Here is a 55,574-nt window from a genome sequence, read left to right on the forward strand (position 1 = left end):
TCTGCCAAAGTAGTGCTAGGCTCAGGACTCATTGCTCAGAGCCAGAAGATGACGGTTGCGGCGATACATATTGCCGAGAAGAAGGTGTGGGCGCATCGATCGTAGCGAGTTGCGATGCGGCGCCAGTCCTTGAGTTTTGCGAAGAGGTTCTCGACCTTGTGGCGCTTGCGATAAAGCGTCTTGTCATAGGGGTATGGCACTTTCCGGCTGCGGCTCGATGGAATGCAGGGTTCGATACCTTTTGCCTGCAATGCCTCACGGAATGGCGTGCTGTCGTAGCCGCGATCGGCAATGAGGACTTTGGCGGGCGGCAAAGCGTCGAGAACGAGCCGTGCGCCTTTGTGATCGCTCATCTGGCCTTCACTGAGCAGCATGACGATTGGGCGGCCTTCGTCATCGCAGACCGTGTGCAGCTTGGAGTTCAGTCCACCTTTGGTTCGCCCGATACGACGGGGAACATCCCCTTTTTTAGCAGGCTTGCGGCCGTGCGATGTGCCTTGAGATGCGTGGCATCGATCATGATCCGCTCGGACTTCGCGCCATCGACCGCCAGGGCCGCGAAGATGCGGTCAAAGACACCAAGGCGGCTCCAGCGAATGAAGCGATTGTAGAGCGTCTTGTGCGGACCGTAGTCCTTCGGCGCATCCTTCCACTGCATGCCATGCTTGATGACGTAGACGATGCCACTGATCACCCGGCGGTCGTCCACCCGCGGAATGCCATGCGCCAAAGGGAAGTACGGTTCGATCAGCGCCATTTGGCGCTCGCTCAACAAAAACAAATCACTCATCGCGGCCTCCTATCGGAAACCGTGAATCACATCTCAAGCAAAATTAATAGGTCCTGAGCCTAGCTGTTGACAATGTTGCAGATCAGCCTCGATCAACACTCACTATGCCAACAAAATTTGCCAAAAATATCAATGACTTATGGCGGAAGAGGTGGGATTCGAACCCACGGTACGGTTTCCCGCACGCCGGTTTTCAAGACCGGTTCCTTAAACCACTCGGACACTCTTCCAAGCAATTGAAAAGGCTGAAAAATCCATGCAGTACTGATTTTTCGGAACCGGGTGGTGCTACCGGTTTTCTACCCAATCACTCGACGGCTGGCTTTTTAGCAGCTTTGGTCGCCGCGTCAACTTGTTCCGCCGCGCTCTCCCGCATTCTCGATATCAGATGGAATTGTGGTTGAGGGATATCGGCCGAGTGCGCGGCAGCATGCGCGATTCGTTTCGCCAAAGTGCCGGAAATAAGGTGGTACGGCCGATGGAGACGGCCGGGCCACCTTCGCCTGGTCAGGGGTCAAATCTGACTGAAGCAAGTTATTAATAAGCTAAGCTTATAATTTGTCAATTATCGACATCGGCTGTGAAGGTCTTGCTTTGCGAACGTCGTGTTGATGGCTTCGATTATCCGGGATAGTTTCCTCGCCATGACTTCTGATGATCATTCCCTGTCGCTCGGCACCAAGCCCCTCGCCGGCCCTGCCCTCACCGCCTTTTTCAGCCGCGATGCCGTCGTGGTCGCGTCCGACCTGATCGGGGCGCGTTTCACGGTCGCCGGCATAGGCGGTCGCATCGTCGAGACGGAGGCCTATCTACCCGATGACGAGGCTTCTCATGCATATCGGGGACCGACGCCGCGCAATACGGCCATGTTCGGACCGGCCGGCCACGTCTATGTCTACCGCTCCTACGGTATTCACTGGTGCCTGAATTTCGTTTGCACCAAGGGAAGCGCTGTGCTCATCCGGGCGATCGAGCCGGAAAACGGCATCGAGGAGATGATACGGCGGCGCGGACTTGCCGATATCGCCTCGCTCTGCAACGGGCCGGGCAAGCTGTCGCAGGCGCTTGCTATCGATATAAGCCTCGACGGCCGCTCGCTGGATGCGGCGCCGTTTTCGGTGTCTCGGGCGGAACCGGTGCCGGTCGTCTCCGGCAAGCGCATCGGCATCACGAAGAATGTCGATCCGCTCTGGCGTTTCGGAGCTGCCGGCTCGCGCTTTGTCAGCCGCCGTTTTCCGTGATTGAACAAAAACGGCCACCGGGGTGGTGCCCGGCAGCCGCTGAGCCACGCAGTGAAACTGGAAAGGCTGCGTGGCAAGCATTTTCGCTTCTCTTCGAATCGCGAAACGCTTGTCTTATGATTTCTCAATGCATTCCGGACGGAAAACCGCTTCGCACTTTTCCTGGAAATGCTCTATTCCATCGCGACGCTGTGGTCGACCGCCGGCGGCGCCTTCGGCTTGCGGAGCAGCACCAATAGCGGCATGGCGAAGATCGACATCAGCATCAGCAGTTTGAAGTCGTCGATATAGGCGATGACGGTTGCCTGGGTGGTGATCATGCCGTCGAGCGTCGCGCGTCCCACAGCCGTCAAGGGGCTCACGCCCTGTGCGGCCGCCGCATCGAAATAGCGGTTGAACGGCGTCACATAGGCGGCAATGTTGGCATGATTGACCTGCGTGTTCTCGGTGATCAGCATCGAAACGACGGAAATGCCGACGCTGGAGCCGATATTGCGCGAGAGGTTGTAGAGGCCGGTCCCTTCACCGCGCATCTGTGCCGGCAGCGTCGCAAAGGCGATCGTCGTCAGCGGCACGAAGAGGAAGCCGAGGCCTGCGCCCTGGACGAAGCCGACCGATATCAGCGTCCATTGCGAAACATCCGGTGTCCAGCCGGTCATGTCGTACATGGCCCAGGCCGTCAGCGCGAGGCCGATGAACAGCAGCCAGCGCGTGTCGACCTTGCCGATCAGGCGTCCCACCAGGAACATGCAGAACATGGTGCCGAGGCCGCGCGGTCCCATGACGATGCCCGCGGTCACGACCGGATAGCCCATCAGCGTCTGCAGATAGGGTGTCATCAGCGCCAGCGAAGCCAGATAGGTCACGCCGACGATGAAGATGAACAGGATGCTGACGGCAAAGTTCTGGTCCATGAACAGGCGTGGATTGACGAAACTCCGCTCGGCCGTGAACATGTGCACGAGGAAGAGATAGAAGGCGCTGACGCAGACGAGCGCCTCGATGATGATCTCGCTCGAGTAGAACCAGTCGAGCTGCTCGCCGCGGTCGAGAAAGAGCTGCAGCGCCGCAATCGCGATCGAAAGCATGCTGAAGCCGAACCAGTCGAGCTTCGCCAGCGCATCGAGCTTCGTTTCCGTCACATAGACGACAATGCCGAAGAAGGCGAGCGCCCCGATCGGCACGTTGATGTAGAACACCCAGCGCCAGCTGATATTGTCGGTCAACCAGCCGCCGATGACGGGTCCCAGCACCGGACCGACCATGACCGAGACGCCGAACAGCGCCATGGCGCGGCCGCGCTCCTCGATATTGTAGATATCGAGCAGAATGCCCTGCGACAGCGGCACCAGCGAGGCGCCGAACAATCCCTGCAGCAGGCGGAATCCGACGATCTGCACCAATGATTCCGACAGGCCGCAGAGGACGGAAGCGGCGACGAAGCCGGCGATCGCGACCAGCAACACTCGCTTGCGGCCGAATTTTGCCGAGAGGAAACCCGAGGGTGGCGTCATGATGGCGGCCGCGACGATGTAGGACGTCAGCACCCAGTTGATCTGGTCGGCGCTCGCGGAAACGTCGCCCTGGATATGCGGCAGCGCGACGTTGGCGATGGTCGTGTCCAGCGCCTGCATGATCACGGACAGGATGACGCAGGCGGTGATCGCACCGCGATTGGCGACGGGTGCCGCCGGCGAAGAATTGGTCGCGCTACTCATGATCCTGACCGCGGGAATGGCCGAGCAGGTTGGTGATGAAATCAGGCAGGCCGCGGGCATGGCCGGTCTCGACATCGGCGACGACGCTCATTCCGACGCGCAGCGGCGGTTTGCCCTGCATGTCGTCGATGCTGATGATCATCGGAATGCGCTGTACGACCTTGACCCAGTTGCCGGTCGTGTTCTGGGCCGGCAGCAGCGAGAAGCTGGAGCCCGATGCCGGCGAGATGCTGGCGACCGTACCCTTCCACGTCACGCCCGGATAGGCATCGACCGAAATGTCGACCTTCTGGCCGGGACGCACATAGGTAAGCTCGGTTTCCTTCGGGCTCGCATTGATCCACACATGGCTCGTGGAAACCAGCGAGAATCCCTGCTGCGCGGCCGTCAGGTAGGCACCGACCTGAAGCGAGGGCACGTTCGCGGTGATGCCGTCGAACGGCGCGCGCACCACGGTATCGTCGAGCTCGCGCTGTGCGTTGTCGACCGCGGCCTTGGCCTGGAGATAGAGCGGATTTTGCTCGACGGGCAGATCGGCGGCACCCTCGCCGCCCAACTGCGCAAGGGTCGTTGCCGCCTGGGCCTGTGCGACCGATACCTTCTGCTGCGCGGCTTCCAGATTGTGCTTGGCCTGATCGAATGCCGCCTTGGAGGCAACCGAGCTGTTGATCAGGTTCTGCTGGCGCGTGAATTCCGTCTGGTAATAGGGAATGTCGGCCTGTGCCTGGGCGATTTCGGCTAAGGCCTGTTTGTAGCTCGCCTGCAGGTTCAGGATCTGGTTCCTGGCGTTGCCGAGCTGTGCTTTGGCACCGTCCAGCGCGATCCGGAAGGAGTCGGGCTTCAGGCGAAAGAGCACCTGGCCTTTCTTCACCACCTCGTTTTCATGCACATCCACCGAGATCACCGTGCCGGATACGTCGGTCGAAACACCCACCATGTCGGCCTGGATATAGGCATTGTCAGTGGACATGATCTGTCCGCCGGTGACGTAGTAATAGCCGCCGATGACGAGCGCGACAGGCAGTAGTGCAAACAGCACCGGTCGCGTCAGGTTGCGGCGTTTGCGCGGCGTTTCCGGGGGTGCGACCGGGGCTGCCGCTGCAGCTGCTGCGGGCTGCGGTGGGGGATTGGAGGACGGGGCCTCGGCCACCGGGGCCTCGGTCTGTTCAGCGGAATTTGCGTTTGCAGGCACGCGGAGTGAGGAAGATGCATCAGCCATGTTGTAACTCTTTGTCGACCGCCTTTGAACGGCAGGCGCTAAGCAGGTTCGATTTCATGAGGGTAAGCAATTCGTAGAGGCGCTCTTGATCCTCCTGCGAGGTTCCTTCGAGCGCTTCCTTACGTGTCTGGTCGCCCATGTTGCGCATGGTCTCGATCAGCGGACGGGCTTCCTCGCGCATGTAAAGAAGCCAGCTTCGTCGATCGCTCGGATGCTGCCGGCGCTCCACCAGACCGCGTTCGCTCAGCTTGTCGAGGATGCGGACCAGCGTAATCGGCTCGATCTCCAGCATTTCCGCGAGACCGGCCTGATGGATACCTTCATTGTTCGCGAGGTAGGCGAGCGTCTGCCATTGCGAACGCGTCAGGCCCAAATCCTTTGCGCGCTGCTCGAACCGCTTGCGAAACAGCCTGGCAACGTCATGAAGGAGAAAGCCGAGAGTGGGTGTCGAATTCATGGTATGAAAAGCCTGCTATTGATAAGCAACCTTATAATGATTAACACATATAGTAAGCGCCCATGCGATACAAGAGGCGGGCAATCAAGAAATGGCAGTTGTCGAAGATGTCGCAGGGCTGTCACAAAGATGCCGCAGTGGCGAGTTGCCGATCGCCAATTGAAAAGGCGCGGGCCGATTCGCCCGCGCCTTTTCGGCAGTTTCGCAGCAGAGGTGGTACGTAGGGGGCGTCCCACCCGTCAGAGTTCGACCTGAAGCTAGCGTCGGCTGAGAAGACCGATGAGATAGCCGATGCCAGCTGCGGCAGCGACCATGAAGATCGGCTCCTCGCGAACTCTTTCGCGCAACTGCTCGGTGATCTCCTGGGCTTCTTCCGCGACGACAGATTTCGCTCCCTGCCCCACGGCTGCCATGCTCTGCGACAACCTCGACAGATCTTCGCGCAATGCGGCGACCTGCGCGGCAAGGTCCTCCATTGCCATTTCGGTCTGTGCTCGCGCGGAAGAAGATTGGGCGGAAGCTGATTTCGTTTCTGCCATCGTATGCTCCTTTGTCTTCTGGTTCCTAGAACGCCGCTGCCTGTCAAAGGTTCCGGCGTCTTTGCCCGCCGTCCGGCGATTTCCCCAGTGGCTCTTCAATTCCGGTTCGGATTGTTCTAAGGAACTCCGATTGTTTCGCCCGCGTGCGAAGACTTGATGATGACGAGGTTTGCTTTCCGATGTTCGACGTGCTGAGAAAAATCGCCCAGACCTGGCTTGCCAAGGGCCTGTTGCTTCTTCTTGCGGCAGCCTTCGGTGTATGGGGTGTCGAGCGGTCCCTCATCACCGGCGGCAGCAGCAATACGGTTGTCACGGTTGGCGATCAGCACATCGATACCAATGAATTCCGTCTTGCCTACCGTCGCCAGATCCAGGCGATCAGCCAGCAACTGCGCATGCAGATCACGCCTGAGCAGGCCCGTGCGTTCGGGATCGGACAGCAAACGGTGGCGCAGCTCGTCGCCGGCGCCTCGCTTGACCAGCTTGCCGCCGATATGGGCCTCGGTCTTTCGCAGGACCGGCTGGCCAAGCTGATCGGCGACGATCCGGCCTTCAAGGCGACGAACGGTGCTTTCGACCGCCAGAAATTCGACTTGCTGCTGCGCAACAGCAACATTTCGCCTGACGATTACATCAAGGAGCGCAGCAAGGTTGCGATCCGCGGCCAGATCGTCGAGGCGGTATCGAACGGCTTTACTGCGCCGCAGGTCCTGGTCGACGCCGTCAAGCAATATCACGACCAGACCCGCAGCATCGATTATCTGCTGCTGACCAATGCCAATATCGATCCGGTCAAAGCGCCGGCCGACGATGTCTTGCAGAAGTGGTTCGACGGCGTGAAGTCGAAGTATCGCGCTCCGGAATATCGCAAGTTCGGCTATGTCAAACTGCAGGCCGAGGATATCGCCGATCCGGCGAGCGTGTCCGACGACGAGGTGCGCGCGCAGTTCGACAAGCGCAAGGACAGCTTCACGACGCCGGCGACGCGCACGATCGAGCAGCTGACCTTCCCCAACAAGGATCTCGCCAACGCCGCAGCCGATGCGCTGAAGACGGGAACCACCTTCGATCAGCTCGTCTCCGACCAGGGCAAGAAGCCTTCCGATGTGCTGCTCGGCACCTTCACCAAGGACCAGGTTCCGGACAAGACCGTCGCCGAAGCCGCGTTTGCCGTCGCCAAGGAAGGCGGCACGAGCCCTGTCGTCGACGGTTCGTTCGGCCCGGTCATCCTGCGCGTGAGCAACGTGAAGAATGAGACTGCGAAGAATTTCGACGAGGTCAAGGAAGATATCCGCAAGCAGATTGCGCTCAGCAATGCCGCCAGCGAAATCACCAGCGTCCACGACAAGTTCGAGGACCTGCGCGGTTCCGGCGCCTCGCTGCAGGAAGCCGCCTCGCAGCTGAAGCTGAAACTGGTCACCGTCGATGCCATCGATCAGACCGGCCTCGACCAGAATGGCAATGAGATCAAGGATCTGCCGGCGCGCCAGCAGCTGCTTTCGGAAGTCTTCAAGGCCGACCAGGGTGGCAACCCTGCTCCACTGACGGTCGGCAATGACGGCTATATCTGGTACGACGTCATGAACATCACGCCCGATCACGACCGGCCGCTTGCGGAAGTGCGCGAAAAGGCCGTTGCCGATTGGACTGCCGAGCAGCAGAGGATCGCGCTTGCCGCCAAGGCGACCGAGCTGAAGCAGGAAGCACAGAAGGGCAAGTCGCTTGCCGATATCGCCGCGCCGCTCGGCATTGCCGTTGAAAACAAGACGAGCATCATGCGCTCGACCGATGATCCGGTTCTGGGTCGTGGCGGCGTCGCAGCCGCCTTCTCCGGCCCGGTCGATGCGGTCGCCACTGCCGTCGGCGCCGATGATACGACGCAGATCCTGCTCAAGGTCACCGATGTCAACGACAATCCGACGACGGACGCGCTGAGCAATGATGATCAGCAGGTTGCCCAGATTGCCAATGCCGCCGGCGACGATATCCTCGATCAGATGGTGAGCCAGTTGCAGGGCAAATATGCCGTCACGGTCAACCAGAGCCTCGCCGAACAGGCGATGTCTCGCTAGGCCCGGTCGGGAGGATGGATAGTCGATGAGCGAATTGAAGCCTTTCCTCGCCAAGGTCGCCAATCGCGAGGCATTGACGCGGGATGAGGCCCGGCAGGCATTCGAAATCCTGATGTCGGGTGAGGCCACGCCATCTCAGATCGGCGCGTTCCTGATGGCTCTGCGGGTGCGCGGCGAAACCGTCGATGAAATCGTCGGCGCCGTGACCACGATGCGCGCCAAGATGCTGCCGGTGAAAGCCCCGGCGGATGCCATCGATATTGTCGGCACGGGCGGCGATGGCGTCGGCACATACAATATCTCGACGCTGGCGGCATTCATCGTTGCCGGCGCGGGCGTGCCGGTTGCCAAGCACGGCAACCGCGCTCAAAGCTCCAAGGCCGGGACCGCCGATACGCAATCCGTGCTGGGCATCAAGCTCGACATCGGACCGGAGACGATCGCCCGCTGCATTCGCGAGGCCGGCATCGGTTTCATGTTCGCGCAGCTGCATCATTCTTCCATGCGCCATGTTGGCCCCTCCCGCGTCGAGCTCGGTACGCGGACGATCTTCAATCTCCTTGGGCCTCTATCCAACCCAGCCGGCGCGCGCCGGCAGCTGCTGGGCGTCTTTGCGGCGCAATGGGTATTGCCGTTGGCCGAGGTGCTGAGGGATCTGAACGCTGAGAGCGTCTGGGTTGTGCACGGCGACGGTCTGGACGAGATCACGACGACCGGCAAGACCTCCGTCGCAGCGCTCGAGAATGGCAATATCCGCACCTTTGAACTGACGCCGGCCGACTTCGGCCTGCAGCATGCCGACCTCGCCGACCTCAAGGGTGGCGATGGCATTGCCAATGCGGCGGCGCTCCGCGGCGTGCTCGGCGGCGCAAAGAATGCCTATCGCGATATTGCCCTCGCCAATGCTGCTGCCTCGCTGGTCATTGCCGGTAAGGCGGAAACGCTCCATGATGGCATGAAGCTCGCCGCTCATTCGCTCGATAGCGGCGCCACGGCCGTTGCTTTGGAAAAGCTTATCGCCGTTTCCAATGAGGAAGAACAGGACTAGGACGTCATGACCGATATCCTCCAAAAGATCGAGGCCTACAAGCGCGAGGAAATTGCCGCCGCCAAGGCCAAGCTCTCTCTTGCCGATCTCAAGGCCATGCAGGCCGGACAGTCCGCGCCGCGCGGCTTCCACAAGGCGCTGCTCGCCAAGAAGGATGGCGGCGCTTTCGGCCTGATTGCCGAGATCAAGAAGGCAAGTCCGTCAAAGGGACTCATCCGCCCTGATTTCGACCCGCCTGCCCTCGCCAAGGCCTATGAAGCCGGGGGAGCAGCCTGCCTTTCGGTGCTGACCGATACGCCGAGCTTTCAGGGCGCTCCGGAGTTCTTGACGGCGGCCCGCGCCACCTGCTCGCTGCCGGCGCTGCGCAAGGATTTCATGTTCGATACCTATCAGGTGCAGGAAGCCCGCGCCTGGGGTGCCGACTGCATCCTGCTCATCATGGCGTCGCTCTCCGATGACGATGCCAAGCGCCTCCAGGATGAAGCGTTCGGCCTCGGCATGGATGTACTGGTGGAAGTCCACGACGCCGAAGAGATGGATCGCGCCCTAAAACTCTCCTCCCCGCTAATCGGCATCAACAACCGCAATCTCCGCACCTTCGAAGTAAGCTTGACGGTCAGCGAGAAGCTGGCGCCCATGGTGCCGGAGGACCGGTTGCTGGTTGGCGAAAGCGGCGTCTTCACACACGCCGACTGTAAGCGCCTTGAGGCCGTCGGCATCAGCACCTTCCTTGTCGGCGAGAGCCTCATGCGCAAGGACGACGTGACGGCGGCGACGAAACTGCTGCTGAACGGCGAAACCGGCATTCTGGCGGCCGAGTGAAATGAGCATCGAGAAGGCCGGCCTGACCCATATCGACGCTTCGGGCGAAGCGCATATGGTCGATGTTGGTGACAAGGCAGAGACGGCACGCAGCGCTACCGCGACCGGTTACGTCAAGATGAAGCCTGAGACCTTGACGCTAATTCGCGAAGGCAACGCCAAGAAGGGCGACGTCATCGGCACAGCGCGGCTTGCCGGCATCATGGCTGCCAAGCAGACGAGCAGTCTCATTCCGCTCTGCCATCCCCTCATGCTGACCAAGGTTGCCGTCGATATCGCGGAGGATGCCGCCCTGCCCGGCCTGCGCGTGACGGCGACGGCGAAGCTGACCGGCCGCACCGGCGTCGAGATGGAAGCGCTGACGGCGGTTTCCGTCGCCTGTCTGACGATCTATGACATGGCCAAGGCCGCCGATCGCGGCATGGAAATCGGTGGCATCACTCTATTGGAGAAATCCGGCGGCAAATCGGGGGATTTCCGCCATCCGGGGGCCTGATCTATGAGCCTATTGCCCGTTGCCGAAGCGCAGGCACGCCTGTTGGACAGTGCCGCGCCGATCCATCGTGTTGAAAGCGTTCCGCTCGATATGGCCGAAGGCAGGGTTCTGGCCAAGGATCTTGCCGCCCGCCTGACCCAACCGCCCTTCGACGCCTCGGCGATGGACGGTTACGCGCTGCGCTTCGAGGATGCTGCAACGCCTGGCTCGGAGCTGCAGGTCATCGGTGCCTCCGCAGCGGGTCATGCCTTTGAGGGAGCCGTCGGCAAGGGAGAAGCGGTTCGCATCTTCACCGGTGCACCCGTTCCGGCCGGCGCCGATTCGGTACTCCTGCAGGAGGACGCGGAGCGCCTGGAGAGTGATCGCATCCGCACGACCTACCCCTTGCGCAAGGGGCAGCATATACGCCCGCGCGGACAGGATTTCCTGGAAGGCGAATCGGTGCTTTCCGCCGGCATCGTCATGGATTTTTCGCGGCTCACCGTCGCTGCCGCCATGAATCATCCGGCCTTGGCTGTCTATCGGCGGCCGCTGGTGGCGATTCTCGCGACCGGCGACGAGCTCGTGGCGCCTGGCAATGAACCGGGGCCATCGCAAATCATCGCCTCGAACACGTTCGGCATTGCTGCACTGGCCCGCAACGCCGGCGCCCATGTGCTCGATCTCGGTATCGTTTCCGACGACAGCGACGAGATTACCGCCGCCATCGGCCGTGCGCAGGTGGCCAAGGCCGACATCATCGTCACGCTCGGCGGCGCCTCTGTCGGTGATCACGATCTGGTGCAGGCGACAATGGTGGCTGCAGGCATGAAGCTGGATTTCTGGCGCATCGCCATGCGTCCCGGTAAGCCGCTGATGGTCGGCAGCCTCGGCGAGATGCATGTCCTCGGCCTCCCCGGCAATCCCGTCTCCAGCCTCGTTTGCGGACTGCTCTTTCTCGAGCCATTGATAAGAAAGCTCGCATCCCTGCCTCCGGTAAAGCGTGAAGGCATTGCGCGTGCTGCCGTGCCCTTTGCTGCAAACGATCAGCGGCAGGATTACGTCCGCGCGACACTGACGAAAGCTGCCGACGGCGGCTGGCTCGCCGAGCCCTTCTCGAAGCAGGATTCGTCGATGATGAAGGTCTTTTCGCGCGCCGACTGCCTTGTCGTTCGCCCGCCGCATGCCTCGCAGCTGGAAGTCGGTTCGCCCACTCCGGTCATATTCTTACGGCCCGATCTGCTGGGCTGAAGGTGCCCCGGAAGGGTGAACGGGGTTTCCGGCTCAACTCAGGGGGACGATCAAAGCGGGCAAGCAAAAGCCGGGAGGTTTGACCCACCCGGCTCGCGATCATTACATCGACAGAGCGAAATTTATTTCGCCGGCTTCTCATGGTGGCCGCCGAAGCCGGCGCGCATGGCAGAGAGAACCTTGTTGGCGTAATCGTCATTCCCGCGCGAAGCGAAACGGCCATAAAGCGCAGCGCTCAGCACCGGCGTTGGAACGCCTTCGTCGATCGCCGCCGAGATCGTCCAGCGGCCTTCACCCGAGTCGGAAACGCGGCCGGCATATTGCGAAAGGGCTGCGTCGCCATGCAGCGCGTCGGCCGTGAGGTCGAGCAGCCAGGAGGTGATCACGCTGCCGCGGCGCCAGACTTCCGAGATTTCAGCGATGTCGAGATCATACTGGTAATATTGCGGATGGGAGAGCGGCGCGGTTTCGGCATCCTTCTCCGCGTCCTGCTTGCCGATGTTGGCATGGCGCAGAACGTTGAAGCCCTCGGCATAGGCAGCCATCAGGCCATATTCGATGCCGTTATGGACCATCTTGACGAAATGGCCGGCGCCGGATGGGCCGCAATGCAGATAGCCCTGCTCTGCCGTGCTCTTCTTGGCAGCCTCTTCCGAGCGCATTGCCGACGGAGCGACGTCGCCGACGCCGGGGGCAAGCGTTGCGAAGATCGGCGACAGATGCTGTACGGTTTCCTTCTCGCCACCGATCATCAGGCAATAGCCGCGCTCCAGACCGAAAACGCCGCCGCTGGTGCCGACGTCGACATAGTGGATGCCCTTCGGCTTCAGCTCTTCGGCACGGCGGATATCGTCGTGATAATAGGAATTGCCGCCATCGATGACGATGTCGCCCTCTTCCAGCAGTGGGACGATCGCCGCCAGTTCCTGATCGACGATTGCCGCCGGCAACATAAGCCAGACGACGCGGGGCTTAGCGAGCTTCGATACGAAATCCGCGAGAGACTTGCTGCCGGTGGCGCCGAGCTGCTCAAGCCCGGCGATGCTTTCCGGACGCGCATCGAAAACAACCGCGCTGTGACCGCCTCTCATCAGGCGCTGCACCATGTTGTTGCCCATACGGCCAAGGCCAATCATTCCGATTTGCATATTTCAGTCTCCTAGGACGGTTTTAATCGTTTGAATGTTCAATAGAGACATTTCGCAGCATTTTCCAATGAACAAATGACGGGCGAGCTATGCATAAGCCGGTCAGCGAAGGAAAATTCGCCCGTTCACGCATCTGTGATGTCGCCTGGTCAGACCTCCCGCTTTTCGCCATGATCGCGCTTTGCCGGTTTCGAGGAAAGCTGTATTTTGCGCTTCATTCATGTTGATGGACTTAGCATCGATCTCGGGTTCTTTGCATCATTCTCTTTCGGGCGGCGCTCACAGAGGGCGTCAAAAGGAGGCATATGGCCGCGTCTTTGAAACTGCCGCTGATTCCAGCTTCTTTTTTCGGGGTGGTTCTGGGGCTTTCCGGTCTCGCCAATGCCTGGCGCGTGGGTGCCCGCATCTGGCATCTGCCGGTACTGATCGGTGAAGTTCTGACCTTTATTGCACTGGCCGTCTGGTTGGTGCTGATCGTGCTCTACGCTTTGAAATGGATGCTAGTGCGCGAGGAGTCCTTGAAGGAGGCGGCGCACCCAGTCCAGTGCTGCTTCATCGGCCTCATCGGTGTCGCAACCATGCTGGTGGCCGGTGGCCTCTTGCCTTATTCGCGTATCGGTGCCGAAACCATATTCCTGATCGGCGCCGTCTATACCCTGGCATTCTCCGTCTGGCGCACCGGAGGGCTCTGGCAGGGTGAACGCGATATCGCCACGACGACAGCCGTGCTCTATCTGCCAAGCGTCGCCGGCAGCTTCGTGACTGCTATCGTCGGCGCGGCGCTTGGCTTTCCGCAATGGGCGCAGCTTTTCTTCGGCGCCGGCTTCTTCGCCTGGCTTGCCATCGAATCCGCCCTGCTGCATCGCCTGCTGACGGGGCCTGCGCTGGCACCGCCACTAAGGCCGACCCTTGGAATTCAGCTGGCTCCCCCGGTCGTTGGTGCGCTTGCCTATATCAGCGTCACGCAAGGCCCTCCTGACATGCTCGTCCATGCAATGATCGGCTACGGCTTGCTGCAGGCCCTGATCATGTTGCGCCTCCTGCCCTGGATCATGAAAGAAGGCTTCAGCCCCGCTTATTGGGCCTTCACCTTCGGTGCGACTGCACTGGCAACGGCCCCGATGCGCCTTGTCGAACGCGGCGATGTCGGCCCAGTGACGCAACTTGCTCCCATTCTCTTCGTCACCGCCAATATCGTTGTGGGTTTGATCGCGCTGGTGACGATCTGGCTGATTGCCAACCGCAAACTCGTTATTGGCTGGGTCGAGCTTGCCGACCGAGACGCTGGTGCCGTTGGCCAGCGATAATAGAGTTCGATCCTACTTTTGGAGGGTGATATGCTGGATCATGTCACGATCGGGGTTTGCGATCTCGAGCGATCGAAGGTCTTCTACGACACGATATTGCGCTCCATAGGCATAGAACGCCTTTATGCCGAAGGCGAAAGATTTGCGGGTTACGGCATTGGACAGAAGGCTTTCTTCTGGATCGGTCAGCGCGATGCTTTGCAAACAGGCACGCATATCGCCTTTGCCACTCCAAACAGGGAACTCGTCGATAATTTCCATCGGGTCGGGATCATTGCCGGGGGCACCGACAACGGTGCTCCAGGTCTGCGCCCTCATTATCATCCGAACTACTATGGCGCTTTCATTCTCGATCCTGATGGCCACAATATCGAAGCCGTTTGTCACCTACCGGTGAGTTGAGCAAAAAGCGCCCGCTGTCCGGTAAGAATGAGATCATGGTATCGGAGGACCGACATAGCGCGCACGCGGGCGAATGAGCCTGCCGCTGGTGGCCTGCTCCATGGCATGCGCAAGCCAGCCGACCGTCCGTGCCAGCGCGAAGATGATCAGCGGTGCATCCTCCGGCAGACGATAGGCGTGGGTCATCGCTGTCAGGGCGAAATCAACATTGACGCGCTCACCGACCAATTGCTCGCCGACATCGCGAACCCTGGCGAAGAGCGGAGGCAGTTTGAAGCAGCCAAGCAGCGCCTCGCCACGGATATCGACATCAGGATAAAGCTGATGGCCGAAAGCCGGCAATGGCCGTCCTTCCGCCAGATAGCTGCGGACCGCTTCGTCCACCCCCGTCGTGGCTGCCCGCGCGATCAGCGTGCGCACGCTCTGCCATGCGCCGCCATGCAGCGGACCGGTCAGCGTCGAAAGGCCGGATAGAGTGGCCGCAGATAACGTCGCGCCTGCCGATGCCGTGATCCGCGCGGTGAAGGTCGAAGCGTTCAGCTCGTGATCGGCAAGCAGCACAAGGCTGCGGCGGATCATATCGGCGGCATCGGGACGGTCCCAGGCAGCCGCGAGGCGCCGATGCAGCGGTTGATCCCACGCGCCCGGTGCCAGGGCTTCAGCCACCGTACCGAGCACGCTTTCAGCTTCGTTCTGCAGGGCCGGAAGCGAACGCCCGAGTGATGGCAGGTCGCTTGTTATGCGCTCTGCCAATGTTGAGAACGCAGCATTCAGAGAAGGAAGTTTTTGCTGAGCCGTACTTTGCTCGAATCGCAACGGCCGCTTCATGTCCCAAAGCAGCCGCGCGATATCTTCGAGGCTTGCGCTTTCGGCAAGCCGCGCCGCATCCTGGCCGCGATAGAAAAGCCTGCCGCTCGAAACCGTCGACAGCGCCGATGGCAATACCGGATCGCCCCATTGAATAGCCTCGGCGGCCACCGTCTCGGTCTTGCGCCGTCCGGCATGACGCATGGCCAGTCGCTTGACGTCATCGGTGAAATAGAGGCTGCGTCGTGTATCGGCAGGATCCGGCTTCGCGCGAATGCGCCCGCGGCTGACATTGGCGTATAGCGTCTGTGATTTCGTTCCCAGCAGGTTCAGCGCCTGCTCTGCCGTCAGCCAGCTCATCGGTCCTCATGTTGATCAATTGCATCAAGATTGACGTCAATAGGAATAGATCCGATCTAATCGGATAGTCAAAGGAGGTGGCATGAAAGATGCCACCTCCGCCGATAGAACGGATGACTGAGATGCAGGTGATGATCGAGGGACAGTCACACTTCCAGCCTTTCGGCTTACCTTATTGGGGTTCGCAAGATCTCAACAAGGGAGTTGGAAGCATGACTGCCTCTTATGAATACCATATCGGGGTCGATTATCACAAATCCTATAGCCATCTGGTGGTGCATGACTCAGCCGGGAAGACGTTACGATCCGGCCGGGTGAAGAACGACCGCCGGTCGCTTGGCGGGTTTCTCGAACGCTACCGGGAAAACAGCCATGCGGTTGTCGAAGCGACGCGCAACTGGATGATGATCTACGACTGGCTCGACGACATTTGTGATGATGTCGTTCTCGCCCATCCGTTGAAGGTGAAGGCGATCGCCGACGCCAAGATCAAGACGGACAAGATCGACGCGACGGTGCTGGCGCATCTGCTTCGAGCCGACCTGGTTCCGGAGGCCTGGGCTCCGAGCGACAAGGCCCGAGAGCTGCGTGTCGCGCTGCGCGAGCGGATGTTTTACGTGCGGCTGCGCACGATGACGAAGAACCGCATCGTGACGGTGTTCGATCGCTATCCGGAGCAGACGGCGCAGTTGAAGAAGCTGAGCGACCTGTTCGGCAAGGCTGGACGCCAGCAGCTCGCCGCGCTCAATGTGTTGGAGATCGACCGTATCCAGATCGACCGTGGTCTCGACTTCATCGGCGACATCGACGGCCGGATCAAGCAGTCGGAAGCCACGATCCGGGCGTTGACGAAGACCAATGGCAACGTCAAGCTGTTGAAGACGATCCCCGGTATCGGCGAGTTCTTTGCAAGGCTGATCGATGCCGAGATCGACGACATCAAGCGGTTCCGCAACCCGAAGAAGCTTGCTGCCTATGCCGGGCTTGTGCCCTCGACCTATTCCTCCGGCGGCAAGACCTTCCACGGCAAGATCATCAAGCAGGGCAACAAGTGGCTGCGCTGGGCTTTCGTGGAAGCGGTCGCTCCCGCTGTCGCCAGTGATGCGCAGCTTCGCGGCCAATACGACCACCTGAAGATCAGAGGAGTAAACAAGGCGCGTGTTGCCATCGCGCGCAAGCTTTTGACGATCGCCTTCCAGATCCTGCGTGACCAGCGCGCTTACGAGCCGCGCAGCACCACCGCCATGGAAGCGACGTCGACGATATCCCGGTTGTCCTGATTGCTGGCTAGTGAGCCCGGTAGAACTGGGCTGCGCTCTTAAAGGAGAATGGGAAACCGGGAGCCGAACGTCACTCTGTGACCGAAGCCAAGGCATCAGGTCACGCATTGGAGATTGGTTCAAGAACCGAAGGACAACTCCGTCCTGCGGACGGAAGAGATTTAGCCGATCGGCGCAAACGCCGGTCAAAACATAACCGAACCCAAGGAAATTCCCGCAAATGCTGGTGTTTTGCCCCTTGAGTTCTTTCATTGGAGAACCGTAATGAAAAGTGGTCTTGAAGATGTCATTGCCGCAGAAACCAAGCTGTCCGACGTCGACGGCGCTGCCGGTCGCCTGATCATCCGTGGCGTGTCGCTCGATGATCTGGTGGCGACCAGCCGCTTCGAGGATGTTGCGGCGCTGTTGCTTGACGGCCTGTTCGACGAGCATATCGACGCAGTCTCCATCCGGACGCAGCTCGGCATGGCCCGCGCTGCTCTCTTCACGCATGTCGAGGCTGCCGATGCTGCCGTCCTTGCGCTGCCGCCAGTGGATGCCGTGCGTGCCTTGCTGGCACGCCTCGGCGACGGCGAGGATTTTGCAACGGCGATCCGCCTGATGGCGGCGCCCGCCGTCTTCCTGCCGGCAATCTTACGGCTGCAGAAGGGCGACGCGCCGATCCAGCCGGATGCATCGCTTTCCCAATCGGCCGATATCCTACGCATGTTGACGGGCCGCGTTCAGACGGCAGAGCAGACGGCGGGTCTCGATGCCTATCTGGTGACGATTTCCGATCATGGCCTCAATGCATCGACCTTCGCCGCGCGCGTCATCGCCTCGACCCATGCGGGTCTCACCTCCTCCGTGCTTGCGGCGATCAGCGCCCTCAAAGGTCCTCTGCATGGCGGCGCTCCCGGCCCGGTTCTCGATATGCTCGACGGTGTCGGCAAGCCTGAAAATGCCCGCGCATGGCTGTCACAGGCGCTCGATCATGGCGAGCGATTGATGGGTTTCGGCCATCGCATCTATCGCGTCCGCGATCCGCGTGCCGATGCGCTGAAGGCGGCGTTGAAGCCGATCTTTGCGAGCGGACAGGCCGATGCCGGACGTATCGCCCTGGCCGAAGCCATCGAGGCGGCAGCACTGGCACTGCTGAAGGAACGCAAGCCGGATCGGCCCTTGGACGTCAATGTCGAATATTATACCGCCCTGCTGCTTGACGCGCTCGGCTTCCCGCGCAGTTCCTTTACCGGCGTTTTCGCGATCGGCCGCACAGTCGGCTGGATCGCCCATGCGCGCGAACAGACGCTCGACGGGCGTCTGATCCGCCCGCAGTCACGCTATGTCGGCCCCTTGCCGAAAGCGGCGTAGCGGTTCCGATAAGCGCTCAGGCGGCCGCGGATTGGCGCGGCCGCATCATGCCTTCGCGGATGTGGCGAGCAAGCTCCAGCGTCTGCGGCGTTGCGTTCACCTTGGGCAAATGCAGGTTGATCGCAAAGATCGGCAGTTCTGGCAGCCCTTGGTCGACCGTGAGGATATCGAGATCGGCCGGAACGGTGGAGGCGAGCCAGGCAGTGACCGCGAGATCCGTGCGCACCGTCGCCGTGGTCGCCTCGATATTTCCATTCTCGAAAACGGTCCGCCAGCGCAGGCCATCCTTGCTGAGTGCTGCAAAGACTGATGACCGGAAGGCACAGGTATCGGCCACCATCGAGATCGGCAACGGCACCTTGCGATGGGCACTGCCTGCCTTGGCGCCGACCCAGACAAGCCGCTCGACGGCGAGGCATTCGCCCTGCGACGTTCCGTATGGTTCCTCCACGACACAGAGATCGACGGTTCCCTTTCCCAACTCTTCGAGCAGTTCCGGTGATGAGGCGCAGACCAGCGAAATCTCGATCTGCGGATAGCGCTCGGCATAGGATTTCAGCACCGGTGCCAGCGTTGCTCCCACGAGATCATAGGGAACGCCGAGCCGCACGCTGCCGCGAACGCTCCTCTCCGTCATATCGTCCCAGATCTCGTCGTTCAAAGCCAGCAGGCGGCGGGCATTGCCGAGCAATCGTTCACCCGCTTGCGTCAGCCGCAATCCGCGCCTGTCCCGCTCGAACAGGGGCCAATCAAGCATGTCCTCCAGGCGCTTGATCTGCTGGCTGACGGCGCCCTGCGTCATATGCAGCATATTGGCGGCAACTGTCATGCTGCCCTTGTCGGCAACGGCAGCGAAGGTTCGGATGAGGGCTATGTCGGAATTCCGGATCATGGTCAGCATTATAAATGCTAATGCTGCGATCCTTCAATATTCGTTTTCCTGATGAGGCCCATCCTTCTATCCCTCCTCTCAAAATCGAGAAGTCTCAAAATCGGGAAAAGGCTAGATGACTGTCGAAACCCTGTTGCCGCTGATCCTCTTCGCATTGGTTTCGACCATAACGCCGGGAGGCGCCACGACGCTTGCGACCGCATCTGGCGCGCATTTTGGCTTTCGCCGGTCGATACCGGTCATGGCCGGTTTTGCCGTCGGTCTCGGCTCCATGGCTGGCGCGACGGCCGCCGGCCTTGGTGGGGTATTGCTGGCGCTGCCGGTGCTGCAGATCGGCATGAAGACACTCGGTTCGCTTTACCTGATCTGGCTTGCCATCCGCATTGGCAGGAGCGGCCCACCAGGCGCGGCCGGGCAGATGGCGAGGCCTACCGGCTTCGTCGCAGGTCTCTGGATGCTCTGGCATAATCCCAAGGGCTGGGCGATGACCATGGGTGCCGCCGCATCTTTCGCCGCGCTGGCGGAAAATCCTGTCAGGCTCGCGATCCTGCTTGGCGGAACCTTCTGCCTTATCGCCGCCTTCTCGCTCGCCGTATGGTGTCTACTCGGACAAATGCTCGGGCGTTTGCTGAAAACCGCATGGCAGTGGCGCGCGGTCAATATCTCACTCGCCTGCCTCTTGATGATCTCGATCATTCCCATGTGGCACGAATGAAATCTGATAGGCAGAGGCCGGTTTGATCACGGCCGGCTGCGCCAGAGCCATGTGGTCAAAGTTCCGGCGCGGCCACGCAGGCTTGCTTCGATCGGACCGTCGAGGTTCCCTTCCCTGAAAGGAGTGCTGTCCCGGCCGGCGGAAAACAGCAGCTCGTCGCTGATGGCGATCTCGGCGCGATTACCGACCGCGACCTCCATCAGACGACTGGCGATGTTGACCGTGTCGCCGGTCGCAGTGATCTGCTGGCGTCCGCCACCGCCGAGCCTCGAGGCGACGATGGTGCCGAAATGCGCGCCGATCTTGAAGCCGATGCGGGACGCGACCGTCTCCGGCAGCGCCGAGAGCCAACCTCTCATCCGCTCGGCCAAACGAATGCAGCAGTGCGCGGCATCGGCAGGATCGCTCGGCTTCGGTTGCGGCAGGCCGAAAAGGATCATCGCTCCATCGCCCATGAAGCTGGTGATGGCACCGCCACATGCAGTCACTTCCTCGTCGACGAGGTTATAGAAGCCATTCAGCAGTTCCCGAACGGCAGCTGGGCCGACCGTTTCGCTGAGACCCGTGAAACCATTGATATCGATGAAAACCACGGCAGCTTGCTGATGCACCGGGCTTGCGAGGAAATCGGGATCACGGGCGAGATGCTCGGCGAGGCCGGGCGCCTCGATGCGCTGCAGCAGCTCGCTTTGCTCGGCGAAGCGCGTTGCCCGCCTGCGGTCGAACCAAAGCTGTGCCGCGCCGAACAGCAGCGCCGGCGGCACGGTCGCGGTAATCGGCAGGGCGGCACTCAGCCAGATCCCGTGCTTGAAGGCGCTGACATTGACTGCGAACCAGATGAGCACGACGCCGAGGACTGTTATCAGCCCGATAGTACTGCGCTGCCAGGAGAGAAGGCCAACAACAAGCAGCGGCAAACCGATGGCGAAATAGAGATCGATGAAGCGAATGTTGCGGTCGCGCACCAAGCCGTCTCCGGCAATCAGATGTGTGATCGAGGTGGAGATAACCTCGACACCCGGCAGGACGGGATCGAAGGGCGTTGGAAAGACATCGCCGCCACCGGTGACGGTTGCGCCGATGACGACGATATGATCCCTGACCGCGGCTTCCGGCAATTGACCGTTGAGCGCCGCGCTGGCGCTGATGGTGCGGATCGTGCCGCGCGGCCCGTAGAAAGCGAGTGGCAGGAGATAGCCGGTATCGGTCTGGATGGATCGGTCACCGATCTTGATGCGATCGGAGATGACGGTTGTCTGCTCATCGGTTGCAGCGGAAACGACGCGCAGCGAAAAGGACGGCTCGATCCGCTCGCCGCTGCGAAACAGCATCGGAACAAAACGCGGCGTTCCAGTCTTGTCGGTCTGGACATTGACGACGCCGTAGCTTGCGGCTTCGGCAAACCGCTGCTGCGGTTCGAGGAATTGCAGCGCACTCGGCACACGGGCAAGAGGTTCCCTGCTGTCGTCAACGACACGCTGTCGGCTTTCCGGGAAAATGCCGGCTGCAGCCAGCACGACTTTGGTTCGCTTCAGCGATTGCTCCAATGCCGCATCGCCGGCCTCATCGCCGGAATCGAGCAGAAGCAAGTCGAGACCGATGGCTTTTGGCCCCAACGCGGCAATGGCGTCGATGATTTTGGCGAGCGTGGCGCGCGGCAGCGGATAGTGCCCCGCCAGACGCGACGTGTCGTCATCGATGGCTACGATCGTGACGAGATCGGGTGGTTGATGGCTGCCGCCAAGCGTATTGCGGAGGTTCGTGAGCGTCGCCTCGGCGCCGTCGACAAAGGGGATGTCACCGCGAAGATGCGCGATGCCAAGACCCAATCCCCAGACGGCAGTCAAGAGAAGCGCAATCAGCGTCTGCAGCGGTGGTCGGCGCATGGCGTCGCGATCTCACTGGCCGAGGCGGGCCATCAAAGCGTTTATGCGCGGTTGTCGCCATTGGGTGACGCGCAATGCGGAGCGGCTGCGGTCGACATCGACGCCTTGCCCTTTGCCGAGCGTGACCCCCTGCCCGGTCGATACCTTGTTGACCGCGACACGGCCGCGCAAGACAAGTACGGATGTGTTGCTCCGTTTCACGTCAACGGCCCATCGTGTGCCGCGCACGGCAGCGATTGCCTGTGGCGTCACCACTTCGAATCCACCCTGAATGCGGCTGGCATCCACATCGATCAGCGCTGCCTTGCCGTCGAGCACAAGAGCATCCACACTGCCGTCATGGTTCCGGTCCGCAAGCCGGTAGTGCGCGCCGCGCTCGACAGTAATGCTAAGCCCAGCGGCGCAATTCAGCGTCTGGCGCACGGCGCTGACCGTGGGCCGCAACGGACAATTCGCGACGGCTTGCGCGGAAGCGGCGCCGGCACCGATGATGCACAATGTACCTGCCGCCAGCGCCAGACTACGAATATTGTTTGCTTGGATCATGATTGTGGCCCCTCATCGCCTATAACTGGAGCCGCGGACGGCGATTTCCAGTCAGGGTATGCCCGATCCCTGGGACGATGATGCGTCATGGGCGATTGATCTGCAAGTTGTCGTAGCCTCTGGCTTTGTAGAGCACGCTCGAAATCAGCCAGCTCAGCAGGAAAATGCCGACGACGGCGACACCGAAATTGGCAAGATTGTCATTGAGTTCGCCGATGAAGCTCCAGAAGCCGCCTTCGAGGCCGAGCTTGTCGGAAATCAGCCCCAGCGCTTCGATGCCGCCGATAAAGATGGCGACGACGACCGAGGCTGCCGTGATTGTCAGATTGTACCAGAGCTTGCGCACCGGCTTGACGGAAGCCCATCCATAGGCACCGGTCATTAGCGTGCTGTCGAGCGTATCCATCAGCGACATGCCGGCGGTGAAGAGTGCCGGGAAGACGAGGATGGTCCAGAAGGACATGCCCTGCGCAGCTTGAGCGGCGGAAATGCCGAGAAGCCCGATTTCCGTCGCGGTATCGAAGCCGAGGCCGAAAAGAAAGCCGATCGGATACATGTGCCATGAGCGGGTCACGACCTTGAACATCGGCCGGAAGATGCGCGCCAGAAAGCCGCCGCCGGCAAGCAGCGTATCGAGATCCTCGTCCGCGATCCTCTCGCCTCTCTGTGCCCGCCTGAAGGCGGACCACACGCCTTTGAGGACAAACAGATTGGCAACGCCGATCAGAAGCAGGAACACCGCCGAAACCGTCGTCCCGATGACGCCCCCCATGTCGTGGAAGGAATCGAGCTGGCTCTGCATGGCGGCCGCCGTCGCGGCGATCAGGATCGAGGCTATCACGACGATCGAGGAATGGCCGAGAGAAAAGAAGAAGCCGACCGCATAGGGCTGCTTCTTTTCCTGAACGAGCTTGCGCACGACATTGTCGATCGCGGCGATATGATCGGCATCGAAGGCGTGGCGAAGCCCGAACATATAGGCAAGAAGCGCAATGCCCAGCAGTGAAGGCCTGTCGGCGAAAGCGGCCCAGGCCCAAATCCACGCAGCGATATTGAACGCGATCAACAGCGCAAAAGTGAAAGCGATCTTGGCTCTCGGTCTTTCCGCCCGATCGTCAAATGGATTGAGGATCATACTTTTCTTCCCGTTATGCTTACTCGCACAGTGTCACGGAACGGGAAGCGACGCGATAGTCAAATGACGTAGGTGCCGAAGTTTTTCGCAGTGTCACAAAAATGAGCAAACCCGTCGCAACCGGATCTGCTCCGCACCTGATTAGCCTCTCTCGAACGGGTATCCCTCGTCGGCCCATCCCGTCATGCCGCCGATCATGACCTTCACGCGCCTGCCCAGCGAGCCGAGGCGCCAAGCCGCCTTGTCGGTGCCGTTGCAATGCGGCCCGGCGCAATAGACGACAAACAGCGTATCCTCAGGCCATTCCGCCATCTTCCGCGCGGTCATCTTGCCATGCGGCAGATTGATCGCGCCGGGGATATGTTGCTCCTGGAACATGGTGGGACCGCGAACATCGAGTAGGACGAAATCCACATTTCCCGATGTCATTGCCTGGCGCACATCGGAGCAATCGGTCTCGAAGGCAAGCCTGCGGGCATAGTGTTCTGCGACAAGGCTCGGGACTGCTGCGGGGATTTCATTGACTAGGGACATGGAACGCTCCTTCTTGGGTTCGGTGCATTCATGCCTGAGTGATCTCGCAGTTGAAATTGGCCGAAATGCCATATAGCGTCAACATCATGCCAAACTCGGATAATCCCAATCTTCACGGTCCGCATGTCGTCACCCTCGTCTATGACGGGCTGTGCACGTTCGAATTCGGCGTCGCCTATGAAATCTTCGGCCTGCCACGGCCCGAGATGGGCGATCACTGGTATCGCTTTTCCGCCTGTGCGATCGAAGGCGGTCCGCTTCGCGCCGCCGGCGGGCTGACAGTGCAGGTCGATCATGGGCTCGAGGTTCTTGCCGATGCCGATCTGATCGTCGTGCCGGGTTGGCGCGGGATCGGGACGTCTGTCCCTGCCCCGCTGATCGCCGAACTGCAAGCGGCCAGCCGCCGTGGCGTGCGCATCATGTCGTTGTGCTCGGGCGTGGCGGTCCTTGCGGCCGCCGGATTGCTCGCCGGCCGCAAGGCGACGACGCATTGGCGCTATGTCGATTCCATTGCCGCGCGCTATCCGGACATATCAGTGGATGCCGACGTCCTTTACGTTGACGAAGACAGCGTCCTGACAGCCGCCGGCAGCGCCGCTGCCATCGACCTTTGCCTGCATGTCGTGCGCCGGGATTTCGGGCCCGATATCGCCAACAGCGTCGCGCGCCGGCTCGTAGTGCCGCCGCATCGCGAGGGCGGCCAGGCGCAATACATCGAGACCCCGGTTCTCAAGCAGCGGGAAGGAGCGCGTCTGGGGCCGCTGCTTGAATGGATGCGGGAGCGTTTGCAGGAAGAGCAGTCCATTGCTGCGCTTGCAGCGCGGGCCGGCATGAGCGTGCGGACTTTCCAGCGCCGCTTCGAGGCGACCACCGGCATGTCGCCGGGCGAATGGCTGCTCAGCGAACGGCTGCGGTGCGCCCGCGATCTCCTCGAAAGGCAGATCGCCATTTCGCTTGACGATGTGGCGGTGGCGAGCGGATTTGGATCGCTCGCCACCATGCGCCATCATTTTCGGGAGAGGCTTGCGGTCAGCCCGAGCGACTACCGCAAGCGATTTGCCGTTCTTAAACCAGGCGGCTCTGTTCCGTTGCCGCTTCGATGAAGCTCGAGAACAGCGGATGCGGTTCCAGCGGGCGCGACTTCAGTTCCGGGTGATACTGGACGCCGATGAACCACGGGTGATCCGCATATTCGATCGTTTCCGGCAGCACGCCATCCGGTGACATGCCGGAGAAGGTCAAGCCGCATTCTTCGAGCTTGTCCTTGTAATCGACATTGACCTCGTAGCGGTGACGATGGCGCTCCGAAATATCGGTGGAACCGTAGATTTCCGAAATCTTGGTGCCCTTCTTCAGGGCCGCCTTGTAGGCGCCGAGACGCATCGTGCCGCCGAGATCGCCGGATGCCGTGCGCTTCTGCAACTCGTTGCCCTTCAGCCATTCCGTCATCAGGCCGACGACCGGCTCCTTGGTCGGGCCGAACTCGGTCGACGAAGCATGTTCGACACCGGCCAGATTGCGAGCCGCTTCGATGACGGCCATCTGCATGCCGAAGCAGATGCCGAAATACGGCACCTTGCGCTCGCGCGCGAAACGGGCTGCCAGGATCTTGCCTTCCGAACCGCGCTCGCCGAAGCCGCCAGGCACGAGGATGCCGTGAACCTTCTCGAGATAAGGTGCCGGATCTTCCTTTTCGAAGACCTCGGATTCGATCCATTCGAGCTTGACCTTGACCCGATTGGCGATGCCGCCGTGATGAAGCGCCTCGATCAGCGACTTATAGGCATCCTTGAGCCCGGTATATTTGCCGACGATGGCAATGGTCACCTCGCCTTCCGGCGTGCGGATACGGTTACAGACTTCTTCCCACTGGTCGAGACGCGGCTTCGGAGCCGGCTCGATGCCGAAAGCGGCCAGCACTTCGTCGTCGAGGCCTTCCTTGTGATAGGCCATCGGCACGTCGTAGATGTTGGCGACGTCGAGTGCCTGGATAACCGCGGACGGACGGACGTTGCAGAACAGCGAAAGCTTGCGGCGTTCTGCTTCCGGGATCTCGCGATCCGCACGCACAAGCAGAATGTCCGGGTGAATACCGAGAGCCTGCAGTTCCTTGACGGAATGCTGCGTCGGCTTGGTCTTCAGCTCGCCGGCGGCCGGAATGTAGGGCATCAGCGTCAGATGAACGTAGATCGCCGTGCCGCGCGGCAGGTCGTTGCCGAGCTGACGGATCGCTTCCATGAAAGGCATGGCTTCGATGTCGCCGACGGTACCGCCGATCTCGCAGATGACGAAATCATACTCGTCATTGCCCTCGGTCACGAAATCCTTGATCTCGTTGGTGACGTGCGGGATGACCTGGACGGTTGCGCCCAGATAGTCGCCACGACGTTCCTTGTCGATGATGTTCTTGTAGATGCGACCGGTGGTGATGTTGTCGGTCTTGGTGGCCGAGCGGCCGGTGAAGCGCTCGTAGTGGCCGAGATCGAGGTCGGTTTCCGCACCGTCATCGGTGACGAAGACCTCGCCGTGCTGGGTCGGGCTCATCGTGCCCGGATCCACGTTCAGATAGGGGTCGAGTTTGCGCAGGCGGACTCGATAACCACGAGCCTGCAACAACGCTCCGAGAGCCGCAGCCGCAATTCCTTTTCCGAGGGAAGAAACCACGCCGCCAGTGATGAATACATATCGCGCCATGGGAGTCACCGGATACCTTTTCACAAATGATTCCGCTAGCCCTAAAATTCGTTTCCGGAATTTTGGCTACAGAACGCGGAATATGGACAAAACAAAACCGGCAGATCCAAGGACCTGCCGGGGATGATCTTCGGCGACCGGAATTACTTGCCGGTCGGAACGCCGCCGTTGTCGGCCGGCGCAGGAGTCGTCGTTGCCGGCGCGGTCTGCTGACCGGTCGCGGCCGGTGCCTGCTGAGCAGGCGCCGTAGCGGCGGGCTGGCTCGTCGTTGAAGGCGGCGTCGCCTGCGACTGCGGAGCGACTGCGCCGCTGTTCGGAACGCCGCTATTGTCGGCTGGCTTCGGCTGGGTGGTCGCCGGCGCCGGGCTCTTCTGCCCGCCGAGCGAATCAAGAATGCCGTTGCCCTGGCCCGCCGTGCTCGGAATGCGGTTGAGAATGTCGGTCGGGCGCGCTTCGAAACGCGACAGCACGTTCATGCCGAGCGCGAGCGCGAAGAACAGTGCAGCCAGAATGGCCGTGGTGCGCGTCAGCGCATTGGCCGTACCGCGCGCAGACATGAAGCCCGATCCGCCGCCTATGCCGAGGCCGCCACCTTCGGAGCGCTGAATCAGCACAACACCGATAAGGGCGACGACGATCATGAGATAGATGACAAGCAGTACGGTTTGCATAGGTCCAGTCCTGCCCGGTGCGGGCATCAAAAAGAAAAGCTTGCGGCTCTTTACATGAGGCTCTCGCCTATTCCAAGCCCCTTTAAGGCTGGAATACCGGGCAAGTTGTTGCTTCAGGCGAACTGCCGTTCGAATGCGGCATAAATGGCGAGGAAGTCGACCGCTTTCAAGCTCTGCCCGCCGACAAGAACGCCGTTGACATGGGGAATGTCCAGGAGATCACGCGCATTCGCACCGCTGACCGATCCGCCATAGAGGATTCGCATGTTCGCGCCTTCCCTGCCGAAGCGTTCGATAAGCTCGGCGCGGATGAAAGCATGCGCCTCCTCGACGTTTTCCCGGGTCGGAACGACACCGGTGCCGATCGCCCAGACCGGCTCATAGGCGATTACCGTCGCCGCCGCCGTCGAGCCGTCCGGGACGGAACCGATGAGTTGCCGCTTCAGCACATCGAGCGTCCGGCCGTTATTTCGCTCGTCGGCGGTCTCGCCAATGCAGATAATGGCGATGAGCCCCGCATCATGCGCCGCCTGCGCCTTGGCGCGCACCAGCATGTCGCTTTCCGCATGGTTTCTGCGGCGCTCGGAATGGCCGACGATCACATGGGTGCCGAAGCAGTCCGCGATCATTTCCGCCGAAATATCACCGGTATGCGCACCGCTGACCAGTTGGTGGCAATCCTGCGCGCCGATCGCAAGTGGACTGTCGTCGCAAAGTGCGGTCGCGACATAGAGCAATGTGGCGGGGGGGCAGAGCAGCGTATCGATTTTCTCCGACAGCGGCGCCTTGACGCCATCCGCGATTGCCTTGATCTGATCGAGGCTCGCACGCGTGCCGTTCATCTTCCAGTTTCCGGCTAGAAGCGGCCGTATGGTCTTCGTCATTCCGAGTGTCTCCCCCTTATTTCATCAGTCGGACTAACAAAAAGGGGGAGGAAAGGAAAGTTATCGAACAGGGGCGGAACCAGTTAAAATCGTTTGAAAAATGCTTATCCGGAAAATAATCCGATGCCTGAGCATTTTAGGATGCCTGCGGATCGACGATCCAGTTGAGCACCTTGCGCCAATCGGTCATGCGAACGGGCGTTCCGTGGTTCCCGGTTTCGAAAAGCGTGAAGCGCGTCGGATAATGGGTCTTGTAGAGTTTCTCGAACAATGCCTGTTGGTCCGCCGCCGCATAGACGGGGTCCTTGCTGCCATGCGTGAACCAAAGCGGCAGCTTTGCCTTGTAGAAGGCGCTCTTGGTGAAATCAGGGTCTGTGACCCCGCTCAAGATCGCCATGCCCTTCAGGCGCTTGACGCTTTCGGCATCGCGGGTGATGCCCCAGCAGACGAAGCTGCCCATGGAGGCGCAGGTCAGGATGACGGGCTTGCCGCCCGACTGCTCAAAGGAATAGCGGATCAGCGCGGCGACATCGGCAACGCCATTGCTGTCGAAACCTTTCACGCTCGGGGCATAATAGGTGCCGCCGTTGCGATAGGCGAGGTTTTTCAGCCGGTTGAAGTTGCCGCCGAACGTATAATCGTTGGAACCCAGCCGGCGATCGCCGCCGCGGCCGTGAATGAAAATGACCGTAAAGGCCTGTTTCGAGGCCGGACCGATACGAGTAACGTCGACCTTGCGGTCACCGAGCTGCAAGGTCTCGTCTTCCTGCGCCTTCCAGCGCACGCCGGTGTCGATATAGGCTGGCTTGACGCGCTTTTCCGGAATCTGGTCGCGGCCGTTGATGTCTAGCATTTCCTGGTAATCGATCGTCTGGAAAGCGCCGTTGTCGTGGCTTTCGATGACGGTCTGGTTGGAAAACAGCTCGTCCTTGAAGGGCTTCAGCATATCGGCGGAGGCGCCTTGGGCGGCCGCAAGAAGCAGAATGCCCGAAATTGCAGACGGGATGGGCAAATGAGCTGTGGACATTCGCATGCGGATACTTCCTCCGATCGGCCATCGGGCTTGCCATTCGTCACCCGGCAACGCAAATCTCATCTATGAATCTGCCCCGTCATGGGGCGCCATCGCTCTTGTGCGCCGTTTCTGGCAGAATCACGGTGATTCGCGAATACCGGTCATAAATGCGACAATAAAGGGATCTGGCCCCACCAGGACAAATCTAGCAGCTTGAAGTTCTATGGATAACAGCAACGATCTCTTCTCCGGACTACCCCGCTCGCCGAAACCGGAAGTGGCGGAAAAAACCGTCGCAAAGGCAGAAAAGCCCGCAGCAGCGCCGGCTCCGCGCGCGGTCCCGGCAACTTCGTCGTCGGAAGAATATGGCGCAAGCTCCATCCGCGTTCTCGAAGGGCTCGAGCCCGTTCGCATGCGTCCCGGCATGTATATCGGCGGCACGGATGAAAAGGCGCTGCACCACCTCTTCGCCGAAGTCATCGATAACTCCATGGACGAGGCTGTGGCCGGCCATGCGAATTTCATCGAGGTCTATCTCGACCGGGAAGGCTACCTGACGGTCACGGATAACGGCCGCGGCATTCCCGTGGAAAACCATCCGCAGGTTCCCGGCAAGTCGACGCTCGAAGTCATCATGACGAAGCTGCATGCCGGCGGTAAGTTCGATGGCAAGGCGTATGAGACCTCGGGCGGTCTGCACGGCGTCGGCGTGTCCGTCGTCAACGCCCTGTCGGATGATCTGGAAGTCGAGGTTGCTCGTAACCGCAAGCTCTATCGCCAGCGATTCTCGCGCGGCCTGCCGATCGGCGGCCTGGAAGAGCTGGGCGATGTGCATAACCGGCGTGGCACTCGCGTCCGCTTTCATCCGGATCCGCAGATCTTCGGCGATCACGCCCGCTTCGATCCGGCCCGCGTCTTCCGCATGGCTCGCTCCAAGGCCTATCTGTTCGGCGGCGTCGAGATCCGCTGGGCTTGCGATCCTGAGCTGGCGCCGGAAGGTGCCGACGTTCCGGAAAAGGCGGTTTTCCACTTCCCCGGCGGCCTGAAGGACTACCTCAAGGCGACGATGGGCAACGAGTTCACCGTTACCCGGGAGATTTTTGCCGGTAAGTCTGAGAAGGAAAGCGGCCACGGCTCGCTCGAATGGGCGATCACCTGGTATGGCGGCGACCCGCAAATCCACTCCTACTGCAACACGATTCCGACCCCGGAAGGCGGCACCCATGAAGCGGGCCTCCGCATCGCGTTGACCAAGGGCCTGAAGAGCTACGCCGATCTCACCCAAAACAAGCGCGCCGCCAATATCACGACGGATGACGTGATGATTTCAGGCGTCGGCATGCTGTCGATCTTCATCCGCGAGCCGGAATTCGTCGGCCAGACAAAGGACAAGCTCGCAACGGTCGAAGCCCAGCGCATCGTCGAAAACGCCCTGCGCGATCCCTTCGATCACTATCTCGCCGATAATCCGGCCGAAGCCGAAAAGCTGCTGGAATGGGTGATCGAGCGTTCCGAGGAGCGCCTGCGTCGCCGCAAGGAAAAGGAAGTCAACCGCAAGACGGCCGTGCGCAAGCTGCGCCTGCCCGGCAAGCTGGCGGATTGCTCGCAAAGTGCTGCCGAAGGCGCGGAACTCTTTCTGGTCGAGGGCGATTCGGCAGGTGGCTCGGCCAAGCAGGCGCGAAACCGCACCAACCAGGCGATCCTGCCGCTGCGCGGCAAGATCCTCAACGTGGCGAGTGCCGGCCGCGAGAAGCTGTCCGCCAATCAGCAGATTGCCGACCTCGTGCAGGCGCTCGGCTGCGGCACGCGCACCAAATATCGCGAGGAAGATCTTCGCTATCAACGCATCGTCGTCATGACCGATGCCGACGTCGACGGCGCACACATCGCCTCGCTGCTGATCACTTTCTTCTATCAGGAGATGCCTGAGCTGATCCGGCAGGGGCATCTCTTCCTGGCCGTGCCGCCGCTCTACAAGATCACGCAGGGCTCGAAATCCATCTACGCGCGTGACGATGCCCATCGTCTTGAGCTGATGGAGACGGAATTCAAGGGCAAAGGCAAGGTCGAGATCAGCCGCTTCAAAGGTCTGGGCGAAATGCTGCCGGCGCAGCTCAAGGAAACGACGATGGATCCGTCCAAGCGCACCCTGCTGCGTGTCGAGATCGACGAGGTGGATTTCGAAGGCACGCGCGATGCCGTCGACAACCTGATGGGTACGAAGGCCGATGCGCGCTTCCGCTTCATTCAGGAACGGGCCGCTTTTGCCGAGGATCTGGATATCTGACGGCGAACCGACCGCCGATTGCTGAAGCCGTCAGGCTTCGCGATATTTTACCGGATTGTCCGATATCCGTTACGAAAGCGTCATGGATCGATGTGTAGATGGCGGCATTGCCTTGAATGCCGCCATTTCATCATTCAGATTGACGATTTCGCCATGTTGAAGCCATTTCTGACGGCAGCCGCCGTTCTCCTCTTCAGCCATGCCGCCCATGCGCTCGATATCGGCACGACGATCGACGTGCCCTGCCCCTTCGGCGACTGCAGGGCCGGCATCGGCCTTTCCTATCTCGGCAATTACGATATTGCGACGGGATTCATGGAAAACGGTGTGGAAGTCGGCGGCCTGTCGGGCATCGACTTCGATCCCGCTACCGGCCGCTATATCGCAATCAGCGACGACCGCTCCGAAAAGGCGCCTGCCCGTTTTTATGATCTCGACATCGATATCGAAGCCGGCGGCCTGAAGAGCGTGACGGTGGTCGATCATGTCACGCTAAAGGACAAGGATGGCCAGCCTTTTGCTCTTAGGAAGGTTGACGGCGAATCCATCCGCCTGGGCAAGGATGGCATTTATTGGAGTAGCGAGGGCGACGGCAAGGCACTGCTGCCGCCTTTCGTGCGCGTCGCCAATCGCGACGGCAGCTTCGTCCGCGAGTTTTCATTGCCCGATGGTTTTGCCCCGGCGGCCGACAAGCATACGGGTATTCGCGACAATCTGGCGTTTGAAGGCCTGACCTTCCTTTCAGGCGGCGACCTTCTCGTCACCACCGAATCTGCGCTTTATCAGGATGGGCCGATCACGACGCTGACCAACGGCGCGCTCGCACGCATCATTCGGTATGACACCGCGACGGGCGAGCAGAAGGCGCAATATGTTTATCCGGTCTCGCCGATTCCGCAGGCACCCTCGATGGCGAGTGGCTGGAACGACTTCGGCCTGTCCGAGATCCTGGCGCTCGACGATCATCATCTGCTCTCGGTCGAGCGCGGCTATGCGCAGGGCGTCGGCAACTCGGTTGTCATCAACATGTTCGATCTCGACGGCGCCACTGATGTTGCGAACATCCCGTCGCTCATGGCAACCGATCAGCGGATCGTGCCGGTGCGCAAGACGGAGATCATGGATTTGCGTGCGCTCGGTCTTGCTCCCGACAATATCGAAGGCGTTACCCTCGGCAAATCCAGGGACGGCAGCGACGTGCTGATCTTCGTAGCGGACAGCAATTTCAATTCGACGCAAAAGACGCAGTTTTTCGCGTTCAAGGTAATCCGCCGCCCCTCGTAATACCGTGCCTTCGGCCGCGCGCCACTCGCTTGCCCGTCGTGCTAATGTCATGGCCGCATAATAAAGAGGCTTTCCGGCTGTTGCTCTTGAAACAGCCAAGATCATACCCCATAACCGGGTGATCTAGTAAAAGGGGCGAAGTAAGTTCGGTGGGTGTATTTGAACGTCATAAGCCGAAGGAACACCGGTGGCTGGGGTCGAGTGCGCACGCGCGCATGCCTTTGATACCATCCATCTCCGCTGCGCGCTGGCTGCTGATCCTGATCGCTGTCGCCGGCATTTATTTCTTCTATGGCTTCCTCGTTCCAGTCCTGGCCGCGGCTGTCATCGGCTTCGCCACATGGCCGCTTTACAGCGATGTCGTGCGCCGCACGGGCGGAAACACGACGCTTGCGGCGACCATCGCGCTTGCGTTCATCGTAACTTTTCTCGTGCTACCAATTGTCCTCTCGGCCATTTATATGGCCGGCGAGGTACGTGAATGGTTCGGCTGGGCCGTGCACGTCAACCGAGATGGCGCGCCGCCGCCGCAATGGATTCTGGCTCTGCCTGTCGTAGGTTCGTGGCTCGGCGAGCAATGGACGCAATATGTCGGCAGCCCTGGCTCGCTCGGCGAACTGGCGCAGCTCGTAAGCGGCGCTCACATCGGCAATATCTACCGCGCGGTGCTCGCGGCCGGCGGCGGGGCGTTCCACGTCATCCTGACCTTGCTGTTCATGCTGATCGCCTTGTTCTTCATCTATCGCGACGGCGCGACCTTCGTTCGGCAAGTCGATCTGCTCGGCGAACGCATCCTGCCCAACCGCTGGGAACGCATTTCCCGGGTTGTTCCCGCGACCATCAGCTCGACCGTCATGGGCATGACGCTGATTGCCATTGGCGAAGGTATCGTTCTTGGCGTCGCCTATTGGATCGCCGGCGCACCGTCCGCCATCACGCTCGGCGTCCTCACGGGTGTCATGGCCCTGGTGCCGGGTGGCGCTCCGCTTTCAATGTCGCTCGTCTCGATCTATCTCGTCGCGAGCGGCTCGCTTTGGGCAGGCATTGCCCTCTTCCTCTGGGGTACGATCGAGCTCTTCATCGTTGACAAGACGCTTCGCCCGAAGCTTGTCGGCGGCCCGATCAAGCTGCCTTTCCTGCCGACCTTCTTCGGTCTCGTCGGCGGCGTGAAAACCATGGGCTTTCTCGGTCTCTTCATCGGGCCGGTCCTGATGGCGATCATCGTCGCGATCTGGCGCGAATGGATCCGCGAAGCCGAACTGACCGAAGAGCAGCAAGCTCAGGAACCGGAATTGCAGCTCCATGTTCGGGATGCCGCCGAACGCTGACTCCTTGCCTATTTCGACGTCAGCCGCTTTTCCATGAACAGGCTGAGCGGGTCGGGCTGGTAGTCGCCGAAGGCAGCGATGTCGACATAGCCGAACCTCCGATAGAGACCGATTGCCTCCGGCTGGTATATGCCTGTCTCCAGTCGGATCGCTGAAAGGCCCTTTTCCAGCGCCGTCGCTTCGAGCGCTTCCATCAATTTGCGCGCGACGCTGCGCCCTCGGGCCGCGGGATCGACGAACATGCGCTTGATCTCGGCCGTGCCGTCACCGGTCTCCACCAGGGCGCAACATCCGACGATGGCTTCCTCCAGCCTTGCGACCCAGAAGCTTACGTCCGGTTTCTCCAGCGAAGCCAGATCAAGGATATGATTGCTCTCTGGCGGATAAAGCGATTCCGCATAGGCGCTCGACATGTCGAGAAGGCGGATAACACCGTCCTGGCGCGGGGATTCCATGGCGATGGTCAGTGGCAAGTTGAACCTCGGAAAAATGAACCGAGCGCTGGATATCACGCAGCGGCGAGCGTCGCCAGTGCCGCGAAGCTGCGCGCGGCCTGTCGTCGTTCGGCATTCGCCAGCTTCTCCACCATGTCGAGCAGCTGCGCGGCGGCGGCTGGGGGCTGCCCGGTAAGGCGGAATTTACGCATCAGCTGCGAAGAGACGTTCTCCAGCATGGCAGCGGCGTTCTTGCGGGATGCATCGCGCCAGATCAGTGTCGCTTCGACGAAGATCGTGCTGATGTCCCGGGTCAGTCCGGCGCTTTCGTAAAGCGCCCGGATGGCATGGACGCGGCCTCTGGAGATGATCGAGCGCACGCGTCGCTCATCGCAGCCGGAAAGATTGGTGATCGCGCAGGCGAAGAAATCGACCTTGCCGGAACACAGCGCATGCATCAGGAAGGCGGGCGTCAGCCAGCCGCATTGCCTGAGATGCTCGACGAGATCAGGCAATTGCTCATGCTGTGCCGTTCCCGCAATGGCAACGGTCGCGGATTCGGTCGCTTCGCGCGTCACCTGCTGCAGCCTGCCGCTGCCGATGAAACTCTGAACGAGCGTCGATTCGGATAGCGCCTCACTGACCCGCCGCATCAGCAGGTGTCTGACATCCGACGACAGGGCGTCACGCGAAAGAAGAAGGCCGCGTATATCGGCGCAATCGCCCATGCGCTCTGCGATACGTTTAAGCGAGGCCTGCGAAAGCAACGCGCCGTCATTTTCGAGCAGACACAGGATTTCCGCCTCACCGCCGATCTCGGCAATCGCTGCGCAGACAGAACGCGACACCTGGCCGCGAGAGGCGATCAGGACGCGCGTCACATCGCTGCCATGTAGCGCCAGATCGACAAGATCGGCATCGGTGAACACCGGCGAAAGCAGAATGATCTGTCCCGCTATTTCCGGCTGGTCCCCAGCCAGAGACACAATGACATTGCGCGGGGCGTCAGCCGAGCGGGCCACCGCTTCGGCAAGCGCAAGCCGCACGCGCGGCGACGGATCATCGAGCAGATAGGTCATCGCCATTTCCGCGGCGGCACGCTCTTCATCGGGCATCTGCGACTGCAGATAGGCTCTGCCGAGCGCATTGGCCGCCCTAGCCCTGCTTTCTGCCTTGGCGGTCTCAGCCCAGCGAAGGAATGCTTCTATGATCACTTAATGCCCCGATATCGGCAAGGCGATTCCCGCCCCGCAAACTCATATCGCTCACGCTAGCGAGGAAAGGTTTACGGGACGTTTACTGTATTCATTAACCTCTTGCAGATCAGTGCGATGGCTCCATTCAGGGAGTCCTTGGCCGCATCATCTCGAAGACGTCGCTTCCCTCGCTATAATCCATGTAGCCCATGCGCGCGACGGGCCGCGCCAGCGCCATGTCCAGCCTGCCGTCACAGATGATCGCCTCGTCGATGTGGATACCCACGACCTGACCGATGACCATGATGTTTTCCGACACCTCGCCATCGAGGCCCTTGGGCTGCAGCACCTGGGTCATGCGGCATTCAAGGACCGCGAAGGCTTCGCCCACATAGGGAGCATCCACCAGCTTGCCCGGGGTTGCCGTCAACCCGGCCAGCTCGAATTCGTTGATGCCGTAGGGAACGGCAATCGACGAATGGTTCATCTTTTCCACGATATGGCGGCTGACGAGATTGGCGGTGAAAACGCCGGTTTCCTCGACATTGCGCACGCTGTCCTTTCGGCCGGCGGAGGAAAACATCACCAGCTTCGGCCGGTCGCTGACTGCGTTGAAAAAGGAATAGGGCGACAGGTTCAGCGAACCATCCCTGCCCTTGCTGCCGATCCAGCCGATCGGTCTTGGCGCGACGATGGCCTTGAAAGGGTCATGTGCCAACCCGTGGCGATTGGTATCAGTCGTGTAGAACATCACGCGTCCTCCCCACCGACCCAGCTCACGGTCTCCGACAGTTCCGGGCGCGGGCGCTCGACGGGGGGGAAACTGGAGGAGCCGATATGGATGAATCCGGCTACCTTCTCGCCCGGCTCAACGCCGAGCAACGGATAGGCGCGCTCATCATAGGCGAACCATTCCGTCAACCAATTGGAGACCCAGCCATGAGCATTCGCTGAGATCAGCAGGTTCAGGCAAAGCGCGCCCGCCGACATCAGCTGCTCCCATTCCGGAATCTTGAAATGCGGCGCCGCTTTGCTGACGACGGCGATGACGACCGGCGCGCGGGTGAAGCGCGTGCGCTCGACCTGGATCATCTCCTCGGAAAGATCCGGCTTGGCTTCCAGCGCGAGCTTCAGCAGCTCCTCGCCAATACGCGCCCGCTCCTCGCCACGGTAGACAATGAAGCGCCAGGGAGCAAGCTTGCCATGGTCCGGCACGCGCGAGGCCAGCCGGATGATCTCCTCGATTTCAGCCTTGCCCGGCCCCGGCTCCGACATTTGAAACGCGGGAATGGATCGGCGCACAGCGAGATAATCGACCAGCTTGATATCGGTTTTCATTGAGGAACTGCCTTCATTTTGGCTTGTGCTAGGAGGTAGGTCTTGAATTTGCCATTGCATTGGTTTTGAAGTGGCTTGTGTTTTATCGGAAGTCAATCGGTTGGGTATCCATGTCAGGCATTTCATCCGCTCTCCGATTGAGTGCTGTTATCGCAATCTTCGCAAGCGTGAGCACGGTCGCCTCGGCGCAGGAAGCCTTCAAGGAATTCAAGCAGCTGGACGGCAGCGTAAAGATGCCGAAGCTCAACGCCTTCGTAGCGCCCGATGGCGAGAATTCGGCCTCCCGCACCCTGCGTGACGTTTCGCTTGAAGCGAAGATGACGCCTCAGAGCAGCCCACAGCAGCAAGGCCTCTCCTGGTATGTTTTCAGCCCAGTTGCCGGTGCCGACGGCAAGCTGCCGCTTGTCGCCAGCTCCCGAGGAGGCTCGGCCTCATTCCACCTGCTGCCTGGCGACTATTTCGTCAATGTCTCCTTCGGTCGTGCTGGCGTCACCAAGAGATTGAGCGTAGCGGCAACCGGCGAAACCCAGAAGCAGACGATGGTGCTCGACGCCGGCGGCATGGTGCTGAATGCCGTGTCCGGATCCGACGTCCGTATCCCGCCGAACGAGCTCAGCTTCTCGATCTATTCCAGCGAAGCCAAGGAAGACGGGGAACGCGGCCTTGTCATGGACGATGTGAAGCCGAATACTCTGGTCGGCCTCAGCGCGGGCACCTATCACGTCGTTTCCGAATATGGCGAGGTCAACGCCGTCATCCGCGCCGACATCCAGGTGGAGGCCGGCAAGGTGACGCAGGCGACCATCCAGCACAGGGCAGCCAAGATCACGCTCAAGCTGGTGTCGGATGCCGGCGGCGAGGCGATCGCCGATACCGCCTGGTCGGTCCTGACATCGGCGGGCGATATCGTCGGCGAAAGCGTCAGCGCCTTCCCGACCATGGTGCTTGCCGAAGGCCGCTATACCGCCGTCGCCCGCAACAAGGACAAGATCTATCAGCGCGACTTCACCGTCGCGGCCGGCATGAATACGGATGTGGAAGTGCTGATGAAGCAGCAGCAGCCGCAGGATGCCGATACCGAGCAGCCGGCCCGCCAGCTTCCGATCCAGATGCCGCCGATGCGCCAGAGCCAGACACCGCCGGCAACGACCAGTCAGCAGCCTCTGCCGACCTATGAACAATTGGCGCCCGCCGCTGGCGACGAAGGCGATAGCATGGATTGACGGCGGCGGTCGCCTTGGATCACAGGCTGAATTCTCGGAACGATCACCCATTGGTGATCGAATCCGGTGCTCTTCCCGCTCAGCCAACCTTGCGCCGCAGCATCTTTCTTGGCGGCGCCATCGAGAACACGGCCCCATAGAGTTTCGTCAGCAGATCCTTGCGATCGCTGCCTTCACTCAGTGCCTCCCAGCTTCTGAGCGCGCCGATATGGGCTGTTATGGTGCTGCCGGAGAGGCGCCGGAATTCACGGATCAGCAGCGAGATGCGCAAGGTCATCGAGATCCGGCTCGCGAGATGGAACAGCCTGCCGTTCTGCCCTTCGAAATAGACGGGAATGACACTCGCACGCGCCGCCTGGATGAGTTTCGCCGGGAATATCTTCCAGGGCAGATCCTCTGCCCGGCCGAAACCCTTCTTGGCGGTTGCGACGCCGCCGGCGGGAAAGACGATGATGGTCGTGCCTTCCTTCAGCAGGCGGACCGCCTCATGCCGGGTCTTCATGTTGATCGCCATCGCTTCCTTGGTTTCTTCGAAGGAGACCGGCAGCGAATAGTCGTGCATCTCGGGCACTTTCAACAATTCATTGTTGATGAGAACCTTGAACGGGCGCCCCAGTTCCTCGGCAAGCGCCAGCACAGCAATTCCGTCGCCGATGCCGTAGGGATGATTTGCGACGATGACGATGGGCGCCTCGGGAATCCGGCTCGGCGGCCATTCGCCCTTGATGAGCAGCCGCACATCGATGAGATCGAGCATCTTGCCGAAGACGCGCTCGCTCTTGCCGACGATATCGGTACGCCAGATATCGTAAAGCCGGGTGTAACGGTCCCGGCCGGACAGACCCTCGATGGAGCGGATGAACCAGCGCTTGAGACGCGGATCCCGTTCATTGGCGTAGGATAGTTCTTTGAATTCCAAGTGCGCGACGGGGCTGCCCCGCTCCTATGATTCGGTTGCGCCACATGTCGCAGCCGCAGCAACGCTTTGATTCATCAACTATATGAATGCTGTATGACAGTTGTCTGACGGCGCCCTGAAACGCCGTCAGATGTCTGTAGCCCGTCAGGCGGCCTTGGAGCGCTTGGCTTCGCGCTTGCGCAGGATATCCGGCGCAGTGGCCTCGAGCGAAAGCGACTCGATCGCCTCATCGAGCGACATGGACGTCTGAAGCTGGCTGCCGAGGCGGCGGATATTGACCGAACGTTCTTCGGCTTCCTTCTTGCCGCAGACGATAATGACAGGCACCTTCGTGACCGAATGCTCGCGGATCTTGTAGTTGATCTTCTCGTTGCGGAAGTCGGTCTCGACCGTGAGACCGGCATCGCGCAGCGATTCCGCCACCTCTTCGCCATAGGCATCGGCTTCGGAGGTGATGGTCGCGACGACGACCTGCAGCGGCGAGACCCAGAGCGGCATGTGGCCGGCAAAGTTCTCGATCAGGATGCCGAGGAAACGCTCCATCGAGCCGCAGATGGCGCGATGGATCATGACCGGCTGCGTCTTTTCGGAGTGCTGGTCGATGTAGAACGCACCGAAGCGCTCCGGCAGGTTGAAGTCGACCTGCGTCGTGCCGCACTGCCATTCACGGCCGATGGCGTCCTTGAGCGTATATTCGAACTTCGGACCATAGAAAGCACCCTCGCCCGGCAGAATGCCGGTCTTGATGCGTCCTTCGGATTGCGCCTCGATCGTTTTCAGCACGTCCATCATCACGCTTTCGGCGCGATCCCAGAGCTCGTCCGAACCAACGCGCTTGTCGGGGCGGGTCGAAAGCTTGACGACGATCTCCTTGAAGCCGAAGTCCTCATAGACCGACAGGATGAGATCGTTGATCTTCAGGCACTCGGCCGCCATCTGCTCGTCGGTGCAGAAGATGTGCGCATCGTCCTGCGTGAAGCCGCGCACGCGCATCAAACCATGCAGCGCGCCCGAGGGCTCGTAGCGATGTACGGCACCGAATTCCGCAAAGCGGATCGGCAGTTCGCGGTAAGACTTCAAGCCATGCTTGAAGATCTGGATGTGGCCCGGGCAGTTCATCGGCTTCAATGCGAAGACGCGATCGTCGTCGGTATCGTCGCCGGCGACAGTGACCTTGAACATGTTGTCGCGATACCAGCCCCAGTGGCCCGAGGTCTCCCAAAGCGACTTGTCGAGCACCTGCGGCGCGTTGACTTCCTGGTAGTCGCCCTGCAGCCGCCGGCGCATATAGGACACCAGCGTCTGGAACATGCGCCAGCCCTTGCCGTGCCAGAAGACGACGCCAGGGCCTTCTTCCTGGAAATGGAACAGGTCCATTTCGCGGCCAAGACGGCGATGGTCGCGCTTTTCGGCTTCGGCAAGAATGTGCAGGTAGTTATCGAGATCCGCCTGCTCGGCAAACGCCGTGCCATAAATGCGGGTCAGCATCGGATTGTTGCTGTCGCCACGCCAATAAGCGCCGGCAACCTTCATCAGTTTGAAGGCATTGCCGATCTGGCCAGTCGAGGCCATGTGCGGACCGCGGCAGAGATCGAACCAATCGCCCTGGTAATAGATCTTCAGATCCTGACCTTCGGGAATGGCATCGACCAGCTCCACCTTGTAGTTCTCGCCCTTGGCGGCAAAGACTTCCCTCGCCTTCTCGCGCGACCAGATTTCCTTGGTGAACGGCTTGTTGCGCTGGATGATCTCGCGCATCCGCTTTTCGATCACAGGCAGATCATCGGGCGTGAACGGCTCGTTCTTGGCGAAATCGTAGTAGAAGCCGTTTTCAATGACCGGACCGATCGTCACCTGCGTTCCCGGCCAAAGCTCCTGTACGGCTTCGGCAAGCACGTGTGCGGCATCGTGGCGGATGAGTTCCAGCGCCCGATCGTCCGAGCGGGTGATGATCTCGATCTTGCCGTCCGACACCGGATCGGAAAGGTCGCGGACGGTGCCGTCAAGCGCAATGGCGACAGCCTTCTTGGCCAGCGACTTGGAAATGGATTCGGCGACATCGCGACCGGTCGTGCCGGCAGCGAAGCTGCGCACGGAACCATCGGGAAATGTCAGGGAAACGGATTGGGACATCGATATTCTCCTTGTCCAGTCCCGCCAACGAATGCGGGTGGTTTCGAAAGATACGGACTAAGTAAATACGTACTTATGTCCGCGCGCCTGATAGCTGTATTTCGTGATCTAGTAAAGAAAAAGCGGCGTCAGCGGCGGATCATCTCGGCCAAACCGCGTACCGTGTTCCAATTCCGCATCGTTCCGATGCCGAGTCGCCTTGTCGTCAGGGCCGGCAACATTTTGGTTTCGCTGGCCTTGAGGCCGAAATCGATCCACAGGTCGCCGTCGACGACTGCCATGCGCTCGCCTCGACGGTATTTCGCAAGCGTGTCGAGGATTTCCGATCCGAGCGGCTGCCGCATGACGCGAACGATGACCTCACTGCCGATCCCGTCGACGAATGGATTGCCGTCCGCAAGCTTCAGCCATGTCTCGACGCCGCGGGCGATGATATCGACATGCTTGCCAAAAACAGCGGCAAAGCCGGCTTCGAGCTGCGCCTCGACGGACGCGACCGGCTGCTCTTCCGCTTCGAAAACGAGATTGCCGGTTGCCACCAGCGTGCGGACGTTACGAAAGCCGAGCCCTTCAGCCATCGTCTTGAGATCACTCATGACCACCCGGCGGCCCGGCCCAAGAACGATGCTGTGCAGCAGCGCGACGTAGACCGCCATACAGTCAGGCAGCCTTTCGGCCGAGGCGGAAATAACGCCAGGGTGTCCACCAATGATAGCGGCGCTCCAGTTCGCCGGGCACTGGATCAAGCCCGCTCGTGCCTCCTGGCCCGCAGCGCGCCACACGAAACAGCGTCATCCAGCCGCCTGCCCAAAGGCCGTGGCGGGCGACCGCCTCATAACCATATTCCGAACAGGTCGGGATGTGGCGGCACGAGTTGCCGATGAAGCCTGAAAGCGTCAGTTGATACAGACGAATGAGCCCCATGCCGAAGAGCCGGTCCGGTGTTTTGCGGAAGGGACCGGTATAATTGCGCGATTTAATCACCCTGTCTGCAGCCAGCGACGGATCCCGCCGCGCTCGCCGGGAGGGAGCAGCACCGCCCTCGTCTTGATCGTCGTCCTGCATGAGGCAGAATTGGCACATGGTCAGCACTCGCTCAGACGGCTTCGGCTGTCTTGGCGCTTCCGCCCTCGCGCGCCGCCTCGATCTGCCCGATCGCATCGACCACGGCATCGAAAGTCAGCATGGTCGAGGCATGGCGGGCTTTGTAGTCCCTGACAGGCTTGAGATAGCGCATGTCCTCGAACCGCCCGCTCGGTCCCTCGCCGTCAGCCTTGAGCATCGCAAGCATGTCTTCACGAGCCTTGCGAATTTCGTCAGCCGAAGCGCCGACGACATGGCGAGCCATGACCGAGGACGATGCCTGGCCAAGCGCGCAGGCCTTGACGTCGTGGGCAAAATCGGTCACGACATCGCCGTCCATTTTCAGCCAGATTTTTACGCGAGAACCGCACAGTCTGGAATGGGCTTGGGCAATGGCATCGGCGTCAGGAAGACTGCCGATACGGCCGATATTGCCGGCAAACTCCAGGATTTTGCTGTTGTAGATGTCGTCCATCACAGATTCTGCTCCGATGCACCCGTTAGAGCATGATTTAGCATCATGCTCTATTTTATTCGATTCTAGAGCAGATTGAGATTTCAGGTCGAGCAGACCTAAAATCATCAAGGCTCTAATGTTTCGTAACAAAAAACACAGCGTGTCCGTTTAGGACACTTTCACAGGGACAATGCCATACTATATGTATGTCGTTCGAAGACCATCGAAATGCAATGGTCTTCTGTAAGTTTGATGGGAAACCGTGCAGGACGGCAGGCTTGTCCGCCAGCCAGAACGCCCCGGAGCCCGCCAAAGGTACGTAAGCCCCTTATGTGGGGCCCCTTATATGGGAAATGCCAGTGGCGAGTCCGACAAAATGATATCCGCGTAGCGGGTCAGGAGATCCACAGGTAATGGACGCCATTGTAAAGAACTTTCCGCAAGTCGTTGATTCCGAACGTCCGACGCAGAAGGAAGCCGAGGACGCAGTTCGCGTTCTGTTGCGCTGGGCCGGCGACGATCCGCAGCGCGAAGGCCTGCTTGATACGCCCGCGCGCGTCGCGAAGGCTTATCGCGAACTTTTCGCTGGCTACGACATGAATCCCGAAGACGTGCTCGGTCGAACCTTCGAAGAGGTTTCTGGCTATGACGACATCGTCCTCGTGCGTGACATTCCGTTTTTCTCCCATTGCGAACACCACATGGTGCCGATCATCGGCAAGGCGCATGTCGCCTATCTGCCGAACGGCCGCGTTCTCGGTCTTTCCAAGATCGCGCGCGTCGTCGATATATTCGGTCGCCGCCTGCAAACGCAGGAAGCCATGACCGCCCAGATCGCCAATGCGATCGATGACACGCTGCGTCCGCGCGGCGTTGCGGTGATGATTGACGCAGAGCATATGTGCATGGCCATGCGCGGCGTGCAAAAGCAAGGCTCCTCGACATTGACGATGACCTTCACGGGCGCCTTCAAGGCCGATCCGGCCGAGCAGGCCCGTTTCATGTCTTTGGTCCGGGGTCGCTGACCGGGCTTCAACGAAAGAGCCGGAGATGAATCTGATTTTCAACGCTCCCTCCGAAGATAAATCCGAGTTGGAGGATGCAGGCGATTTCACACCTCGTTTCGACGATCGCGGCCTGATCACCGCGATCGTGACCGATGTGCATGACGGCGAACTCCTCATGGTCGCCCATATGAATGCCGAGGCGCTCGCCCTGACGATCAAGACGGGTACGGCGCATTATTTCAGCCGGTCACGTGGAAAAATCTGGAAAAAGGGCGAAACCTCGGGAAACCTTCAGACGGTGAAGGAAATCCGAACGGATTGCGATCAGGACGCCATCTGGCTGAAAGTGGAGGTCGCCGGACATGACGCGACGTGCCATACTGGGCGGCGTTCCTGCTTCTATCGAACGGTTGAGCTTGAAGATGGCAAGCCCGTGTTGAACGTGGTCGACGATCATCTGCATTTCGATCCGGAAGAAGTCTACAAGCAGTAGACCCAAAGGCGAAACGATCGGTGATGCCACAACCGATATACGATTTGGAAACGAAAAAGGGACAGTATTTTAGCGGAGGCACCTGGGGCCTCGAAGGAGGCTTCAAATGCTGAATTGGGGGTTGAATCGTCATAACGGCGGACAGAACTTGACCGGTTCAAGCCTCTCGCAGGATACCTCCAATCCGCTTCTCCCTCCCGCACCACCCAAGAAAGTCAAGATCGCCCTGGCGCTTGGCGGCGGTGCCGCGCGCGGCTGGGCTCATATCGGCGTTCTGCGCGCGCTCGACGAGGCAGGTATCGAAGTCGGCATGATCGCCGGCACCTCGATCGGCGCCCTGGTCGGCGGCTGCTATCTCGCCGGCAAGCTCGATGAGCTCGAAGCCTTTGCCCGCTCTTTGACGATGCGCCGCATCGCCAGCCTTCTCGATCTGACCATCGGCGGCAGTGGGCTGTTCGGCGGAATGCGGTTGACCAAGCGCATGCAGGAGCATTTGGAAGGCCTCTCCGTTGAGGATTTGGACCGTCCCTTTGTCGCCGTCGCCTCGGAATTGAATACCGGCCATGAAGTCTGGATTGCCAATGGCTCCCTGATCACGGCACTCAGGGCTTCCTATGCCCTTCCCGGCATTTTCGAACCGGTGCGAACCAATGGCCGTACACTGGTCGACGGCGCTCTCGTCAATCCCGTACCGGTTTCGGTATGCCGCTCGTATGAACAGCCACTCGTGGCGGCGGTCAATCTAAACTATGACCTCTTCGGTCGCTCTGCCGTGGTCAAGCACAATGTCGGCCCGTTGAGCGGCGAGTTGGTGCGGCGTGAAGACACGCCGCCCATGAAACTTGGCATGACCGGCGTCATGGTCCAGGCTTTCAATATCATCCAGGATAGAATAGCCCGGGCTCGTCTGGCCGGCGATCCGCCCGATCTTGCGCTGCATCCGCGCCTTAGCGATATCGGCCTGTCGGAATTCCATCGCGCCGGCGAGGCCATCGAACGCGGCTATGAGGAAGCTCTGGCAAGATTGCCGGAAATCCGCCGCATGCAGGAAGCATACGCGCGCTAGAGAACTCCAGGAAAAGTGCGAGGCGTTTTTCCGTCCGGAATCGCTGGAAAATAATGAGACAGAGCGGATCAGCGATTTCGTGAAAAGCTGAGCCTCTCCGCCGAGAGCGAAAGAGGCTCTATCGATACCGGACAATCCGGCCCTTCATCTTGAGGCTCAGCGCATTCATCGCCGCAAGCGACCCGATGGGTCGATTGCTCCGGGCGCCAAACCGCTCCTCACCTCACCCGGCGATATAGGCTTTGATCTGCTCTGCCTCGAGTTCGATCTCGCGGATACGCCATTTGACGACGTCGCCGATCGAGATGATGCCGGAAAGCTTGCCTTTTTCCTCGACGGGAACGTGACGGAAGCGGCGCATGGTCATCAGTTCCATCAACTCGTCGGTCGTGGTGTCTTCCTTGCAGCGATGCACTTTCGCCGTCATCATCGAGGCGATCGGCTTTTCAAGGCATTCATGGCCATGCTTGGCAACGGCATTGACGACATCCCGCTCGGTGAAGATGCCGGAAATCTTGCCGCCCGGCCCGACGACCACGATGGCGCCGATGCGATTCTCATTGAGAATCTTCGCGGCCTCGGCAACGGTCGTATTGCCGCCGGTCGTAACGACGTCGCGACCCTTGGCTTCCAGTATGGCCTTTACGGAAACTGACATTCGATCCTCCCATCTCGAAAGCATGATCAACACTTGAAGGTCCGATATGTTCCGAAATTACCCCGGAGCTCAAACCGGCGCCCTGCCCGTCGGTCGGGTCGATCTCCTCATTTCGCGACCGACGGATCGTAATGGTGCGCCTGTGTCAGTAAGAAAGCAACAGCTCATTCATCGAGTGGTAAAGCTTCCTGGGGCGCCTCGCGCGGCTGCCGGTCGAACAGCGCAAAAAGCAGGAATCCGAACAGGAAACCGCCAATATGGGCATCCCATGCCACCGGCTGCGAGCTGTCGCCGGCAAGCGTGATTCCGAAGGCGACGAGGGCGTTACCGGCAATCCACATGACGATATAGGCAACGACGGTACGGCTTCGAAGCGAGCCGAGAATGGAGAGGCGCGGATTGAGATGCGCCTCCCGCATGGAGGTCCGTCGACCGTCCATGGCGGGAAAAGCGAAGCGGCAAGCCGCACCCATGAGCGCCGAGACGACTCCGGATGCCCCTATCAGAAGCGTCTGATCACCCCAATAGAGTGCGGCATGCATGAAGGCGGACGCCGCAGACGAAAAAATCCAGAAAATGACGTAACGCGAGGTTCCGATGCGCCGCGCCACGGGAGCTGCAAAAACCATCAGCCACAGACTATTGAAGACGATGTGCTCGACCCCGCCATGCAGCAGCGAATAGGTGACTGGCGTCCAGAGCCATTCCAGGCCTTGCTGCGACAGGGGAAAGGCGTAGCGCACCGGAATGAAGCTGAAGGTGAAATAAATCCAGTTCAGCGTATCGTCCGACCACCACGGCAGGTTCATGATCGCGAAAACGATGATCAGGATGACCAGGCTTGCCAGAATGACGGGAGGCAGATTGAAAGCAGGAGCGCGTTGACGCGGCCGCGGATCTTCCGGCTCTTGGCGCGGCAGCTGTTCATCATCCATGTCTTGCTCGGCTTTCTATGAAGGTCATCGACACATAGCGCAGCGAAAATCAAAAAAAAAGCCGCCCAACAAAGGCGGGCGGCGTATCGGGCACTTCTTCCGGAATTGACCTTGAGGCCGGCCCGGGACCCGTGAAGTTCGTGCTGAAGGTCACTTCGTGAAGTGATGAGCAATTCCTTTCATTTGCTACCGCGAAAGGCAATCGAAACCATTCGTTAACCCTAACGACCCGGTCTTGGCATGGAATTCGCAACGCCGGAGTTGGAGGCAATGAATGCCTGGGCAATTGAATTGAAATGGGACACGGACGCGAGATGCGCCAGAAGACGAGCATCGACATATTTACTTATTGGGAACAGATACGCGGCAGCGCGGATGCCCCCTTGCGCAATTTGATACAGCCCTCGGCGGTCAGCCATATTCTTCCGGAACTGTTCATCATGGAAAACACCGTGGACGACAATCCGCGTTTCCGGCTTGCGGGTACGGCGATCTGCAATCTCATGGGCCGCGAGATTCGCGGCGAAGACTTCGCGGCGCTATGGGCCGGCAGCCAGCAGGACGATCCGGTGCGCATTGCCGCCGGCGTGATGAGACATGTCATTCCAGCCGCTATCCATGCCACCGGCTATTGCATCAGCGGCCGCAGCATGACCTTCGAAATGATATTGATGCCGGTACGGTCATCCAGCGATATTTGCGACAGGCTGCTGGGGTGTCTGACGCCCACCGTTCATTCGACATGGCTCGGCAATGAGCGTCTGGAATTTCTGGCGCTTGATCGCAGCCGCCTGCTCTATGAGCGCCCGGCACGGCTCGTGGCCTCTCCTCCCCATCCCGATCCGACGGATCTTCTGCCGCTTCAGGGAAGCGCAAGCCTTGGAGATTGGATGCGTCGAAAGCTCAATCAAGCAAAGAATAGCCGCGATCGTGCCGGAATTGATCCGGGACGGGACAGAATCGGCCGTCGCCCTTGAGTTATACCTTGGAAAAGACAACCTTACTTTAAGGAGTCGCGGCTAATAGTTGAGAGAGACGCAATAGGATTCAAGACGCTTCCATGCACTCGTTCCAACCGGCCCAAGCGACGCGGCCCAACCAGTTGGCAGGCAACGCCGTCCGCGGTGAGCAACGGACCTTCCAGCGGGTTCCGATCAACATGCAGGGCCGCCTGATGCTGGCCAACTACGAGGAATTCGAGTGCCTGGTGACGGAAATGTCGCCGGGCGATCTCTATGTCACCTGCGCGGGACGTCCGCGCGCCGACGAGCGGGTCATCGCCTACATCGACCATCTTGGCCGCGTCGAAGGCAATGTCGTCGCGGTTGACGGCCGTGGTTTCAGCATGTCGATCAACGCCACCGAGCGGAAGCGCGAGAAGCTTGCCGCTCAACTGACCTGGCTTGCCAACAAGCATGAGCTTGGCCTGCCGGAAGACCGCCGTCACGACCGCCTGACGCCGCGTGATGCGCGCAGCGCACTTACCCTCGATGACGGCACGCAATATGTCTGCCGTATCATGGACCTCTCGCTTTCGGGCGCAGCCGTCGACGTCGAGATACGTCCGGCAATCGGAACGCCGGTTCGTCTCGGCAACATGCGTGGCCGCGTGGTGCGTCATTTCATGGAGGGCGTGGCGATCGAGTTCCTCTCCCTGCAGTCGCGGGAAACCTTGCGCGAATTTCTCTGATACCGTCATCTTCCTGTCACGCCGCGTCGCGAAACAGCGACGCCTGTCCTTCCTCGATCGCGTGGCGGCAAGATGCTCTACCCGGACACAACTCCCTTCGATGAAGGCCTGCTTGACGTCGGCGACGGTCAGCGGATTCATTGGAAGCTATCGGGCAATCCCGAAGGTGTTCCCGTGCTCATCCTGCACGGCGGCCCGGGATCCGGCAGTTCCGCCGGAACGAGACGCTATTTCGACCCGCAATACTACCGGATCATTCAGTTCGACCAACGCGGCTGCGGCGGCAGTCTCCCGCATGCATCGGAACCGGCGATCGATCTCTCGGCCAACACCACATGGCATTCCGTTGCCGATATCGAGCAGTTGCGGTCGAAGCTCGGTGTGGAGCGCTGGATCGTCTTCGGCAATTCCTGGGGCTGCACGCTGGCGCTGATCTATGCTGAAACCCATCCGCATCGGGTCGAAGCCTTGCTGCTTGTTGGAATAACGATGACGAGGCAGTCCGAAATAGATTGGCTTTATCGCGGACTTGGCCGTTTCTTTCCGCAGGAATGGGCGCGCTTTCGGGCTGCGGTGCCAGAAGAGGATCGCGACGGCGATCTGGTGGCCGCCTACTATACCCTTCTATACGATCCGGATCCCGCAATCTATGTAAAGGCCGCCAGGGACTGGCATGAATGGGAGGCAGCCTCGATCCTGGTCGATCCCCGTGTGACCCTGTCGCCGCGCTGGTCCGATCCGCGCTATCTGACTGCGCGAGCGCGGATCATCACTCACTATTTCCACCATCTGGCGTGGCTTGAGGACCGCCAGATCCTGCGCGATATCCGTCGGCTTGCCGGCATCCCCTGTACGATGATTCAGGGACGGCTGGATCTGGAGGCGCCTCTCGTTACTGCCTGGGAATTGTCGCAGGCCTGGCCGGAAGCGAATCTCGTGATCGTCGCGAATGCTGCCCACTCGCCTGCAGTCGCCGAAATGGCCACTGCGATCACTCGCGCAGCCGATGGGCTTCGCCGCGATACCAAGCGATGAAAATCAGAAATATTTTTAAGCCGGCTTTCTCAAAATGGGACACGTCCGACCACAAACGGCGGTTTTCACCGCCGCGAGAGAGCGTCTGCGCGATTGCCATGTTTCGTTGTGGCACGCTTTCCGCCGAAAATGGTCGCCCGACGTTAAGAAATCCGTTTCGGGAAGTCCTTTCAGCGCAGCACGATGCGGGATTTCGCCTCCCCTATCCAATACCGAAATCACTCAAATTTTAATCGAATTTTCCGCGAAGTTGAATCAAGTTTTTTGCGTGTTTTATGAAAGTTTGATCCAGATTTGAATAAACTAAGTCCTTAATTTAACTGCGTAATTTTGCGCCGGATAAAAACATGCGTGTCATTCTGATCCCAATAAAAACAGGGACAGGGACATGAACTTTCAATTTGCAATTCGCGGCTGCGCCGCATTGATATTCGCCACTCTTGGCTTCTTCGGTCTCGCTCAGGCCGCGCCCGCCAACATGACGATCACCGGCGATGCGGCTCCGCCGATCGGCCACTATGAGTTCTGCAAGGAGAATCCGCGGGAATGCGTCTATGCCGGTGGCGATGCTGGTCCGATCATCCTCAACCAGGACAACTGGAAGACGATCCTGAAGGTCAACTACACCGTCAACACGACGATCAAGCCAGTGACCGATATGGAACTCTACGGTGTCGAAGAGAAATGGGCGATCCCGACGACTGCCGGCGACTGCGAGGATTTCGCACTGCTGAAGCGCAAGCAGCTGATCGATGCCGGCTTCTCGCCCTCGGATCTGTTGATGACCGTGGTCCTGCAGCCGAATGGCGAAGGTCACGCCGTTCTGACGGTTCGCACCGATCGCGGCGATTTCGTGCTCGACAACATGCGCAACAAGGTGAAGCTCTGGTCCGAGACCGAATACACCTTTCTCAAGCGTCAATCCGCTGATGATCCGGCCCGTTGGGTCAAGATACAGGATGGCCGAGCTGTCGCAGTCGGCAGCTTGAAGTAGGCCTTCCGCACGCGATCGTCGGCGCCAATGGTCAAAGTCTGAGGCCCGGTCTCGTCCCCTGAATTCTGTCCAGACCGGTGCCTCTGAGCCGTTCCCACTGTCCCGGGGAACGGCTCTTTCTTATTGAGCGGCGCTCCTCGGAATGAACGCGGATAAATCCTGCGAATTTAGCCGCATCGTTAGCATGGCTGACGACCTATAATTAACCGCCGATTAACCATCATGGCGCCAATCATCGTTTCCAACGAGACTCAGCCAGTCAGTCGCCGCCCGATTTGGTCACAGGCGACGGCGGCCGGAGCGGAAGGAAACGAAGGCAACAGCATGGCTCCTCCTCTGTCATCCGTGTCAATGATTGAAGAAAGGCCGCTGGTTTCAAGCGGTTTCGTCTATCGGCTCACGGCCGGTGTTGCCGTCCTGGCTGCTCTTACCGTTGCCATCTCCGTCGGTGGTCACTGGCTTGGTGAGAAAATATCCTTGGCCGGACATACGACCGATGCCAAGCCCATCTCGGTTACGATCGGCGACGATACCCTGCATTTGGCTGCGAACACGATCCGCTTCCCGAGCGAGCGCGTGGATGGCACCTCCGAGCGCGTCGACCTTTATCTGACCTGGCCGCAAATGCAGGGTTATAGCGAAGCGGATCGGCTGCGCTTCGATGATATCTCCCAGTCGTCGTCGCTGATCTTCCTGCAGGTCAGCCAGAGCACGATGTCTCGTGACATGTCGGGCAGGCTGGAGCCGATCTATTCGCAATTGATGGATGGTACCGCCTATGCCGGTCCCTTCGGTCTCATCGCACATCGGCTGCGCGCGGATGCCGGCTATAATGGCGAAGTGCTTCTGACCGCGCCGCGTCCCGGTGATACCGATTATGTCGTGCGCTGCCTCCTTCCCGCCTCCCCGGCGCTGGCAACGAGCGGAGACTGCCAGCGGGATGTCAAGCTGGGCAAGGATTTGAGCGTTCTTTATCGCTTTTCCAGCAATCAGCTTGGGGATTGGCGCGCCATGGACGCCGCCGTCCAGAATTTCATCAGAGCACGCCTTGTCGATAAGGCCGACCCCACGACAACAGCCGCAGCCGGCCGCTAAAATGGCGCAAAAACTTGAAACCAACTGTTCATCATAAACCGATTGGTAACGCTAAGCTCCTACTGTCGAACGCAACGGGCGTTCATGGAGGCGGCGACCGGATCATCGAGAATGTAAATGCAAGCAGAGAGTAATTTAGTGTCCAGATCAATTCTTTCCGTTTCGTCGTCTCAAACCGGTAAGATTCTGGCGAGAGCGCTTCTTGGCTTTTCGATCGTGACGGCCACGGTCACCGTGACAGTCGAGGCGAATGCCGCCGGCACGAAATATGCCGGCATCGTCATTGATGCGAATACCGGCAATGTTCTTTACAGCGAAAACGCCGATACGCTCCACTATCCCGCTTCCTTGACTAAGATGATGACCGTCTACCTGACCTTCGAGGCGCTGGAGGCCGGACGCATCACTCTCGATACTCCCGTTGTCTTTTCCAGGAATGCCGCCGCCCAGGCGCCGACGAAGCTTGGGATTGGTCCGGGCCGTTCGGTGACCGTTCGCGAGGCCATCCTCGGCATCGTCACCAAATCCGCCAATGACGCCGCCATGGCGCTTGGCGAAATGCTCGGCGGTTCGGAGGAAGGCTTTGCGCGGCTGATGAACGACAAAGCGCGCGCTCTTGGCATGACACGTACGACCTACCGCAATCCGAACGGCCTGCCCAATACCGCGCAGATGACGACAGCGCGTGATCAGGCCCGCCTTGGCGTGGCTCTGCGCGAACATTTTCCACAATATTACGGCTTCTTCTCCGAAACGAGCTTCCGTCTCGGCAACCGTGTCATTAACGGCCACAACCGTTTGATCGGCTCCGTGCGGGGTGTCGACGGTATCAAGACCGGCTACACCCGTGCGGCTGGCTATAATCTTGCAACCTCGGTGAAGATCGATGGGCGCTCTATCGTGGGCGTCGTCTTGGGTGGCGCCTCGACGCCGGCGCGCGACAATCAGATGCGCAAGCTGATCGCTGAATACCTGCCTCTCGCATCGACGAAACATATTCCTTCGAACGTTATCGCGCAGGCGCCGACCGCGGCTCCCAATGTTCAGGCTGCCAGCGCGCGCATGGCTGACATCAGCCGTGCGAAAATCAAGAACGACGAGACGGCCGAAATCACCGACGCGCATCCCTCCAGCGCGGCCGCCTTCGCAGCGGTGACGCCTCAATCCAGCAACCCGTTGCTATCGGCGAAACCCGTTCAGCGCCCCGCTTCCGAGGAAGTCGTTTCCGTGGCCGCCTCGGACGACGGCGATGAGGACGAAATCGACACCGTGACGACTGCATCGACGACCAAGGCCGATACGAAGCTGGTTAAGCTGCAGCGGGCCGAGAAGTCCGAGAAAGTCGCAAAGACAGCCAAAGCCGAGCGCGAGCCGACTGGCTGGGTCGTTCAGATCGGCGTTTCCTCGAGCAAGAGCGGCGCAAGCGAGCTACTCGATACGGCGAAGAGCAAAGGTGGCAAGGCGCTTCGCGCGGCCAAGCCTTACGCCGTCGCCTTCGATGGTGGCTATCGCGCCCGCTTCGGCGGTTTCGAAGATCAGAGTGCGGCGCTCAATGCCTGTAAAGCGCTCAAGCGTGCCGGCGTGAAGTGCTGGGCAAGCATGGAATAGGAGTGCGGACGCGATTTTCGCGCCGCATGATTTGCAGATTGGCCGGGCTTTGTGTCTCGCCCGGCTTTCCGGTCCCGAATGTCAAAACGGGCCGGCCCTGAGTTGGTAACGTGTACGGGGTTTTGAAATGGCAATGAACGAGAACTTTCCCGGTTTCTCGCTCGATAGCGGGGGCAAGATGAAACAGAAGAGCTTTGCTCTTCATCCGCTGCATGAAGCGGCGATGCGACTGGCGGACCTCGGTCTCAGCCGCTCGCGCTCGCGCAACAAGACGAAAGATCTGATCGGCATCCTGCTCTGCCACGGCGCGCGCGCCTGGCGCTATTCGCAGCCGGAAGCGCATATTCATCTGCACATCACCGCGCCAACGGGTCGTGCGCCGATCATGATGCGGCTGCGCTAAGCAGCCGCCTGGCCTACAGCAATCCGAGTTCAGAGAGCTCCCGCCGAAGATCGGCGGGCAGTTCAGCCGCAGCCCCGAGACTGTCTAGATCGCGCGGGACGTCCTCTTGCGGCAGATAACGCCAGCCCTGAAACGGACGCCGAGGCTGGCCGGTGGTTTCGATGACGCTCGGATCGAGGATGAGCCGGCAGCGATGAATGCCGTCCGCGTCGGTGAAGGTCTCGATCCCGAGAAGCTTCTGTCTTGCCTGCACCTGTCCCTTGATCACCCAATAGAGCGAGCCGCCATCCAGCAGTTCCTCGATCCGTTTCGGCACCATGCGTGTCGTATGGGTCGTATGCGGCTCCAGGCCGGCGGCAATGGCGTTCATCGCCCGCTCGGATACCCACTCGCGCAAATCCTCGATCGAATCCGCGCCGACGCACAATTTGATGAGATGCAAAGCCATGGTGCCGTTGAAGTCCTTTTGGTCGGCAGCGTCAAGCTTTTAGATGCAGGCGTCCACACTCAGCATTCCACGACATTCACAGCAAGGCCTCCGGTCGAGGTTTCTTTGTATTTTTCGCTCATGTCGTAGCCGGTCTGGCGCATGGTCTCGATGCAGGCGTCAAGCGGCACGAAATGCTGGCCGTCGCCTTTGATCGCGAGCGAGGCAGCCGTGACCGCCTTGACCGCGCCGAGGGCGTTCCGCTCGATGCAGGGCACCTGTACCAGTCCGGCGATCGGATCGCAGGTCATGCCGAGGTGATGCTCCAGCGCGATCTCGGCTGCATTCTCGATCTGCTCCGGCGTTGCTCCCATGACGGCGGCAAGTCCCGCAGCAGCCATGGCCGCCGCCGAGCCCACCTCGCCCTGACAGCCGACCTCGGCGCCGGAAATCGAGGCATTATGCTTGATGATGCCGCCGACGGCGGCTGCGGTCAGCAGGTAATTGCGAATGCCTTCCTGATCCCAGTCCTCGTGGAAATGCTGATAGTAGCGGATGGTTGCCGGGATGACGCCGGCCGCACCGTTGGTCGGCGCCGTCACCACGCGTCCGCCGGCCGCATTCTCTTCGTTGACCGCCATGGCGTAGACGCTCAGCCAGTCATTGGCGAGCAGCGGGTTGATGCGGTTGCTGCGCCATTCTTCCTGCAGCTTGTCATGAATGGCGCGCGCACGGCGGCGCACCTTCAGGCCGCCGGGCATGATGCCGTCGACCTTGAGGCCGCGATCGATACAGCTGCTCATGGCCGCCCATATGCGGTCGAGACCGGCATCCAGCTCCTCGGCGCTCATGCGCGTCTCTTCGTTGGCGCGCTTCATCTGCGCGATCGAGAGGCCGGAGCGCTCGGACATTTCGAGCATCTGCTTGGCGGTGGCAAAGGGGAAGGGAATGCGCTCGCCCGCGGCGGGTGGCTTCTTCTTGTCTGCGCGCATCTGTTCCAGTTCAGTGTCCGTGACGACGAAGCCGCCGCCTACGGAGTAGTAAATGCGCTTGAGGAGAAGGCGGTCGTCCTTGTCGAAGGCAGAGAAGCTCATGCCGTTGGCATGACCGGGAAGCGGCACCTTCTTGTCGAAGATCAGATCGGTCTTGGGCTGGAATTCATAAGCTGGGTGGCCCGGCGGCGTGATGCGCCCGCTGCGCTCGACCTCGTCGATGATGCC

55 protein-coding genes and 1 tRNA gene (1 of these 56 running past the window's edge) are annotated in these 55,574 nt (G+C 60.3%); 26 read left to right on the top strand and 30 right to left on the bottom strand.

What is annotated here, in order from left to right; translation table 11 throughout:
- Positions 1 to 35: 35 nt before the first annotated feature.
- Together DQ393_RS17775 and DQ393_RS17780 are read right to left on the bottom strand one after the other, a co-directional pair.
- Positions 36 to 790 (bottom strand): IS5 family transposase gene (locus tag DQ393_RS17775; RefSeq protein WP_112343075.1). Its coding sequence is split into 2 segments (ribosomal slippage): positions 36 to 457 and positions 457 to 790, totalling 756 coding nucleotides; the frame shifts between segments, so codons are not numbered across the junction.
- A 140-nt stretch (positions 791 to 930) separates the two neighbouring features.
- Positions 931 to 1,020 (bottom strand) — tRNA-Ser (locus DQ393_RS17780).
- Between the two features lie 414 nt (positions 1,021 to 1,434).
- On the opposite strand from DQ393_RS17780, the gene DQ393_RS17785 reads away from it, so the two are divergent.
- The gene (locus tag DQ393_RS17785) at positions 1,435 to 2,031 is read left to right on the top strand and encodes a DNA-3-methyladenine glycosylase (protein WP_112343076.1); all 597 of its coding nucleotides are present in this window, start codon (positions 1,435 to 1,437) and stop codon (positions 2,029 to 2,031) included.
- A 173-nt stretch (positions 2,032 to 2,204) separates the two neighbouring features.
- Here DQ393_RS17785 and DQ393_RS17790 read toward each other — a convergent pair whose 3' ends face one another.
- The 4 genes from DQ393_RS17790 to DQ393_RS17805 form a co-directional block, all read right to left on the bottom strand.
- A complete protein-coding gene (locus tag DQ393_RS17790) occupies positions 2,205 to 3,749 on the bottom strand; it encodes a DHA2 family efflux MFS transporter permease subunit (RefSeq protein WP_112343077.1) in 1,545 nt (514 codons plus the stop codon).
- Entirely contained in the window at positions 3,742 to 4,968 is a 1,227-nt protein-coding gene (locus DQ393_RS17795; RefSeq protein ID WP_112343078.1) for an HlyD family secretion protein, read from the bottom strand. The genes DQ393_RS17790 and DQ393_RS17795 overlap by 8 nt, the downstream gene beginning before the upstream one ends.
- On the bottom strand, positions 4,961 to 5,425 hold the full coding sequence (locus tag DQ393_RS17800; protein ID WP_112343079.1) for a MarR family winged helix-turn-helix transcriptional regulator: 465 nt from the start codon (positions 5,423 to 5,425) through the stop codon (positions 4,961 to 4,963). The genes DQ393_RS17795 and DQ393_RS17800 overlap by 8 nt, the downstream gene beginning before the upstream one ends.
- Before the next feature lie 257 nt (positions 5,426 to 5,682).
- Positions 5,683 to 5,964 (bottom strand): hypothetical protein, encoded by a 282-nt coding sequence (locus DQ393_RS17805; protein ID WP_112343080.1) that lies wholly within the window; start codon positions 5,962 to 5,964, stop codon positions 5,683 to 5,685.
- Positions 5,965 to 6,143: 179 nt separating this feature from the next.
- Here DQ393_RS17805 and DQ393_RS17810 point away from each other — a divergent pair, with 179 nt between their 5' ends.
- From DQ393_RS17810 to DQ393_RS17830, 5 genes are read left to right on the top strand one after another with little or no spacing between them, the layout of a single operon-like run.
- A complete protein-coding gene (locus tag DQ393_RS17810) occupies positions 6,144 to 8,036 on the top strand; it encodes a peptidylprolyl isomerase (protein WP_112343081.1) in 1,893 nt (630 codons plus the stop codon).
- Positions 8,037 to 8,061: 25 nt separating this feature from the next.
- Entirely contained in the window at positions 8,062 to 9,084 is a 1,023-nt protein-coding gene (trpD, locus tag DQ393_RS17815; protein ID WP_112343082.1) for an anthranilate phosphoribosyltransferase, read from the top strand.
- 6 nt (positions 9,085 to 9,090) lie between these two features.
- Positions 9,091 to 9,906: an indole-3-glycerol phosphate synthase TrpC gene (trpC, locus tag DQ393_RS17820; protein ID WP_112343083.1), complete on the top strand. Its 816-nt coding sequence runs from the start codon at positions 9,091 to 9,093 to the stop codon at positions 9,904 to 9,906.
- Position 9,907: 1 nt separating this feature from the next.
- Complete coding sequence (gene moaC, locus DQ393_RS17825; RefSeq protein WP_112343084.1) at positions 9,908 to 10,402, top strand: cyclic pyranopterin monophosphate synthase MoaC; 495 nt, start codon at positions 9,908 to 9,910, stop codon at positions 10,400 to 10,402.
- A gap of 3 nt (positions 10,403 to 10,405) precedes the next feature.
- Positions 10,406 to 11,632: a molybdopterin molybdotransferase MoeA gene (locus DQ393_RS17830; RefSeq protein ID WP_112343085.1), complete on the top strand. Its 1,227-nt coding sequence runs from the start codon at positions 10,406 to 10,408 to the stop codon at positions 11,630 to 11,632.
- A 122-nt stretch (positions 11,633 to 11,754) separates the two neighbouring features.
- Here the strand turns inward: DQ393_RS17830 and gnd are convergent, their stop codons facing one another.
- On the bottom strand, positions 11,755 to 12,780 hold the full coding sequence (gene gnd / locus DQ393_RS17835) for a phosphogluconate dehydrogenase (NAD(+)-dependent, decarboxylating) (RefSeq protein ID WP_112343086.1): 1,026 nt from the start codon (positions 12,778 to 12,780) through the stop codon (positions 11,755 to 11,757).
- Positions 12,781 to 13,085: 305 nt separating this feature from the next.
- On the opposite strand from gnd, the gene tehA reads away from it, so the two are divergent.
- Positions 13,086 to 14,087 (top strand): dicarboxylate transporter/tellurite-resistance protein TehA, encoded by a 1,002-nt coding sequence (gene tehA, locus DQ393_RS17840; RefSeq protein WP_112343087.1) that lies wholly within the window; start codon positions 13,086 to 13,088, stop codon positions 14,085 to 14,087.
- A 30-nt stretch (positions 14,088 to 14,117) separates the two neighbouring features.
- On the top strand, positions 14,118 to 14,489 hold the full coding sequence (locus DQ393_RS17845) for a VOC family protein (RefSeq protein WP_112343088.1): 372 nt from the start codon (positions 14,118 to 14,120) through the stop codon (positions 14,487 to 14,489).
- Between the two features lie 33 nt (positions 14,490 to 14,522).
- Here the strand turns inward: DQ393_RS17845 and DQ393_RS17850 are convergent, their stop codons facing one another.
- A complete protein-coding gene (locus DQ393_RS17850) occupies positions 14,523 to 15,656 on the bottom strand; it encodes a citrate synthase (RefSeq protein ID WP_112343089.1) in 1,134 nt (377 codons plus the stop codon).
- A 212-nt stretch (positions 15,657 to 15,868) separates the two neighbouring features.
- On the opposite strand from DQ393_RS17850, the gene DQ393_RS17855 reads away from it, so the two are divergent.
- Positions 15,869 to 16,936: an IS110 family transposase gene (locus tag DQ393_RS17855; RefSeq protein ID WP_112343173.1), complete on the top strand. Its 1,068-nt coding sequence runs from the start codon at positions 15,869 to 15,871 to the stop codon at positions 16,934 to 16,936.
- Between the two features lie 264 nt (positions 16,937 to 17,200).
- Positions 17,201 to 18,289 carry a citrate synthase/methylcitrate synthase gene (locus tag DQ393_RS17860; RefSeq protein WP_112343090.1) on the top strand — a complete coding sequence of 363 codons (1,089 nt, stop codon included), beginning with the start codon at positions 17,201 to 17,203 and terminating at the stop codon, positions 18,287 to 18,289.
- Positions 18,290 to 18,305: 16 nt separating this feature from the next.
- Here DQ393_RS17860 and DQ393_RS17865 read toward each other — a convergent pair whose 3' ends face one another.
- Complete coding sequence (locus DQ393_RS17865; protein WP_112343174.1) at positions 18,306 to 19,181, bottom strand: LysR family transcriptional regulator; 876 nt, start codon at positions 19,179 to 19,181, stop codon at positions 18,306 to 18,308.
- A 115-nt stretch (positions 19,182 to 19,296) separates the two neighbouring features.
- On the opposite strand from DQ393_RS17865, the gene DQ393_RS17870 reads away from it, so the two are divergent.
- Positions 19,297 to 19,896 carry a LysE family translocator gene (locus DQ393_RS17870; RefSeq protein WP_112343091.1) on the top strand — a complete coding sequence of 200 codons (600 nt, stop codon included), beginning with the start codon at positions 19,297 to 19,299 and terminating at the stop codon, positions 19,894 to 19,896.
- 26 nt (positions 19,897 to 19,922) lie between these two features.
- Here DQ393_RS17870 and DQ393_RS17875 read toward each other — a convergent pair whose 3' ends face one another.
- The 4 genes from DQ393_RS17875 to DQ393_RS17890 all read right to left on the bottom strand — a co-directional run bounded on the left by DQ393_RS17875 (position 19,923) and on the right by DQ393_RS17890 (position 23,997).
- A complete protein-coding gene (locus DQ393_RS17875) occupies positions 19,923 to 21,782 on the bottom strand; it encodes a CHASE2 domain-containing protein (protein WP_112343092.1) in 1,860 nt (619 codons plus the stop codon).
- A 12-nt stretch (positions 21,783 to 21,794) separates the two neighbouring features.
- Positions 21,795 to 22,328 carry a FecR domain-containing protein gene (locus DQ393_RS17880; protein ID WP_112343093.1) on the bottom strand — a complete coding sequence of 178 codons (534 nt, stop codon included), beginning with the start codon at positions 22,326 to 22,328 and terminating at the stop codon, positions 21,795 to 21,797.
- A gap of 85 nt (positions 22,329 to 22,413) precedes the next feature.
- Entirely contained in the window at positions 22,414 to 23,463 is a 1,050-nt protein-coding gene (locus DQ393_RS17885; protein WP_112343094.1) for a HoxN/HupN/NixA family nickel/cobalt transporter, read from the bottom strand.
- A 141-nt stretch (positions 23,464 to 23,604) separates the two neighbouring features.
- The gene (locus tag DQ393_RS17890) at positions 23,605 to 23,997 is read right to left on the bottom strand and encodes a rhodanese-like domain-containing protein (protein WP_112343095.1); all 393 of its coding nucleotides are present in this window, start codon (positions 23,995 to 23,997) and stop codon (positions 23,605 to 23,607) included.
- 65 nt (positions 23,998 to 24,062) lie between these two features.
- Here DQ393_RS17890 and ftrA point away from each other — a divergent pair, with 65 nt between their 5' ends.
- The gene (ftrA, locus tag DQ393_RS17895; protein WP_112343096.1) at positions 24,063 to 25,100 is read left to right on the top strand and encodes a transcriptional regulator FtrA; all 1,038 of its coding nucleotides are present in this window, start codon (positions 24,063 to 24,065) and stop codon (positions 25,098 to 25,100) included.
- On the opposite strand, the gene DQ393_RS17900 is transcribed toward ftrA, so the two are convergent.
- The 4 genes from DQ393_RS17900 to DQ393_RS17915 all read right to left on the bottom strand — a co-directional run bounded on the left by DQ393_RS17900 (position 25,063) and on the right by DQ393_RS17915 (position 29,279).
- On the bottom strand, positions 25,063 to 26,691 hold the full coding sequence (locus DQ393_RS17900; protein ID WP_112343097.1) for a CTP synthase: 1,629 nt from the start codon (positions 26,689 to 26,691) through the stop codon (positions 25,063 to 25,065). The genes ftrA and DQ393_RS17900 overlap by 38 nt on opposite strands.
- 143 nt (positions 26,692 to 26,834) lie before the next feature.
- Entirely contained in the window at positions 26,835 to 27,362 is a 528-nt protein-coding gene (secG, locus tag DQ393_RS17905; protein WP_112343098.1) for a preprotein translocase subunit SecG, read from the bottom strand.
- Between the two features lie 113 nt (positions 27,363 to 27,475).
- Positions 27,476 to 28,246, bottom strand: coding sequence for a triose-phosphate isomerase (gene tpiA / locus DQ393_RS17910; protein WP_112343099.1), 771 nt, complete (start codon positions 28,244 to 28,246; stop codon positions 27,476 to 27,478).
- A gap of 136 nt (positions 28,247 to 28,382) precedes the next feature.
- On the bottom strand, positions 28,383 to 29,279 hold the full coding sequence (locus tag DQ393_RS17915) for an alpha/beta hydrolase (RefSeq protein WP_112343100.1): 897 nt from the start codon (positions 29,277 to 29,279) through the stop codon (positions 28,383 to 28,385).
- A gap of 205 nt (positions 29,280 to 29,484) precedes the next feature.
- Here DQ393_RS17915 and parE point away from each other — a divergent pair, with 205 nt between their 5' ends.
- The 3 genes from parE (at position 29,485) to DQ393_RS17930 (ending at position 34,160) form a co-directional block, all read left to right on the top strand.
- Positions 29,485 to 31,548 carry a DNA topoisomerase IV subunit B gene (gene parE / locus DQ393_RS17920; RefSeq protein ID WP_112343101.1) on the top strand — a complete coding sequence of 688 codons (2,064 nt, stop codon included), beginning with the start codon at positions 29,485 to 29,487 and terminating at the stop codon, positions 31,546 to 31,548.
- A 153-nt stretch (positions 31,549 to 31,701) separates the two neighbouring features.
- Positions 31,702 to 32,832: an esterase-like activity of phytase family protein gene (locus DQ393_RS17925; protein ID WP_112343175.1), complete on the top strand. Its 1,131-nt coding sequence runs from the start codon at positions 31,702 to 31,704 to the stop codon at positions 32,830 to 32,832.
- A gap of 149 nt (positions 32,833 to 32,981) precedes the next feature.
- Positions 32,982 to 34,160 (top strand): AI-2E family transporter, encoded by a 1,179-nt coding sequence (locus DQ393_RS17930; protein WP_112343102.1) that lies wholly within the window; start codon positions 32,982 to 32,984, stop codon positions 34,158 to 34,160.
- Positions 34,161 to 34,168: 8 nt separating this feature from the next.
- On the opposite strand, the gene DQ393_RS17935 is transcribed toward DQ393_RS17930, so the two are convergent.
- The 4 genes from DQ393_RS17935 to DQ393_RS17950 form a co-directional block, all read right to left on the bottom strand.
- Positions 34,169 to 34,633: a GNAT family N-acetyltransferase gene (locus DQ393_RS17935; RefSeq protein ID WP_181592385.1), complete on the bottom strand. Its 465-nt coding sequence runs from the start codon at positions 34,631 to 34,633 to the stop codon at positions 34,169 to 34,171.
- Between the two features lie 35 nt (positions 34,634 to 34,668).
- Entirely contained in the window at positions 34,669 to 35,808 is a 1,140-nt protein-coding gene (locus DQ393_RS17940) for a DUF2336 domain-containing protein (RefSeq protein WP_112343103.1), read from the bottom strand.
- A gap of 127 nt (positions 35,809 to 35,935) precedes the next feature.
- Positions 35,936 to 36,541, bottom strand: coding sequence for a flavin reductase family protein (locus DQ393_RS17945; RefSeq protein ID WP_112343104.1), 606 nt, complete (start codon positions 36,539 to 36,541; stop codon positions 35,936 to 35,938).
- Positions 36,541 to 37,128: a nitroreductase family protein gene (locus tag DQ393_RS17950; RefSeq protein ID WP_112343105.1), complete on the bottom strand. Its 588-nt coding sequence runs from the start codon at positions 37,126 to 37,128 to the stop codon at positions 36,541 to 36,543. Before DQ393_RS17950 ends, DQ393_RS17945 begins: the two co-directional genes overlap by 1 nt.
- A 110-nt stretch (positions 37,129 to 37,238) precedes the next feature.
- Between DQ393_RS17950 and DQ393_RS17955 the strand changes: the two genes are divergently transcribed.
- Positions 37,239 to 38,351, top strand: coding sequence for a hypothetical protein (locus DQ393_RS17955; protein WP_169646091.1), 1,113 nt, complete (start codon positions 37,239 to 37,241; stop codon positions 38,349 to 38,351).
- Positions 38,352 to 38,430: 79 nt separating this feature from the next.
- Here DQ393_RS17955 and DQ393_RS17960 read toward each other — a convergent pair whose 3' ends face one another.
- The 5 genes from DQ393_RS17960 to DQ393_RS17980 all read right to left on the bottom strand — a co-directional run bounded on the left by DQ393_RS17960 (position 38,431) and on the right by DQ393_RS17980 (position 42,961).
- Positions 38,431 to 39,270 carry a lysophospholipid acyltransferase family protein gene (locus DQ393_RS17960; protein WP_112343106.1) on the bottom strand — a complete coding sequence of 280 codons (840 nt, stop codon included), beginning with the start codon at positions 39,268 to 39,270 and terminating at the stop codon, positions 38,431 to 38,433.
- A 144-nt stretch (positions 39,271 to 39,414) separates the two neighbouring features.
- Positions 39,415 to 41,403 carry a threonine--tRNA ligase gene (gene thrS, locus DQ393_RS17965; protein ID WP_112343107.1) on the bottom strand — a complete coding sequence of 663 codons (1,989 nt, stop codon included), beginning with the start codon at positions 41,401 to 41,403 and terminating at the stop codon, positions 39,415 to 39,417.
- Between the two features lie 128 nt (positions 41,404 to 41,531).
- Positions 41,532 to 42,059: a DUF1697 domain-containing protein gene (locus tag DQ393_RS17970; protein WP_112343108.1), complete on the bottom strand. Its 528-nt coding sequence runs from the start codon at positions 42,057 to 42,059 to the stop codon at positions 41,532 to 41,534.
- 4 nt (positions 42,060 to 42,063) lie between these two features.
- On the bottom strand, positions 42,064 to 42,486 hold the full coding sequence (gene yidD / locus DQ393_RS17975) for a membrane protein insertion efficiency factor YidD (RefSeq protein ID WP_112343109.1): 423 nt from the start codon (positions 42,484 to 42,486) through the stop codon (positions 42,064 to 42,066).
- Between the two features lie 13 nt (positions 42,487 to 42,499).
- The gene (locus tag DQ393_RS17980) at positions 42,500 to 42,961 is read right to left on the bottom strand and encodes an iron-sulfur cluster assembly scaffold protein (protein WP_162736973.1); all 462 of its coding nucleotides are present in this window, start codon (positions 42,959 to 42,961) and stop codon (positions 42,500 to 42,502) included.
- Positions 42,962 to 43,356: 395 nt separating this feature from the next.
- Here DQ393_RS17980 and folE point away from each other — a divergent pair, with 395 nt between their 5' ends.
- The 3 genes from folE to DQ393_RS17995 all read left to right on the top strand — a co-directional run bounded on the left by folE (position 43,357) and on the right by DQ393_RS17995 (position 45,509).
- On the top strand, positions 43,357 to 43,968 hold the full coding sequence (gene folE / locus DQ393_RS17985; protein WP_112343111.1) for a GTP cyclohydrolase I FolE: 612 nt from the start codon (positions 43,357 to 43,359) through the stop codon (positions 43,966 to 43,968).
- 25 nt (positions 43,969 to 43,993) lie between these two features.
- Positions 43,994 to 44,443, top strand: a complete 450-nt coding sequence (gene hisI / locus DQ393_RS17990) for a phosphoribosyl-AMP cyclohydrolase (RefSeq protein ID WP_112343112.1) — start codon at positions 43,994 to 43,996, stop codon at positions 44,441 to 44,443.
- Positions 44,444 to 44,549: 106 nt separating this feature from the next.
- Complete coding sequence (locus tag DQ393_RS17995) at positions 44,550 to 45,509, top strand: patatin-like phospholipase family protein (RefSeq protein WP_112343113.1); 960 nt, start codon at positions 44,550 to 44,552, stop codon at positions 45,507 to 45,509.
- A 223-nt stretch (positions 45,510 to 45,732) separates the two neighbouring features.
- Here DQ393_RS17995 and DQ393_RS18000 read toward each other — a convergent pair whose 3' ends face one another.
- Both DQ393_RS18000 and DQ393_RS18005 read right to left on the bottom strand, forming a co-directional pair.
- Positions 45,733 to 46,167 (bottom strand): CBS domain-containing protein, encoded by a 435-nt coding sequence (locus tag DQ393_RS18000; RefSeq protein WP_112343114.1) that lies wholly within the window; start codon positions 46,165 to 46,167, stop codon positions 45,733 to 45,735.
- Positions 46,168 to 46,331: 164 nt separating this feature from the next.
- A complete protein-coding gene (locus DQ393_RS18005; RefSeq protein ID WP_112343115.1) occupies positions 46,332 to 47,102 on the bottom strand; it encodes a rhomboid family intramembrane serine protease in 771 nt (256 codons plus the stop codon).
- A gap of 314 nt (positions 47,103 to 47,416) precedes the next feature.
- Between DQ393_RS18005 and DQ393_RS18010 the strand changes: the two genes are divergently transcribed.
- From DQ393_RS18010 to DQ393_RS18040, 7 genes are all read left to right on the top strand, one after another.
- Positions 47,417 to 48,079: a PAS domain-containing protein gene (locus tag DQ393_RS18010; protein WP_245430396.1), complete on the top strand. Its 663-nt coding sequence runs from the start codon at positions 47,417 to 47,419 to the stop codon at positions 48,077 to 48,079.
- A gap of 83 nt (positions 48,080 to 48,162) precedes the next feature.
- Positions 48,163 to 48,792 carry a PilZ domain-containing protein gene (locus DQ393_RS18015; protein ID WP_112343117.1) on the top strand — a complete coding sequence of 210 codons (630 nt, stop codon included), beginning with the start codon at positions 48,163 to 48,165 and terminating at the stop codon, positions 48,790 to 48,792.
- A gap of 72 nt (positions 48,793 to 48,864) precedes the next feature.
- On the top strand, positions 48,865 to 49,827 hold the full coding sequence (gene pip, locus DQ393_RS18020) for a prolyl aminopeptidase (RefSeq protein WP_112343118.1): 963 nt from the start codon (positions 48,865 to 48,867) through the stop codon (positions 49,825 to 49,827).
- Between the two features lie 388 nt (positions 49,828 to 50,215).
- Positions 50,216 to 50,821, top strand: a complete 606-nt coding sequence (locus DQ393_RS18025) for a transglutaminase-like cysteine peptidase (protein ID WP_112343119.1) — start codon at positions 50,216 to 50,218, stop codon at positions 50,819 to 50,821.
- Between the two features lie 324 nt (positions 50,822 to 51,145).
- Positions 51,146 to 51,916, top strand: a complete 771-nt coding sequence (locus DQ393_RS18030; protein WP_112343178.1) for a hypothetical protein — start codon at positions 51,146 to 51,148, stop codon at positions 51,914 to 51,916.
- 117 nt (positions 51,917 to 52,033) lie between these two features.
- A complete protein-coding gene (locus DQ393_RS18035) occupies positions 52,034 to 53,524 on the top strand; it encodes a D-alanyl-D-alanine carboxypeptidase (RefSeq protein WP_112343120.1) in 1,491 nt (496 codons plus the stop codon).
- 127 nt (positions 53,525 to 53,651) lie between these two features.
- Complete coding sequence (locus tag DQ393_RS18040) at positions 53,652 to 53,927, top strand: hypothetical protein (RefSeq protein WP_075856917.1); 276 nt, start codon at positions 53,652 to 53,654, stop codon at positions 53,925 to 53,927.
- A 13-nt stretch (positions 53,928 to 53,940) separates the two neighbouring features.
- Here DQ393_RS18040 and DQ393_RS18045 read toward each other — a convergent pair whose 3' ends face one another.
- Together DQ393_RS18045 and DQ393_RS18050 are read right to left on the bottom strand one after the other, a co-directional pair.
- Positions 53,941 to 54,375 (bottom strand): DUF1489 family protein, encoded by a 435-nt coding sequence (locus tag DQ393_RS18045; RefSeq protein WP_112343121.1) that lies wholly within the window; start codon positions 54,373 to 54,375, stop codon positions 53,941 to 53,943.
- Between the two features lie 59 nt (positions 54,376 to 54,434).
- Positions 54,435 to 55,574: the 3' portion of an L-serine ammonia-lyase gene (locus DQ393_RS18050; RefSeq protein ID WP_112343122.1), read on the bottom strand. 270 nt of this gene lie beyond the right edge of the window; only the last 1,140 of its 1,410 coding nucleotides appear in the window; the start codon falls outside the window, past its right edge; its stop codon occupies positions 54,435 to 54,437.

Source organism: Martinezella tropici (assembly GCF_003287875.1).
Taxonomy (GTDB): Bacteria; Pseudomonadota; Alphaproteobacteria; order Rhizobiales; family Rhizobiaceae; genus Rhizobium; species Rhizobium tropici_C.

Bases quoted from the DNA above. Each gene is read 5' to 3' on its own strand.
- DQ393_RS18010 (WP_245430396.1), top strand. From the start codon at position 47,417: ATGCGCCAGAAGACGAGCATCGACATATTTACTTATTGGGAACAGATA.
- DQ393_RS18000 (WP_112343114.1), bottom strand. From the start codon at position 46,167: ATGTCAGTTTCCGTAAAGGCCATACTGGAAGCCAAGGGTCGCGACGTC.
- DQ393_RS17890 (WP_112343095.1), bottom strand. From the start codon at position 23,997: ATGTCCCTAGTCAATGAAATCCCCGCAGCAGTCCCGAGCCTTGTCGCA.
- DQ393_RS18015 (WP_112343117.1), top strand. From the start codon at position 48,163: ATGCACTCGTTCCAACCGGCCCAAGCGACGCGGCCCAACCAGTTGGCA.
- DQ393_RS17970 (WP_112343108.1), bottom strand. From the start codon at position 42,059: ATGGCGGTCTACGTCGCGCTGCTGCACAGCATCGTTCTTGGGCCGGGC.
- yidD (WP_112343109.1), bottom strand. From the start codon at position 42,486: ATGTGCCAATTCTGCCTCATGCAGGACGACGATCAAGACGAGGGCGGT.
- DQ393_RS17900 (WP_112343097.1), bottom strand. From the start codon at position 26,691: ATGGCGCGATATGTATTCATCACTGGCGGCGTGGTTTCTTCCCTCGGA.
- DQ393_RS17805 (WP_112343080.1), bottom strand. From the start codon at position 5,964: ATGGCAGAAACGAAATCAGCTTCCGCCCAATCTTCTTCCGCGCGAGCA.
- DQ393_RS17950 (WP_112343105.1), bottom strand. From the start codon at position 37,128: ATGAAAACCGATATCAAGCTGGTCGATTATCTCGCTGTGCGCCGATCC.
- DQ393_RS18035 (WP_112343120.1), top strand. From the start codon at position 52,034: ATGCAAGCAGAGAGTAATTTAGTGTCCAGATCAATTCTTTCCGTTTCG.
- DQ393_RS18030 (WP_112343178.1), top strand. From the start codon at position 51,146: ATGGCTCCTCCTCTGTCATCCGTGTCAATGATTGAAGAAAGGCCGCTG.
- gnd (WP_112343086.1), bottom strand. From the start codon at position 12,780: ATGCAAATCGGAATGATTGGCCTTGGCCGTATGGGCAACAACATGGTG.
- folE (WP_112343111.1), top strand. From the start codon at position 43,357: ATGGACGCCATTGTAAAGAACTTTCCGCAAGTCGTTGATTCCGAACGT.
- trpD (WP_112343082.1), top strand. From the start codon at position 8,062: ATGAGCGAATTGAAGCCTTTCCTCGCCAAGGTCGCCAATCGCGAGGCA.
- tpiA (WP_112343099.1), bottom strand. From the start codon at position 28,246: ATGACGAAGACCATACGGCCGCTTCTAGCCGGAAACTGGAAGATGAAC.
- DQ393_RS17915 (WP_112343100.1), bottom strand. From the start codon at position 29,279: ATGCGAATGTCCACAGCTCATTTGCCCATCCCGTCTGCAATTTCGGGC.
- DQ393_RS17855 (WP_112343173.1), top strand. From the start codon at position 15,869: ATGACTGCCTCTTATGAATACCATATCGGGGTCGATTATCACAAATCC.
- DQ393_RS17885 (WP_112343094.1), bottom strand. From the start codon at position 23,463: ATGATCCTCAATCCATTTGACGATCGGGCGGAAAGACCGAGAGCCAAG.
- DQ393_RS17870 (WP_112343091.1), top strand. From the start codon at position 19,297: ATGACTGTCGAAACCCTGTTGCCGCTGATCCTCTTCGCATTGGTTTCG.
- DQ393_RS17860 (WP_112343090.1), top strand. From the start codon at position 17,201: ATGAAAAGTGGTCTTGAAGATGTCATTGCCGCAGAAACCAAGCTGTCC.
- DQ393_RS17945 (WP_112343104.1), bottom strand. From the start codon at position 36,541: ATGTTCTACACGACTGATACCAATCGCCACGGGTTGGCACATGACCCT.
- pip (WP_112343118.1), top strand. From the start codon at position 48,865: ATGCTCTACCCGGACACAACTCCCTTCGATGAAGGCCTGCTTGACGTC.
- DQ393_RS17845 (WP_112343088.1), top strand. From the start codon at position 14,118: ATGCTGGATCATGTCACGATCGGGGTTTGCGATCTCGAGCGATCGAAG.
- DQ393_RS17955 (WP_169646091.1), top strand. From the start codon at position 37,239: ATGTCAGGCATTTCATCCGCTCTCCGATTGAGTGCTGTTATCGCAATC.
- DQ393_RS17875 (WP_112343092.1), bottom strand. From the start codon at position 21,782: ATGCGCCGACCACCGCTGCAGACGCTGATTGCGCTTCTCTTGACTGCC.
- tehA (WP_112343087.1), top strand. From the start codon at position 13,086: ATGGCCGCGTCTTTGAAACTGCCGCTGATTCCAGCTTCTTTTTTCGGG.
- DQ393_RS18025 (WP_112343119.1), top strand. From the start codon at position 50,216: ATGAACTTTCAATTTGCAATTCGCGGCTGCGCCGCATTGATATTCGCC.
- DQ393_RS17785 (WP_112343076.1), top strand. From the start codon at position 1,435: ATGACTTCTGATGATCATTCCCTGTCGCTCGGCACCAAGCCCCTCGCC.
- DQ393_RS17980 (WP_162736973.1), bottom strand. From the start codon at position 42,961: ATGGACGACATCTACAACAGCAAAATCCTGGAGTTTGCCGGCAATATC.
- DQ393_RS17795 (WP_112343078.1), bottom strand. From the start codon at position 4,968: ATGGCTGATGCATCTTCCTCACTCCGCGTGCCTGCAAACGCAAATTCC.
- DQ393_RS17850 (WP_112343089.1), bottom strand. From the start codon at position 15,656: ATGAGCTGGCTGACGGCAGAGCAGGCGCTGAACCTGCTGGGAACGAAA.
- ftrA (WP_112343096.1), top strand. From the start codon at position 24,063: ATGCCATATAGCGTCAACATCATGCCAAACTCGGATAATCCCAATCTT.
- DQ393_RS17995 (WP_112343113.1), top strand. From the start codon at position 44,550: ATGCTGAATTGGGGGTTGAATCGTCATAACGGCGGACAGAACTTGACC.
- DQ393_RS17830 (WP_112343085.1), top strand. From the start codon at position 10,406: ATGAGCCTATTGCCCGTTGCCGAAGCGCAGGCACGCCTGTTGGACAGT.
- DQ393_RS17800 (WP_112343079.1), bottom strand. From the start codon at position 5,425: ATGAATTCGACACCCACTCTCGGCTTTCTCCTTCATGACGTTGCCAGG.
- DQ393_RS17925 (WP_112343175.1), top strand. From the start codon at position 31,702: ATGTTGAAGCCATTTCTGACGGCAGCCGCCGTTCTCCTCTTCAGCCAT.
- DQ393_RS17865 (WP_112343174.1), bottom strand. From the start codon at position 19,181: ATGATCCGGAATTCCGACATAGCCCTCATCCGAACCTTCGCTGCCGTT.
- DQ393_RS17880 (WP_112343093.1), bottom strand. From the start codon at position 22,328: ATGATCCAAGCAAACAATATTCGTAGTCTGGCGCTGGCGGCAGGTACA.
- trpC (WP_112343083.1), top strand. From the start codon at position 9,091: ATGACCGATATCCTCCAAAAGATCGAGGCCTACAAGCGCGAGGAAATT.
- thrS (WP_112343107.1), bottom strand. From the start codon at position 41,403: ATGTCCCAATCCGTTTCCCTGACATTTCCCGATGGTTCCGTGCGCAGC.
- DQ393_RS18005 (WP_112343115.1), bottom strand. From the start codon at position 47,102: ATGGATGATGAACAGCTGCCGCGCCAAGAGCCGGAAGATCCGCGGCCG.
- DQ393_RS17790 (WP_112343077.1), bottom strand. From the start codon at position 3,749: ATGAGTAGCGCGACCAATTCTTCGCCGGCGGCACCCGTCGCCAATCGC.
- DQ393_RS17810 (WP_112343081.1), top strand. From the start codon at position 6,144: ATGTTCGACGTGCTGAGAAAAATCGCCCAGACCTGGCTTGCCAAGGGC.
- moaC (WP_112343084.1), top strand. From the start codon at position 9,908: ATGAGCATCGAGAAGGCCGGCCTGACCCATATCGACGCTTCGGGCGAA.
- hisI (WP_112343112.1), top strand. From the start codon at position 43,994: ATGAATCTGATTTTCAACGCTCCCTCCGAAGATAAATCCGAGTTGGAG.
- DQ393_RS18045 (WP_112343121.1), bottom strand. From the start codon at position 54,375: ATGGCTTTGCATCTCATCAAATTGTGCGTCGGCGCGGATTCGATCGAG.
- parE (WP_112343101.1), top strand. From the start codon at position 29,485: ATGGATAACAGCAACGATCTCTTCTCCGGACTACCCCGCTCGCCGAAA.
- DQ393_RS18040 (WP_075856917.1), top strand. From the start codon at position 53,652: ATGGCAATGAACGAGAACTTTCCCGGTTTCTCGCTCGATAGCGGGGGC.
- secG (WP_112343098.1), bottom strand. From the start codon at position 27,362: ATGCAAACCGTACTGCTTGTCATCTATCTCATGATCGTCGTCGCCCTT.